Raw genomic sequence first — 56,482 nt, 5'->3', positions numbered from 1 at the left:
CTCAATCTGGCCGGGCGACGCCGTGCCAGGCGCAAGGCGGGACGTTGTGATTGGAACGTTAGGGCAGCCTCGGCTCATTACCCTGACGGGAACGGTGAAGTTCTAGAACCGTCGCGAGGATGCTGGTTGGCAAGCTCGCCACAGCGGGATCAACCAGCATCCTTGCGCTGAGAATGCCGTATCGCCGCCATGCTAGGAACAGGCCCAGCTCAGCGCACCAACGCCATTCATCTGTTTCACCAGTCCCGCCACGTCATGCGCGGGCACAGGGCGGCTGATGAGGTAGCCTTGGATGAGGTCGCAACCCTCGCGGCGCAGGGCATCCATTGTCGCTTCCAGTTCGACGCCCTCGGCCAGTGTGCGGCTGAGCGCGACCAGATCCTGCGCGTCGTCCGGTTCGAAAACTACGACCCAACCTGCTCTTAGGCCGGTTTGGGAGCAAAAACCGTGCGCCGCCAGGTGAACTCGCGCAAGCCGTCGAGGCCATTTTCTACGCCAAGGCCGGATTGCTTTGCTCCCGCGAACGGGATGTGCGGGCCATTCTGCAGGTTGTCGTTGATCCAAACTGTGCCGGTTTCGAGGCGGTTGGCTATTTCGATGCCAAGCGCAACATCACTGGTCCATACGGCACCGGCAAGGCCATACTCGGACGCATTGGCTCGCGTGATAACGTCGTCCATATCGGTGTATCGCAATAGTGGCAGGACTGGGCCGAACGCCTCTTCCTGCACAACTGCCGCCTCTTCGGGAGGATTGTCGACGAGCGTGAGTGGGATGAAATACCCCGCCGCGCCTATTGGCGCTGGCCCTTCAATGATCGTCAGACCCTGCGCGCGAGCACCGGCGATCAGTGCCTGCACCCGGTCATATTGAGGCTTGTTCTGGACGGGGCCGAACATCACGCCCGGTGCGCTGCCATCACCCACTGTGTTTGCCCGGACCAGTTCTGCTAGTTCGTCGCGCATCGCATCGTAGATGGCATCGTGCACGTAGAGCCGTTTGGTAGCGATGCAGACCTGGGCGCTGTTGTAGAACGCGCCGAAAAACAGCTTCCGGGCCACAGCTTTGACATCGACATCAGGCAGGACGATCGCGGCATCGTTGCCGCCCAGTTCAAGTGTTACGCGCTTGAGGTCAAGTGCAGCAGCTTCCATCACCCGCTTGCCGGTGGCAGTCGATCCGGTGAAACTGATCTTCGCAAAGCCCGGATGCGCAGTCATCATCGGGCCCAGATCGTTCTCACCATTGATGACGTTGAACACGCCGGCAGGCAGTATGTCGCGCCAGATTTCTGCCAGCTTCAACGTGCACAACGGGGTGAATGGAGAGGGCTTCAGGACCATCGTGTTGCCGCTGATCAGAGCCGGTGCGATCTTCCAGATGGCAAGAAGAAAAGGGAAGTTCCACGGGACGATGCCTGCAACCACGCCCAGCGGCTCATGCCGGACATAGACTGTGCGCGCCGGGGAATCCTCAACCGTCTCGTCCGCGAGAGTCTGACGTGCCACCGCCTTGATCCAGTGGATGCCAAGGTCGATTTCTCCCCGTGCCATTGCAAGCGGTCGGCCCTGTTCTCGCACGAACAGCTGGGCAAGCGCGGCGGCGTGCGGTTCCAGCGCCTTCGCGGCGGCCAGCAGCAACGCGCGCCGTCCGTCCCACCCAAGCGCTTTCCAGGCGGGGAATGCCGCCTGGGCTGCGGTGACTGCAGCGTCGAGTTCTGCTTGCTGCGCCAGCGGGGCACGAGCAAATGCCAGCCCGGTGGCGGGATTTATCACGTCCATTTCCCGCTCGGTGCGGATCTCCCTGCCATTGATGGTCAAGGTGAAATCCGAATCAAAATCCATCACTGGCTTCTCCCGTCTTGCCCGGTTTTCAAACCAACAGGGCGCTATATCGAATGTCATTAGATAATTGACAACGCAAGGGGCATCGTGCTTCGTTCGGGCCATCGGCATGCAGTTGACTGTCGGAAACCTCGCCTTCGCAGACGCCCGACCTATGGACGGCAGGAAGCTTGCAAAGGCCGCGCCAGGTCTGTGATGCATCGGGAGAGAATTAGATGATTGAAGGTGGATGCAACTGCGGCAAGATTCGCTATTCCAGCGAGGCCAAGCCGATCGCGGTGGCGCAATGCCATTGTCGGAACTGTCAGCGGCAATCGGGCAGTGCGTTTTCGGTAAACCTGCTCTTCCCAGCGGCGACACTTTTGGTCTCGGGCGAGCCTGCAGCCTATGAAGATACCGACACCGAATCTGGCAATGCCGTCGTGCGAAAGTTCTGCAGCACGTGCGGTTCACCGCTGTTTTCTGAAACGCGCAGCAATCCTGCGCTGATCATCGTCAAGGCGGGCACGCTGGACAATCCCGGTGCATTCAAACCAGGCATCAGCGTGTGGACGGATTCACAGATGCCATGGGTAGAACTGCCGGCCGGGCAAACCACCTTTCCCCGCAATGCAGGCTGACCCGATTTCGGTTCAGTTCACGCCAGCGATGTGATCGCGCGCGGCTGCGAGGATATGCGGCGAGACTAGTTCTATTGCGCCCTCGGCTTGCAAAGCATCAAGCTCCGCATCGTGCAGTCCTAGCCACTCGGCAAGCGCCTCGCGAGTCTGCTCCCCTGCCAGTGGGGCGGGGCGCCCTGGCGGCGGCGCCATGTCGAAACTCAAGGCAACAAAGCTTTCCCCCATGACCGTTTCGCGCATCCACGGGTGACCTTCGCTGCGGAAGAAGCCCCGTTCGCGGTAAAGCGGGTGACCGGGCAGTTCGGCAAGGCGCAGCATCGGAGCAGCGGGAATGCCCTGCGCCTGCAGCAACTGCGCTGCCGCATGTGGTTCGTGTTGCGCTACCCAGCGAGCGACATGGGCGTCGATCCGTGGCTTTGCGGAAAGGCGTTCCGCTGGGGAATCAAGTTGGCAAGGATCTGGAAAATCGATGAGTTTGGCGAGCGCGAGCCAGTCCGCTGTCGACCGGACGGTGATGACAAGCCACTGGTCGTCCCCTCTGGCGGGGTAAACACCCCATGGCGCATCGCGCTCGCCCCCAATCTCGCCGGTTTCAATGGCCTCGGCAAAATGCGCGAGCATCACTTCGGCTTGTGATACGCAGGATAGCCCACCCTTACCGGTACGCAGGCGTCGTATCAGCAGAGCAACCACGCCAAGCGCGCAGATCCGCCCTGCAACATGATCTGGATAGACGGTTATGGCATCGCTGAAGCTCTCAGGATCGTCCGGGTAGCGCCAGGCCAGCGTCAGTCCCGTTGCCGCACGCACCAGGGGGCCATAGCCCATCCGTCCACTCCAAGGCCCGCTGTCGCCGAAGGCTGAGCTTTCCGAAAGCACTATACGCGGATTAGCGTCGCGCAGCACTTCACGACCCAGGCCAAGTTTCTCGAGCGTGCCTGGCTTGAAGTTCGAGCACACAATGTCAGCCTGCCTGACCAGATCGAGGAACAGCTCCCTGCCCCTCTTGGAGCGAAGGTCCAACCCGACGCTGCGCTTGTTGCGGTGGCCCGCGCCGAAGCTGACCGACATGCCGTGCTTGAGGTAGGATTGGCGGCTGCCATCAGGAAAGGCGTTGCTTTCGATCTTGAGCACATCGGCTCCGTAATCGCCCAGCAGGCGTGCCTGCTCTGCCCCAACGACGATAACGCCAAGGTCCAGCACTCTGAGCCCGGCGAAGGGCAGGTGCGGCGACGTAACCTCCTGCACAGGACCGAACGCACTGGCCGAAACATCGCAGACAGGGCCCATGCGGGCACCGTCAATCGTCAGCACTCCATTGGGAACGCGGCGACCGTCTGTGGTTTCAGCCACCGACTGCCGCGCCTTGGCATGGTCAGACGCGATGAATTCCGCGATCGTCCGCAGACCTGAAATTGGCACCCCGTGGGCCTGCCCTTCTCGCTCGAGGTCTTCACGCAAGCGATCTGAGAAGAACGCGGCGAGCGCCGGGTTGAGATCGGGCGACGCGTAGCGGTGCGCCATCGCATCGAATTCGGGAGCAGCGAACTTTGCAGGTCGCCCCATCCATTCAAACATGCCGCGCCACTGCCGCTTGGCCAGCAGGCAAATGCGGACATAGCCATCGGCACATTGGAATATGGGGTACTGGAAACCTTTACGAGGACGACCCTGATCAAGCAGGCCCACCGGCTTGCCCAAAGTCGCGCTACCGTTGATGCCAAAGCCGGGGTCCAGCGCCTGCACAGCGCCTTCGAGCGCGGAAAAATCGAAGTGTGCTCCCCGCCCGCTGCCTAAAGCGCGATAGAGCGCACTGGCGAGGGCAAAGGCCGCCTGCGCTGCGGCACTTTCGTAGGCGAGGTTTCCGGGAGGAAGCAGCGGTGCACGCCCACGAATTCCCGATCGAGAGAGCATTGCCGACATTGCATCGAGCACCGGGCCGGTGGCTTGCCAGTCTGACCAGCTGTTTCCGTTGCCGAAATCGCTTACTGCCATCGAGACGAGATCAGGACGATCTTCGCGCACCTGGGCCAGATCGGGCCAGTGGGCGGCGGAGACGATCACGACATGCGCCTGTCGCGCCGCCGCAATGGCGGAGCCCGACGAGGCACTCTCCGCCTCGCCAAAGCGATCCACGCGGGCACCAAGATCCGCAAGATGCCGACCGATTGCCGCAAGCGGACCAGTGACCGTCTCGAAAACGCGGATGCCCTGCAGCGGGCGCTCGACCTGATTGTTGTTCATCGCACGCGCCGATACATCTGCCTCACGTAGGCGTCAGCCTGGCATAAAACCATCGAGAACGCCGTAATAGGTAGCGATCGACGCTTCGAGGCCGGAATAGACGCAAGTGTCGAGTGCACCGGTTGCAAGCCCGGCATGACTGATTTCGGCTGCGCGGAAGTCCTCGTTGCCAAAGACGTTGAGGACCATCTCGTAAGACCGGGCATAGAGTTCCTCGGCTTTCGGATTGTCCGGCACGCTGCGGGTCAGCATATGGTATTCGACGGTGGTGTGATCGGCAGCGCGCGGGTGGAGCAGCATCACGGAAATGTACCAGGGGCTGGTTATAACCACGCAATTGGGGAACATGTTGTAGACCGTGGTCACGGTCTTGTGGATGTTCTCGCCAGGCAGGGCCAGGTCATCGGGCGTGAAGTTTGCCTTCCCCGAAATCTGACGGATCGTGGGCCCGAGCAGGTCGACCACGTTGGGAACATCTGCAAACATCGGCCCCACGGTCTGCGCGTGTAGGCGCTGGACGTGATAGCCTTCAAGGAAGGGTTCGAGCACAAGCTTCCAGTTCGCCGCAATCTCGAACCGCTTGCGCCCATAGACATGGAGGCGCGGAAGATCGAGCGCCTCGAGATCCTCGGCCAGTTCCGGCACCAGCGGTGAAAAGTCAGGCTCTGCATTGCGGTCAAGCATGACCCAGATGATGCCGCCATGTTCGCGCGAAGGGAGCTCGACGAGATTGCGCGAGGACTTGTCGAGGCCAACGAACGTTTCAGGCCGCGCGACCGCAAGGAGTTTCCCATCCAGCCCGAACGTCCATGCGTGGTAAGGGCAGGTCATCCGCGCTGCCTTCATCGGCTCGCAGGTTTCCAGCAGTTTGGCACCTTTGTGCTGGCAGGCGTTGAGGAAAACGTGGGCCTGGCCCTGCTTGTCGCGCGATATGATCAGCGGGATGCCGAGCGCGTCATGTCCCATCGCAGTGCCGTTTTCCGCAATAAGAGCCGAAACCGCAAGCGGCACGGCGCGCGCTCGGAAAAGGTGCTGCTGCTCAAGGGCAAAGCGTTCGGCCGACGTGAACATCGACGCAGGCGTCTGGAAATCGATCTGCGGCACCTCTGCCTCATCGTGCCGGGCAATGCGCTGCATCGCGGCACGCTGGCCCGTGCTGAGCATGTCGAAGGTTTGCACCAGAGGCAATGCGGCTGCCTCCGCGGTCTTCGCGGGCGCGTTCATCGGGAGTGATCCTCTTCCTAACCAGATTCGTGATTGGGGTAACATCGGCTATATCTATTGCCAATAGATTTTATTGCAAAAGCGCTCTCGCAATGCCAAATCTTTGTTGATTAGATTTATCTGTTGGGAGAGATCATGAACGCACCATCCGTCGAACTCGTGCGCATTGCCGAGCCTGATCGCCTTTTCATCGGCGGACGCTGGATAGATGTCGAAGGCACGGACCGGCTGCGCCCGGTCAACCCCGCCACCGAAGCCGCCTTGCCCGATGTCGCCGCAGCAGGCCCTGCGGAAGTGGAACGTGCGGTGGCAGCCGCGCGCGCCGCGTTCGATCGCGGACCGTGGCCGCGCATGGCCCCATCTGAACGCGCCGCTGCAATGCGCCGCCTGTCCGCCGCTCTGCAAAGGCGCGCCACGACCGCAGATAGCTGCTGGCTGGCGCAGGTCGGCGTTCCTGTCTGGATGTCTCGCGGAGCAAGCGCGGGAGCAGCCGGATTGCTCGACATGTATGCTGCGATGGCCGAGACCTACCCCTTCGAGCGGATCGGTCCGGCGCAGGGCATCGCCTGCGACACCGCCGTTGTCGTGCGCGAGGCCGTAGGTGTAGTCGCCGCGATCGCACCGTGGAACGGACCGCTTGCCTCGTTGCTGGTCAAGCTCGCGCCTGCCCTTGCTGCAGGGTGCACCGTCATACTGAAGCCCGCGCCGGAAACCCCCTTGGAGGCTTTCGTTCTGGCCGAGGCCGCTGAGGAGGCAGACCTTCCGCCCGGCGTGATCAACCTGCTCCCCGCCGATCGCGAGGCTTCCGATTTGCTGGTGCATCACCCGGGCGTCGACAAGGTGGCCTTTACCGGATCGACCGGAGTCGGCCTTCATATCGCCCAAGTCTGTGCCAGCCGGATGGCACGATACACGATGGAACTCGGTGGCAAGTCGGCAGCCATCGTGCTTGATGACTATGATCCCGCAGAGCTCGGCCCGGCACTTGCGCCGCTCGTCACGATGCTCTGCGGGCAGGCCTGCATCAACTTCAGCCGCATCCTCGTCCCCCGCGCGCGCTATGATGCCTACGTCGAGAGTCTGGCATCCGCGATGCAGGCAGTGACCGTGGGCGATCCTGAGGACACCGCGACGATGATGGGGCCGCTCGCCATGGAGCGACATCGTGACAAGGTGTTTTCCTACATCGAACGCGGACGAGCCGAAGGAGCGCGCATTGCAACCGGAGGTGGGCGTCCGGCAGGGATGCGACGCGGCTATTTCATCGAGCCGACCGTTTTTGCCGATGCCTCGAACTCCATGACGATCGCACAGGAAGAAATCTTCGGCCCGGTTACTGCGGTGATCCCTTATGCCAGCGAGGAGGAAGCCATCGCCATCGCCAATGCCAGCGAGTTCGGCCTTTCCGGCGGGGTATATACGCAGGACACCGACCGCGCCTATGCCATCGCCCGCGCGATCCGTACCGGGACCTTTACCCAGAACGGGCGCGAGTTCGACCTAACCCACCCATTCGGTGGCTTCAAGAAGTCCGGCGTCGGCCGCGAGGGTGGCGTGGAAGGGCTGGAAGCATTCTGCGAGACGAAGAGCGTGTTCCTGCCGCGCGTGCCGACCTGCCTGCAGGTCGGCTGAAAGTGCGATGGGGGCTGATATCCCAACCGGACCCAGCCCCCTCGCCCTATAACACCTTGTTTGCAAAGATAGCCGAACTCACTGTCGGGGCTCCCGGTCCGCCGGCGAGAAGACAGGTTCGCGCACCAGAAACAGGATTGGCGCTTTCTCCCCGCAGCTGGCGCACGGCTTCGATGGGCAGGCCAATACCGTGAATGAAGCCCTGCGCGAGATTGCCACCTGCGGTATTCACCGGAAGCTTCCCGCCCTGCGCAATCAGGTTGTCAAAGCGGATCACTTCGGCTGCGTTCTCATAAGTGCAGAAGCCATGGTCGATAAGCGACATCACGCCCTGCGCATCGAAGTTCTCGTAGAGCTGAACACAATCGATGTCGGCAGGCGAGAGGCCGGTCTGCCGATAGAGATCGCGCGCCACGGGCCGGAAGCCGCCCGTGGCGTATAGGTCGTCCGCATCGTTCTCCAGCAGATCGCCCCAGCCTGCTTCAGTCCCCTGCGCGCAGCCCAGAAGGTAGACGGGCGGCTTCGCAAGGTCCTGCGCCTGTTCCGCCGAAACCAGCAGCAACGCACCGGCACCGTCGTTCTCGCGACTGCAATCGAACAGACGGAACGGTTCGGCGATCCATCGGCTCGTGTGCAGGGCCGCGATGTCGAAGTCCTGGCCGAAGCCCACCGCCTCGGGATTGTTGCGCGCATGGTGGTATGAGGCGCGAACCAGATCCTCGACGATCGATTGCGACACGCCGTAGTGCTTGAATAGTCGCTGTGCACGGATCGCGCACATTTGCGCGGGCGACACCAGACCGGCGGCCAGAAGATGATCGTTGAGATGGTGCGCCATCACGGCAGCCGACATGCGCCCGCTCGCCCCTTCGGCGAGCGCGCGGAACACGATGACCGCCTTGGCCTGCCCGCTGATGATTGCACTGGCAGCAAGGCCGAAAGCACCGGCAATGCCACCGCCGCCGCCGCCGAATACAGAAGCCGACCACGCAAGGCGGCGCGTGCCAAGATCCCCCATCAGCCGCACCGGCTCGTTCTTGTCGTCACCATAAGAGACGAAGCCGTCCACTTCGGCAGGATTCAATCCTGCTTCCAGGCAGGCGTCGAGTATTGCTTCGACCAGAAGGCTGCGCTCTGGCAGCGGCGATGCCCCACGCTTGAACTGGCGGAGGCCCACACCGGCAACTGCCGTCGTCCCGTAAAGCGGATGGGTCATGCCGCGCGACTCCAGATGATCGTGGGGATGGCATCATCACCAACGCGGGTCCTGTCGATCCGACCTACCACCGCCTCGCCAATGGCGGGGTCATCTGGCGAAGGGTCATCCATCCGGCCCATCAGGCGAATGCCGCAATCTTCAATTTCGGCGACGATGCTGACATAGGGCAGATCGAGCGCCTCGGTCAGGGCGAAGCGATGCCAAGTGCGGGTCCACGAATAGACCGTGGCGCGCAACGGCCTCTCCTCCCACACCATCCCGATCGAGCCACAGGTGGAGCAGCGGTGCCCGGCAGGCCAGAGCCAGCGCCTGCAGGACGCACAACGCGGCAGTTGCAGCTGTCCTGCTTCGAGGCTCTGCCAATAGGGCGCATCCGCGCCGTCAAGGCGATGGTTCATGATGCTGCGTTCACCGAAACCGGCAGCGCCTCGAGCGCCATCACCGTGCCGGTACGGAAGGGGCGCGGCTTGTCTGCCGCGAGGCTGAACGACTGCACGCGCTTGAACCACTCCTCGGTCAGCACCTTGATCTCGGCACGGCCGAGGACATGGCCGATGCAAAGGTGCGGGCCCGTGGAAAAGGTCACGTGCGCCACCTTCTTGCGATCGATGTCGAGCACGTGGGGCTGATCGAACTTGCGATCGTCACGGCTTCCGATGGGCAGCAGGTTCAATACCATGTCGCCTTCACGGAACGGAACGCCCATGAGGTCGATGTCCTTCACCACGAGGCGCGGCGTATTGACCACGCCGAACATGCGCACCGCCTCGTCGGCGAAAGCACCCGAGAGACCTTCTGCGTCGGCCATGAGTCGGGCCTGCAGATCGGGCATCTGTGCAAGTTGCTGATAGGCAAAGCCGGTCACGTTGGTGACCGTGTCCATGCCGCCGAGGAACAGCACGAAGCTCATCGCCAGGATTTCGTCCTCGCTCATCGTGCGCCCGCCACCCATGTCTGCCTGGATGAAATGGCTCATGAGCTTGTCGTCCGGCGTACTGCGCTTCTCGTCTATCAACGCCTTCATGACGCCCAGAATCTGGCCGCTCAGAGCCTCTATCTGCGCGGCATCGTTCTGGTTCTCAAAGAACCGCTCGGCAAGATCACGGAACTCATGCAGGCGCGAAAGATCCATGCCCATCAGTTCCATGAAAACGCTGACGGGGAAAACCTTGGCGACATCGGCCATGAAGTCGAACGTGCCCTTCTGCAGGGCCGCGTCGATGATTTCACCAGCCCATGCGCGCAGACGCGGCTCCATCGCCTTTACCGCTACTGGGCCGAACATCGGCGCCATGGCGCGTCGGTACGGCAGATTTTCTGGCGGATCCAGGCTGAGCGGAATGAAGAACGGCGGATTGGGCACGCGTGGAATCTGCATCTCGCGCACCGAGAAATGTTCCGGGTCCGTCGCGATGGCAGATATGGCGTCCATGCGCTGCACCATCCAGTGTCCGCCATTCTGCGGGGCCCAAAAGACGTCCGGCGCATCGGCGATTGCGGCAGAATAGGTCTGGTGAACATCGCTGCCTACGCGCGCGTCCGCATAGATATCGAAATCAAACACGAGATGGGCGGGAACATGCGGCGGGATCACTCGCAGCTGGCTTGGTGCTTTGGTCATGGGTTCCTCGGAGTTCTGCGTTCAACGAACCTTGGGCAGGCGCAGGTGCGCATCTGCGTAGAGTTCGCGAACTGCGGGCTTGGACAGCTTGCCCGTGGCGAGCCGGGGCAGCGGATCGGCGGAAAACGCCACGTAGCGTGGCACTTTGTAGTTGGAGAGGTTGGCGTCGCAGTGAGCGATGAGCGCAGCAACATCGACTTCTGCGTCGCCGTGATAGACGACGAGCGGAGTTTCGCCGAACTTGGGGTCCGGCGCTGCAATGGCCAATGCCTCGCGTATGCCGGGAAATTCGCAGACCACGCGCTCCACTTCGGCGGCGGAGATATTCAGCCCACCGGAAATGATGAGGTCCTTCAAACGATCAACGAAGGTCAGCAGTCCGTTCTCGTCGAGTACGCCGATATCGCCGGACCAAAGCCAGCCGTCTCGCAGGGCCCTCGCCGTCTCTTCGGGGTTGCGCCAGTAGCCGATCATCATGCCGGGCGAGCGCATCAGGATCTCGCCCTGTTCGCCTGGCGCGCAGTCGCTGCCATCGGGGCGGACCACGCGAATGTCGATGAATGCACCGCCCCAACCGCACTTTTCCGGCATGTCTATGGCAAGATGTGCAGGCATGATCGTGGCGTTGCCGCCCACTTCGGTCTGGCCGTAGATTTGGCGGATCACGATGCCCTTGGCCCGGTAGGTTTCCAGCAATTGCCGACTCACCCGTGCGCCGCCTGCGGTGACGAGCTTCAGCGACGAAAGATCTGCATTCGCGAATTCGGGCCGCGCCGCGATGAACTCGAAGAACGCGGGTACGGCGGCGAAACAGGTGATGCGTTCGCGCTGGATCAGATCAAGCGCGCGCGCCGGATCGAACTGCGGCTCCATGTAGAGCGTGCATCCGGCGATCGTGTAGTGCACCAGCTGCACGAATCCCGCAGAGGTATTGAGCGGGGCCATCGTGATGACTTTGGACCCGGCCGGCGCGGATGGCTCTTCGATCGACCAGTTGGCGGCATAGGCGGTCATCGTCCGGTTGGTGAAGACAACCCCCTTCGGCTTGGCCGTGGAGCCCGAGGTGGCGATGATGACGACGGGCCAATCGGGTTCGGGATCGTAGGCAGCCGTCGCGCGATCCCCTTCACGCAGGCCCTCGACCATCGACATGTCGCGTGGGGAGACCCCCGCCTCGCGCACAGCGGCAACCTGATCCGGCCCGGCGAAGACAAGACGCGGTTCGGTCGTTTCCAGCAACTCGGCGATCTCGCGCGGTTTGTAGCGGAAATTGATAGGGCTCGCGATCGCACCGGCACGAATCGTGCCGAAGATCAGGGCAACATAGGCAAGGCTGTTGGTGGAGCAGATGGCCACGCGATCGCCAGGCTCGACGCCCGCCCCCACAAGCATCGCCGCCACGCGATCGGACCAGTCCTGTAGCGTACGATAACTGAGAACTTCGCCGGCAAGCACGACGGCAGGCTGATCCCCCCGCATGCGGGCCCACCATGCGATGGCGCTGGACACTGTCTGCGACATGATCTCCCTTTCCCCGAAGCCGGTCCTCGCCAGCTTTCTCTAGCGTCGGTGCTCACGCTAATGGCGAATAAACCTAATGACAATAGATTTTCTAACCGAGCGCTTAAACACCCTTGCACAAAGCGCTCGGTGGTGGCAACCTATTGCCATTAGATAGACCGTCGCCAAAGCGGTCACCGAGGTGAGAGGAACGAGTGGAAAGCTTTGACTACGTCATTGCAGGAGCCGGAGCAGCAGGATGCGTGCTGGCAAACCGCTTGTCTGCCGATCTGCGAATTCGGGTCTGCCTGGTCGAAGCCGGCCCGCGCGACACTCACCCTTTTATCGCCATGCCAAAGGGCCTTGCCAAAGTCATGGCTGACCCGAAACACTTGTGGGCCTACGCCAGCCAGCCGGACGCGTGCACCGGCGGTGAGTCCGAAACCTGGGTGCGCGGGCGGGTGCTTGGCGGATCGAGTTCGATCAACGGCATGATGTACGTGCGCGGTCAGCCTGCAGACTTCGACGCCCTCGCAGAGCTGACGAGCAGCGACTGGAGCTGGGCCGAAATCGGACCGGCCTATGCTGCCCTGGAGAATCACGAACTGGGCCCGGGCGAGATGCGCGGCAACAGCGGTCCGCTGCGTGTCTCCATGCCAACCATCCGCGATGCATTGTCCGAAGCGCAGATCGCTGCTGGTGAGGCAATCGGCCTTCCGCGCAAGGTAGACGTCAACTGTCCGGACAACGGCGATGGCATCGGCCTGACGCCGCGCACCATCTACAAGGGCAAGCGGCAAAGTGCGGCAACTGCATTTCTCCGACCGGCTGAAAGTCGTCCAAACCTGACCGTACTGACCGACGCCACTGTCGATCGCGTGATTTTCGACGGCGCGCGCGCGCGAGGGGTAGAGATCATGCAAAGCGGCCTGCGCAGCATGGTGCCTTGCCACGGCGAGGTGATCCTGTGCGGGGGCGCGATGGCGAGCCCGGCGATCCTTGAGCGATCAGGGATAGGACGACCCGAGGTGCTGGCCGCCATCGGCGTGCCGCTGGTGCACGCTAGCCCGGAAGTGGGCGAGAACCTGATCGAGCACCGGGGCCTGATCGTGCAGTGGAAGCTGCGCAAGGACGTGTCGCAGAACAAGCAATTCAAAGGCTGGCGCCTGCTGCGCTCGGTCCTGCAGTATTACCTGACGCGTACCGGCCCGATGTCGTCGGCTGCATATGAACTTGGTGCCTGGTTCCGCACCATGCCGGGCCTCAACCGGCCTGACGCGCAGATGCTGATTGCTCCGTTCTCGTTTGATTTTGCCAAGAACCGGCAGGACGTGGAACGCTTTCCCGGAATGCACGTGGTCGTCTATCCCCTGCGTCCCACATCGCGCGGATCAATCCACGCGACGACAGGCGATCCCGATACGGCTGCAACTTTTCAGCCCAATTACCGCGCCAACGAGGCAGACCGGAGCGCGATGATCAACGCCGTACGCATGGTCCGGCGCTGGGCCGAACAGCCCTCGCTTGCAGAACTGATCGAGGAAGAGACGATGCCCGGCCCGGCGTTTGCCAGCGATGCCGATATCCTCGCGGCTTACGACCGCTTCGGCACTTGTGGATACCACGCCGTGGGATCCTGCCGGATGGGCAAGGACCCGGCGTCGGTAGTCGATCCGGCAACGCGCGTCCGCGGGGTCGAGGCGCTGAGGATCGTCGATACCTCGATCATGCCGATCATCCCGGCGGGCAACACCCAGGGGCCGACAATGGCCATGGCGTGGCGCGCAGCCGATCTGATCCTTCAAGACCGACTGGCTCGCGCAGCCTGAACACGAGGCATCAACCCGAAGGTACCAACCACGCCCTAAAATCTACTTTTGTTAGTTATCAATCAGCGATTGCCCGATGAGGCCATCATCAAGAACACTGGGGAGGAATTGAGATGAAATACGGAAATGCACTGCTTGCCCTGAAGCTTGGAACGGCCATGGGTTCAACGCTCATGCTGGTTCATGCAGTTCCAGCGCTTGCAGCTGATGAACCGCAACCCGCAGCCAGTGCCGCTGCAGAAGCGGACGCAGCCACGACCGAAGAGATCGTCGTGAGCGCGCGTCGCCGCGCCGAACGCCTGATCGACGCGCCCGTGGCGATCACTGCCGTGACCGGCGACACGCTGAGCCAGTATCAGGCGACCCGCGTTTCGGACATCGCAACGCTGGTGCCTTCGCTGATCGCGGGGAAAGCCGCCTCGGGTTCCTCGGCCAGCGTGTTCCTGCGCGGCGTCGGCTCGACCGCGCTGAGCGCCGGGTTCGACCAGTCGGTCTCGTTCGTGATCGACAACATCGCCATGAGCCGCGGCCGCGAGATCAGCCTGCCACAATTCGACATCAAGGGCGTGGAAGTGCTCAAGGGACCGCAGGCCCTGTTCTTTGGCAAGAACACGACCGGCGGCCTGATCAGCGTGACCAGCAACGGTCCGACCGACGAATTCCATGCAGGGATCAAGGGCGGTTACGGGTTCAAGGCGCGCGAGCGCTATGTGGAGGCCTTCGTATCCGGGCCTGTTTCCGACACCGTTCGCGCCCGCCTGGCCGGTCGCTATTCCAAAAGCGACGGTGCCTTCGTGAACACGGCTGCGGCCAGCTACACCAACTACATCCCGGGCCAGTTCCGCACGCGCAATTCTGATCGGCGCGGTTTTGCAGAAAGCTATGGCCTGCGAGGCACTGTCGATGCGCAGGTCTCCGACGGCTTCAAGATCGAACTCAAGGCCGGCCTCAGCAGCGTGGTCGATGGCGGGCCCACGGACACGCTGGAGCGCATCTGCGGCGGCGGGCGGACAACACCCCTGCCCTCCACGCTCGCTCCAGGCGCAGTCTTCCCGACCAGCCCCAACACAGATTGCCGCATCGACGGACGCGCCGACAGCTCTGCCATCCCGGTTCAGGTGGCAACAACCGGCTATCGCTTTGCCCGTGACGGCAAGCTCTATGCAGACTTCAAGTCGCAGTTCGTGGCCCTCACCGGGACCATCGAAAGCGATCCTTTTGATGTCACCTCGGTAAGCGGCTACTATCACTTCAGGCAGACCGACCTGAACAACGTGAGCGGCGAGTCCTACCCCGCCGGATTCTCGCAGTATGCCGACTTCGAGCAGTTCTCGGAGGAGTTGCGCTTCCAGTCAAAGTTTGACGGTCCGTTCAACATCCTGTTCGGCGCGTTCTACGCCCACGGCAAGTTCGTCTTCAATACCGATGCCTACATCGCGCCGCTGCCGCTCGATCCGATCAACAACACCTACACCACCTTCAAGCGCGACAATGGCTTTACCACCGACTCGCTCTCGTTCTTTGCCGAAGGAACGCTGAACCTCTCGCAGCAACTCGAACTTTCGGGCGGGGCACGCTACAGCAAGGAAAGCCGCAAGAGCTACCAGCGCTCCTTGCCTGCGCACATCGGGTTCGCCGCAGCCTTCCCGGGCGGAATTGCCCTCAACGACAAATATGACGAAGGCAACCTCTCGCCGCAGGTTACCCTGCGCTACAAGCCCTCCACCGACCTGACTCTCTATGCCGCCTACAAGCAGGGCTTCAAGGCGGGGGGCTTCAACATCTCGCAGGTCCTGACGCCGGTTTCGAATGTCGCGGCAGGCCGCTACAAGTCTGAAACTGCTGAAGGCGCCGAAATCGGTCTGCGCGCCCTGCTGCTCGATCGTCGCCTGAGCTTCAATCTGACGGCCTATCACTATGACTATTCTGACCTGCAGGTGCAGTTCTTCGATCCGACCACCGTATCGCTGACAGCGGGCAATGCAGGCAAGCTGCGCACCCAGGGCGTCGAGGCCGATCTCAACTTGCGCGTTCCGGGCATCGATGGGCTGAGCCTGCGCGGTGCAGCGGCCTACAACGATGCAAAATATCGTGACTTCATCGGTCAGTGCTATCCCGGCCAGACCATTGCCAACGGGTGCAACCTGCTGCCTGCAGGCGGCGTATTCAATGGCCAGAACTACAGTGGCCGTACTCCGCCGAAGGCCCCGCACTTTGCCGGACGGGCTGGCTTCACTTACGAAGCACCGATCGGCGAGACGATGTCACTGCGGATGAATGGCGACGTCAGCTATACCTCGAAGTACAACTTCACCGACGCGCTTCGTCCCGACGCCTTCCAGAAGGGTTTTGCCAAGGTCGACGCCTCGGTGAGCTTGTCGGGCAAGGACGATCTCTGGACTGTCTCGGTGATCGGCCGGAACCTGACCAACCGTCTTGTCGTCACTGCTGCGAATGACATTCCGTTCGTGGGCGGCACCGGCACAGGGACGACGAGCGGCACTTTGGCCGACATGTCGGCATTCGTTGACAACCCGCGGGAAATCTTCGTGGAAGTTGGCTTCAAGTTCTGACCTGCCGCAAATCAACAAGGGCGCGCCAGGCGGCGCGCCCTTCGTTGTTCGGCAGATCAGCCCTTGCCGTAACGTACCCGCAAGCCATCGAGAATGACCTGCAGGGCTTCTGTGAAGATCTCCTCGTCACTGCCCGGCGCCACTTTCAACGCCTGCGCCAGAAACGGGTAGGTCTCGGGATCGGGCGTAGGCGTTGCCGGCGTGTGCAAGCTCGCAGCGGCTGCCGCAAAGATCGTGTAGCCAAACGTGAACCGCTCGATCGCTTCCAGCACCACGATATGGTGCTCCGGCTTGTACGGACAGCTTGCCAGCGTGCGCTCATAGGCCGGCTGCACCACCGCGCGCGGGAAGAACCGCAGGGCAATGGGGGCAGCATTAGGATGGCGCATGGTGACCCGATAGGTTGCCAGCGCAAGTTCCTTGGTACGTGCTTCCCAGTCGTCGGACCAGGTGTCCCGCTCACTGGAAATCTTCTTGAGCAGCAACCGCGAGACCTTGACGAGCAACTCTTCCTTGTCGCGGAAGTGATAGTAGAGCGAGGGGGCACGCACACCCATTTTCTGCGCCACCGCCTGCAGGCTGAGACCGTCGAGGCCTTTTTCGTCAACGATGGACAGCGCCGCCTCTGCCGCTGCATCACGCGTGATCAGAGGCGAAGCCGGGCGTCCAGCGCGATTGGACTGTGCAGGAGAAGCCTTTTCAGTCGACCGCGATTTTCCGCGTATCGAGACCTTCCGGGATCGAGGCGTGTTTTGTTTCATCGTTGCCATGATGCCCCCCTTGGGCAGCCCCTGTCCAGAACGCAAGATGCAGTCGTTGCCTCCAGTGGTCCGGGCCAGCAAACGTGACTCCCGGCAACCACGCGAATTCCCAAAATTCAGATTCCCGACCGCGCTTGTAAATCTATGATACATAGATAACGTGATGGATTACGTTGGGAAGAGTCTATGACTGATAGCACAAGCATTACGCGGGTCCCCGGAGCGGACGGCGATCACGTTACCTACTGCCGTATCTGCGAGGCTCTGTGCGGCCTGATCGCGCGGGTCGAAGGCGGCAAGATCGTCAGGATCCTGCCCGATCGTGCCAATCCGCACAGCAGGGGCCACATCTGCGTGAAGGGCCCGGCCTTGGCAGACGTGGCTTATGATCCCGATCGCGTGACAGCGCCGCTGAAGCGCATCGGTGGGCCGGGTGAGTTTGCCGCAGTCAGCTGGGACGAAGCGCTGGACGAAATCGCCGGGCGCCTTTCGGCATCAATCGAAAGCCATGGTGCCAACAGCTTCGCCGTCAATGCCGGAAATCCGCCGAGCATGGGGTGGCCAAGTTCGCTTGCCGCGCCATTCTTCCAGGCCGCGATGGGAGCAAGCCGGATGTATTCCCCCGCGTCAGAAGATATCAGTTCGGTCGTTCTCGCCACCGAACTCATGTTCGGCACTCACGCATTCCTGTTTCCCGATCTTGCCGAATGCGACCACCTTTTGATCTTCGGTTCCAACCCGCTCGTTAGTCACGGATCGCTGGTGATTGCGCCCCGCTTCAAGGAAGATCTTGACCAGATAGCAAAGCGGGGCCGGGTGCTGGTGATTGACCCGCGCCACACTGAAACCGCGCGCAAGCATGAACACGTTCCGATCATCCCGGGCGGTGATGTCTGGCTGATCGGGGCCATGCTCAACACGTTGATTGAAGAGAACCTCATCGACAGCTCGTTCATCGCAGCGCACGCAAGCGGAATGAACGAACTGGCCGCAGCCATGGAATGGCTCACGCCCGAAGTTGCTGCACCGCGGTGTGGCATCGCGGCCGAGACGATCAGGACGATGGCACGCGACTTTGCAATCGCCCCGCGTGCTGCAGCGATGGGTCGGATCGGCATCTGCCGCGGAGAATTTGCCACTCTGACGAACCTGTTCGTGCACATGCTGAACGTGATCGCTGGCAAGTTCCATCGTCCGGGTGGCTATGGTTGGGGCCATGGCGGCACGGCCAGCGACACCCAGTATCGCGGCATATCGCCGGGCGCCCGGCATGGGGCAATACCCTCTCGCGTCAGCGGCTTGCCCAGTGTCTGGGGCGCGCAGGCGAGCGTGACCTTTCTCGAGGAAATGCTTACTCCGGGCGAGGGGCAGATAAGGTCGCTGCTCGTTGTCGGGGCAAATCCGGTCATGTCCATGCCTGGCGGACCCGACCTGCCCAAGGGCTTCGCGCAACTTGACCTGATGGTCGCGCTGGACCTCTACATCACCGAGACCACTCGCCATGCAGACTTCGTTTTGCCGGTAACGACTGCTCTTGAGCGCGAGGACATCAACCTGTTCTTCATGAACCATATGGTCAGGCCCTTTGCCCAGCACGTCGATGCCGTCATTCCGCCTGTTGGCGACGCTAGGATGGAATTCGATATCCTGCGCGATCTCGCAGCGCGAATGGGCCGCGCTGAGGCATTCGGAAAGGCTGCGCCCTTCGAGATGGCCGATGCTGCCTTGCGGGCCGGCGTGGAGGGACGCAACGGACTATCCGTCGAGCGTCTTCGCGCGGCACCGCATGGCATGATGATCGAAGGGGGCCGCTGGGACTTCGATTTCACCAAGCGCCTGGGGCATGCTGACGGAAAGATTCATTTCTGGAGCGAGCCGATTGCAGCCGAGATTGCCAGGCTCCGCCAAGCGCCTGCTTGGAACCCTTCCTCGCTTCGGCTGATCAATCTGCGAAAGCTCCGTTCGATCAATTCGTGGATGCATAATGTCGAGGGGCTGGTGCGGAGCGACCGGGCAAGTCTTCTCATGCATCCGGACGACGCTATGGCGCGCGGTATCGAGGATGGCGGCAAGGCTGAACTCTCGACTTCCCGCGGCCGGATTGTTGTCAATGTCGAGATATCCAAGGAGATGCTGGCAGGCGTGGTCTGCTATCCCCACGGCTGGGGTCACGAAGGAGGTTGGCAAAGGGCCCGGGCGACCGATGGTGCGAACCTGAACATGATCGCCCCCGCTGGTCCACAAAGCGCTGAAAGGTTATCCGGCATGAGCAATCTTGAAGGCTTTGCAGTCGAAGTACGTGCTCTGGCCTGACCGCGATCTAGTTTGCCTTTCGCGCTTCGATGCGAGGACCATTCTTCGCGTTTGAGAACGCAGAAAGCGCAAGCGCGCCAGTCGGCTGCGCAGCTTCCGAAGCCCGCTTCGCTCCGTTGGCGAATTTGCCGCCAAGGTACTTTCGCGTTAGACTGGCTGCTCCAGGCAAGATTTTCTTGGAGCACGCAAAACACTCCAAGTTCGACATACTCTATTTTTATAGTAGAGTTTTGAGATGCCGCTGGGACAAGGTCATCGCCTTCTTCGCAATGGCGCTTGCTCGTGCGGTGCCGGGCGCGACGGATAAAACAGTTTTGGGATAGCCTATGTCGATGGATAAACCGGCTGCAAAGCCCACGGACAGTTTACAAGTAGGCAGGCGAGTTCAGTCTGATCGCCTCGCTCCTGACCGTGCGGGTAGGAACACGGGTACGATCCGGAAAGCACGGTCCAATGCACTGTCGCTGACAGAGTTCTGGTGCCGGATCGGCACTGCTGACTGACGCCAGGTATTCCGGACAACGCCATGCAAAACGCGGTTTCTGCTTTCGCTGAATTGGAGCGTCTGGCTTCGTGTCTCTCCCCTGAGACCGGCATATGAAGCGCGCGCTGATCATCCGGCATGTGCCGCGCGAAGGCGTCGCCGGCTTTCGTGAACCGATTGAAGCGGCGGGCTATCTTGTAGACCGGATCGACGTGACCGACCCGTCCTTTGCAGCGCTGGACCTTTGCCAGCATGATCTTTTGATCATGATGGGTGGCCCGATGGGCGTTTACGAACAGGAGCAGTTTCCCTGGATATCCTGCCAGCTACGCCGACTCCAGAGCCGACTGGCCGCTGATCTTCCGACGATCGGCGTTTGCTTCGGCGCACAGATGATTGCAGCGGCATTGGGCGCTGACGTGTATCCGGGTCCCGTGAAGGAAGTCGGTTTCCATCCCGTTGCCGTGCGCGGCGAAGTGCCGTCCAACCCTTTGCGGCATATCGTCGATGTCCCGGTGCTGCACTGGCATGGCGATACCTTCACCTTGCCGGAGAACGTCGAGTTGCTGGCCTCGAGCCATCTCTATGATCATCAGGCTTTTCGCCGTGGACGCAATCTTCTGGCACTGCAATTCCACGCAGAGATGGGCGAGGATGAGCGCTTCCATCAATGGATCGAGACATGGCCGGAATCCGTTCTGGAAGCAGGCGGTACAGAAGAAGATCTGCGCCGCGCTCACGCGTTGCACGGGCCGACGGCTGTCGCTGCCGGCCGCGCAATGATTGCTGAATGGATTGCCGGACTGGAGCGCTAAGGGTCTCTGCCAGGGCGCCACGCTTCGCTCAGGCAAGCGTCACGGCGTTAAACATGTCGTCGAAATGGAAACCTCTTTCCGCAACCCATGGCGTCACCCCGGTGCTGCCATGCAGCAACGCCGGGGTTTGGCCAGGCCGACTCAGACCAACGCCGCGTCTAGTGAAATCTCGGCGTTCAACACCTTGGATAGCGGGCAATTGGCTTTGGCGGTGGCCGCCGCTTTCTGGAATGTCGCATCATCTGCACCCGGAATGCTCGCGCGCAACGTCAGTTCGACGGTCGGGATGAAATACCCGGTTTCGCCCTGTTCCAGCGTCACCACCGCCGTGGTATCGAGTGCCGTAGCCGTGAGGCCAGCCTCGGCAAGAACCAGCGACAACGCCATGGTGAAACAGGCGGCATGGGCCGCCCCAAGCAGTTCCTCCGGGTTCGAACCCGCCACACCTTCGAAGCGGCTGGCAAAGCCATAGGGATACCCTGAAAGCGCACCGCTGGCGGTGGTGATGGCACCCTTGCCGTCCTTGAGCCCGCCTTCCCAATGGGCCGAGCCTGTCCTGCGGATCTTCATGGTTCATTCCTTCCAGATTGCGGAGCTGCGATCGCTCGTTAAACGCCGGATGCGGCCAAGAGTTTCTGACCGCACCATGGCCGCCGTCTTCACGCCATCCGGGGCCCGACAACGTCCGCATTGAGCAGGCGCCGCAGCGCAATCAGGCCGCGATGGATGTTGACCTTGACCAAGGACTCCGACTGCCCTGAAATACGCGACGCTTCCAGGATCGAACAGCCCTCGATCTTGACGAGGCGGATTGCTTCGGCCTGCGCCGCGCGCAAGTTGCTCATCAGTCCATGTAGTCCGAAGGCGGCCAGCACGCTGTCCTCATGGCTCCCGGTTGGCACCTCGACAAGCTCCTCGGTCGGTTGGCGCTTGCCGCTGCGGATGGCATCGACCCACTTGTACCGGGCGATTGCTGCAAGCCAAGGCAGGTATGGCCTGCCGGGGATGAAGCTGGCCTTCCGGCTATGCACGGCCAGAAGCGTCTCCTGCACGACATCGTCGATCGTGTCATACGGCAGGCGGCGCGCATAGTACTGCCGCAGCCACCTTGCCGAACGGGCAAGCAGCATGTGGTAGGCAGCGGCATCCCCGGCAAGGCTCGCCGCCATGGCGCCATCCCAGTCAAATCCGCCGCGATGGGCTCCAGCCGCCGTCGTACCGGCGCGCCGCACTGCGATCGCGCCTGCCGCCTGTCCTGCCGACCGTGCGCCCGTCCAAGCACCGGCCTGCGTGAAATTCTGCGTTTGCATCGTTCCCTCCAACCCTTCTCACGGATTGGAAAGTGACCCAGACGCAGTGGCCTGCCCACGTATCAGGCGGCTATAATATCCATGCCCAAACGGAATAGATCAGATTTTATTGATGATTTTCAGAAACTTGCTCACGCTCACATGAGCGCGGTAACCATGAGTGCGTTGCGTACGAACTGCATCTGGAGCCGGCGCTGTTGCCGGTCTCAGCCTTCAGGAGATCGATGATGCACGAACCAGTCAGTTCACCCGACAAATCGGGAATCGCAGCGCTGCTAGGTACCGGTTTCGGCTTCGCAATGGTCGGCCTTGCGGTTCTTGTTGCCACCCTCACCGGCATGGCAATGATGGCAGGCTGAAGGGTGTACCGTTGTCGAGTGGATTTCGGACTGCCTCGCCCCGGCTCGCGCGGCCTGTGCGTCAATCACTGCGCAGGAGCGGGTCGGCCTGGATGCACGACGCAATGTGATCGACCAGCGCCCGCACGCGCGTAGCGGTGTAACGTGATGGGGGAAGGACGATGCTGATCGGCATGTCGACCGGGGGATAGTCAGCCAACAACTCGACCAGCCGCCCGGCCGCGAGATCTTCCTCGAACAGCCACCGAGCGTTGACCGCTATGCCCAGCCCGCAAAGAGCCGCCGAGCGTAGCGCATCGGAACTGTCGGTACGGAAACTGCCAGAAATGCTGACAGGGTCGTGTCCTGCAAACTGCCACGTGTTGCCGGTACTGAGCAGGGCGAACGCGATGCAGTTGTGGGACCGCAGATCAGCCGGAGTTTGCGGCACGCCTGCCCGCTCGAGATAATCGGGCGAGGCAACTGCGACACGCCTTGCAGTGCCGACCTTGCGGGCGCGGTTGCGACTGTCGCCGATTTCTCCAACGCGGATGGCAAAGTCCAGACGATCAGCCACGAGGTTGAGCGCATGATCCGAGAGCTGGACCTCGATGTGAAGGTCGGGATGCGCCCGCTGGAACTGCGCGAGATAGGGAATGATCCGTGCCCGCGCGAGCGTCAGCGGCGCAGTCAGGCGGACAACGCCCGACAGCGCTTCGGGACTGCGCACCGCGGCCTCTGCTTCGTCGATAGCCGCAAGCGCTCGCAGCGCCGCGTCGTAGAACGATACACCCTCGACCGTGAGCGCGAAGGAACGCGTGGTGCGCTTCAACAGGCTGGCCCCGAGATGCTTCTCCAACGCGTTGATCTGACGCGACACTGTCGACTGGGTGATGCCCAGCACGTCCGCCGCTCTCGAGAAGCTCTCGAGGTCGGAAACCGTGACATAGGTTTTCATCCAAGTGGCAAACTCGTTCATCACCAAGGCCTCCCAATGGCAAGACTAGCGGACGGTGGAGCGACGCGAAATGCCGGGCGATGCGTGGAACAAATAGGTCATATGCGTCCGCATGGCTTGCGCCTATCACCGATGCAGGCAAGAACCTTGTTCGCCGGGCCGGCTCGCCGACGTGGATGACACTCGAATGGAAATGCATCAGGTCCGCTATTTTCTGGCGGCTGCACGCCTGCTCAATTTTACGCGGGCGGCAATCGAGTGCAACGTTTCGCAGCCATCGCTGACGAAGGCGATCCTGAAACTGGAAGACGAGTTCGGTGGTCCCCTGTTTCGCCGCGAACGCGCCCGCACGCACCTCACCGAACTCGGCAAGGCCATGCTGCCCCACCTGCAGCGCACCTACGATGCCGCGCAGGCGGCACGCCAACTGGCGCGCGACATGGCGCGCGCTGAAGTGGCCCCGCTGTCCATCGGGATCAGCCATCTTGTGCCCGACGACGATTTGGTCATGGTCCTGCGTGACCTGAGCGAGCGTTTGAGCGGGATCGAGATCGAGATTGAATCCGGCCCCGAGCCGCAACTGGTCGAGGCTGCGGTGGCCGGAAAGCTTGATGTGGTCATCATCTCGCTTGGCGCTATCCCGCCCGAACGGTTCGATCACTGGGCGCTGTACGAGGACAGTTTCTGCATCGCGCTGGCGCAGGACCATTCGTTCGCCCGGAGAGACAGCATTGCGCCTTCCGAGATAGAGGCGGAGACGTGGATCGATTTCGCCGGTGATGGTTGTGCAGCGCTGGCCGCGTTCGCTGGCCGGCACGGGGCTGCCATTTCGGTCCGCCATCACGCGCGCAATCCAGGCATGGTGCGGCAACTGGTGCTCGCAGGGCTCGGCTGTGGCTGGTTGCCGCGCGGAATCCTGCCCGATCCACTGGTGGCCTCGCCGATAAGAGTGCCTGGTTGCGAGATCTCTTTCGTGGCGGCTGCGGTCGTCGGGCGGCGACGATCGATAGGGTCGGATGCGTTTCTGCGATCGTGCCGGGCACGGGATTGGGACAGGGCACCATCCGGCCCCAATGGATAGCTGCAGCCGATAGCGCTCAGGCATCGAACACATTCACACCGGTACGATTTTTCTCCCGGCCCGGCCATGGTAACACCGTAAGATGACGAAGCACGATCCCGATACAATCTACGACCGCCTGATCGGGACGCTCGTCGCCGACCTGCACAGGCGGCGTGCCGGTCACGATGCCCCGCGCGAGGGCAGCGTCTTTCCGGCATTCCGGCTGCCGGACGAGCGAGGTGTTCTGTGCGACCTGTCGCAAGTGCTTGCGCGAGGACCGGTCGTGATCAGCTTCATTCGCGGACAATGGTGTCCTTATTGCCAGGAGGAACTGGCATCCTGGAAGAACGCGATTCCGGCACTGCAGGCCGCGGGTACGACCCTGATCTGCATAACGCCCGAAACGGGCGGCGCGGCCAAGGCCATCCGCAGCAGCGTCTCCCCGGAATTCACCCTGCTTTGCGATGTCGACCATGGATTGTCGCTTTCGCTTGGCCTTGCCTTCCACCTCGGCCAGGCATTCATTGACCAGTACAAGGCCGATGGCGTCGACCTTGCCGCGATATATGGATCGGCTGCGGGGATTCTGCCGATCCCGGCGACATTTGCACTCGATCGCGATGGCGTCGTTCGCGCTGCACACGTCGAGCCGGATTTCCGCATCCGGGCAAAGCCCGATGACATGATCCGCGCATTGGCTGTGCCTGCGAAGGGGTAGCGCAAGTGGATAGCGAGACAACCGCAGACGCTCTGCCCCTCGATCACCTGACCATCTTGGCACGTGATCCCGATGGCTCGCGCGCATTCTATGATCTGGTGCTGCCGCATCTGGGCTTTTCGAAACATGGCAAGGACATCTGGCGAAATGCACTGGGCCTCCACATCCAGTTGCGCGGCGCGAAGCGGGAGACGCGCGAATATGAGCGATATGGCCCCGGCCTGAATCACTTCGGCTTCACTGCCCCCGACGCGGCTTTCGTCGAAGCGCTGGCGGCCATGGTATCCGAGGCCGGTCATGTCGCGCGGCTCCAGCGCTTTCCTGACGGCACCATGGCCGTCTTCCTGCCAGATCCCGACGGCTTGCGGATCGAGGTGTCCTGGTATCCTCCCGGCGTTCCCCCGGTTGAATAATCTGCCGACGCTCACGGAGCGTGCCTTTGCTCTTTGAGGACGGCTTGCCTGCCGCAAGCGGTTCAAGATGAAGCGGTTCCGCCGGTCTCTACTGGTTCGCAGAGTCAGGCATCTCTTGCCCGATCCTGACCCAGGAGAAGGCTGCGGATGTCTCCGCGACAGCGCGCAATCGCAATGAGCAGGTAGATCGACACGCCAATCATCCCACCCGAGACGACGACCAGCGCGAGAGTTGTGCCCGTCAGGCCGGAGCCATGGCGCCAGCCGATCCAGAACGCAGTCAAGAGCAGGAAGCCCAGCAGGTCTAGGCCGAACTGGCCGGGCCAGCCCTTGTCCTCGACAATTTTCTGAAACGGCTTGAGGAAATCCGGACCGAGGCCGACGACGACCACAGAGGTGTAGCCGATCATCACGATCAGCCAGACAATCAGAAACACCTTGATAACCTACATGGCCTTGCTCCCGGTCCATAATCCGGCATAGCAGTACAGCCAAAGGCTCGCAGGGCCGATGGAGCTTGACCGTACTGCACGCGATTCTGTAGCGACCGCTACACGGCATCGGGATGTAGCGAGTGCTACAAGAGGCGAAATGACCATTCGGGATCAGCAGCGCGAGAAAGTGGTAGCGCTGCTGGCCGCGCACCTGCTCGAAACCGGTCTGACCCGGATCAGCCTGCGCCAACTGGCCGAGGCAGCGCAGGTCAGCGACCGGATGCTGCTCTATTACTTCCCCGACAAGGCGAGCGTTCTGGCCTCGGCTCTGGAGCGCGCCGCAGGCCAGCTTGCCACCCGGCTTGAAGAGCTCGTGCCCGAAGGGACATGCCTGAAACCCGCGGTCCTCATGTCGCGACTTGCCGCATTGACCACGCAGGAAGACCTGCGCCCCGTCATGCGCATGTGGGTCGAAGTGGTGGCAGCAGCGCGGCGGGAGGAGCCATTCAAGACGATTGCTGCCGGTATCCTCGAGGGTTTCCGCCAATGGCTCATGCCCCGGCTGGATCTGCCCGACGACGAACGGCGCGATGCCACTACCCTGGCCATTCTGGCTTTCGTCGATGGGCTGGCCCTGATCGACATCTGCGCTGGCGGCGATGCGGCAACACGCGCGGCCGATGTGGCCGGGCTGCTTTTCTGCAAGTGATTTCGGCCAGTCGGCAGCCACGCCAGCAACAGTTGTAACGCTTCGCTCGGCTGCAGCGAATGATGTGCGTGCAATGCACATTGTTCACTTGAAGACGGAGCCGGACCATGGCCAATCGCCCTCATGTCGTGATCGTTGGTGCCGGATTTGGCGGCCTTGCCGCCGCTCGCGCCCTAGCCGATGCCCCCATCGACGTGACCGTCATCGACCGACGCAACCATCACCTGTTCCAGCCGCTGCTCTACCAGGTCGCGACCGCGGGGCTTTCCCCGGCGGATATCGCAGGCTCCATCCGGTCGATCCTGCGCGACCAGAAGAACACGCGGGTTCTGCTTGACGAGGTGTGCCGGATCGATCGCCTCCAGCGAATTGTCCATACCCGCAACGGTCGCCCGCTACAGTACGACTGGCTGATCATCGCAACCGGCGCGCAGCACAGCTATTTCGGCAAGGATGAATGGGCTCCCCACGCGCCCGGGATCAAGACCATCGATGACGCTACCGCCGTGCGCCGCCGCGTGCTGATCGCGCTGGAAAGGGCCGAGACCGAACTCGACAAGTCCACCCGCGACGCTCTGTTGACCTTCGTCGTCATCGGCGGCGGGCCGACGGGTGTGGAAATGGCAGGCGCCATCGCCGAACTTGCGCGCCAGTCAGTCAGCAAGGACTTCCGCCACATCACCCCGCACTGCTCCAAGGTTTGGCTGTTGCAGAAGGGGAACCGCCTTCTGCCGTCATTCCCAGAAAAGTTGTCGGCAGACGCCCGCAGGGCACTGGAGCACCTTGGCGTCAGCGTCCGCCTTGGCGGCAATGTCGAGCAGGTCACCTCGTCTGGCGTCAGTGTCAGCGGCGAGTTCATCCCCACACACACCGTGGTCTGGGCCGCAGGGGTAATGGCCTCGCCCGCCGCGCACTGGCTGACCTGCAAGCCGGACCGTAGCGGCAGGGTGGAAGTGGACTCCATGCTCAAGGCCAAGGGATCGCACGACATCTTCGTGATCGGCGATACCGCGCGCTGCATTGATGCGACCGGTCGCGAGATTCCCGGAGTAGCCCCTGCGGCGAAGCAGCAGGGACGCTATGCCGCGCAAGCAATACTGGCACAACTGCACGGTCAGACCGTCGAACCTTTCCGCTACCGGGACTACGGCCAGATGGCGACGATCGGCAGGGCGAGGGCTGTGTGCAGCATCGGCGGCGTAAAGCTCTCGGGCCATACGGCCTGGCTGGTCTGGTGCCTTGCCCACGTGTGGTATCTTAACGGCCTGCGCAACCGCATCTCGGTGACGATCAGCTGGATCTGGAATTACCTGACCTTCGAACGCGGCGCCCGCCTGATCACCGGCGAACTGGAGAGTGGCGGACGGTAGCCGTCAGGAAAGACCGGCCACCAGCCCTTCCGCAATCCACTGCCCGAGCACGCCGCCCGCCTGTTCGACAGCGGCTTCCTCGCCCATGTCCCGCGCCAGATCCTCGCAGCATTGCGCAAACGTGAAACCGTCTCGGCTGCATTCGGCAATGCGCACTTCCACTGGCTCCGCACGGCGCATCACCGACTCAAATCCCTGACGCCATACGAAAAGCGTCGCCCGTTCGGGCAGAGCACAAGGCGCAGGCACCTCGCCCTCGCCCGCCAGCGCCAGCCAGATCTTATCGGCATTGCTGCCGACCTCGACCATCAACATCGACGGCACGAGTGCTATCCGTGCAACGTCCCAATCCACCTCAGTCAGGACATCGGCTCCTGCAGGATCGGCATTGCCTGCAACGAAAGCCTGCCCCACCGCCCAGTCGATCCGGGCAAGATCGGCGACTTCGGGGTCTTGCGGATAGAGGCTTGCCAGAGTGGTAGCGAAATCCGCGCCGTAGGCATCGAGAGTCCAGCCGTGCGGCGGATATGCGTCGATGAAATGGGCGGCCGCCCGGGCAAAGGCCTCGTCCCCCAGCCATGAATGGACTTGCTCGAAGCCTGCTTCCAGACTCGTCATCAGCGAAACGCGATAGTTGTTCTGGTAGATGGCGAGGCCGTCAGCGCGGCCGAGCCGCATTGCCGCGGCCTCGTCAGCGGTGACGAGCCAACTGGCGAAGTCCTGCTGCAGGCTGTGCAGCGATGCGCCTAGCACGGTCACGCCGCCGCCTCGAAGGCAAGGGTCTCCGCATGCAATTCGCGGGCAGTGTCGAGCTCCCCGATCAGTTCTGCCAGGTCGGGGATGTTGTCGTCACGCTCGATCATCGTCGGCAGATCGCCCGCACGCCGAAGTGCGGCCGCATAGAGTTGCCAAACGCACTCGGGGACGGGCTGGTCGTGCGTATCGATCAGCATGGTCTGGCCAACGCTGTGACCAGCCAGATGGACCTGCCCCACCGCGCGCCATGGCACGCCGTCGAGATAGGCGATCGGATCGAAGCCGTGATTGGTGGCACTGACGTGGATGTTGTTCACGTCGAGCAGCAGCCTGCAACCGGTCCGGCTCACCATTTCCGCCAGGAACTCCCATTCCGTCATCGCGCCGGGAAAGGCGATGTAGCTCGACGGATTTTCGAACAGCATCGCGCGGCCGAGGGCATCCTGCGCACGCCCGATGTTTGCGCAGACCACCTGCAGAGCCTCCTCGGTCATCGGCAAGGGCAGGAGATCGTGCGAATTGAAGTTGCCGATCCGGGTCCAGCACAGGTGATCGGAAACCACGGCCGGCTCCATCAGATCGACAAGCTGGCGCAGGCGCTCGAGATAGTCGCTGCGCACGCCATCGGCAGAGCCGACCGAGAGCGACACGCCATGGAGCGCCAGCGGATAGTTGGATCGCGCCTTGAAAAGCGTGTCGAGCGGGCGTCCGCCCTCGACCATGAAGTTTTCCGAGATGACCTCGATGAAATCGACTTTCGCCGATCCGTCGACGTAGGCAGCGTAATGCTCACGCCGCATACCGAGACCGAAGCCGGAGAGGGAAGAGGTCATCGTGCGATTCATCCGTTCATGTCGGGAAAGAAGGATGCCAGGGCGATGCGTGTCGCGAGGGGTCAGGGCGCACGACGCCCTGGCATCAGGCAGGCCGGAGTCTACTCGGGCCGGGACTTACTTGGGCTCGGTCAGGCTTCCGCCCTGCGCAGCGCACTGCTTCTCGGTCAGCGCCTTGAAGCCCTGCCCCTTGCAGCTGTTCTGGCCCTTGCACTGGTTGCTGGCCGTGGCGCAGTCCGAAGTCCCCTTGCAGGTGTTCACGCCATAGCAGTGGACGACTTCGGCTTTCGCCTTGGCGGCAAGCACGGGGGCGGGGAGCGCAGCGATGGCGGCGGCGACGATGGCGGCGTTGGCGGCAAGCGCGAAGCTGGTCTTGATCGAGGTCATGTCATCTTCTCCAGTGATGCCGGGGTGGCATTGGTTGGTTCGCGGGTCGCTGTCCCGCGGTTACATCCGACCCTCAACTTTCTCCGATTTCACGCGCAAGACGGACACCCCAGCAAAAAATCGCAAGGGTCGTAACCTTCTCGCCTTGCAGAGCGAACCTGGCTGCAGAGACCGCTCGCCCCGGATTGACGAGGGCATCAGGCATCTCCCGCAACATCGACAATGCACACGGAAAGGTAACTCATCATGAAACTGACATCAGCAGCCCTCGCCGCTTCCCTTGCAGCCGGTCTGATCGCCGGCGCGGCCCATGCGGCCGACGGCAAGCCCGCCATGGAAAAGTGCTACGGCATCGCGAAGGCCGGCAAGAACGATTGCGCCGCAGGCCCCGGCACCAGCTGCGCCGGAACCTCCAAGGTCGATTATCAGGGCAATGCCTGGAAACTGGTCAAGGCAGGCACCTGCATCGCCACCAAGACGCCCAAGGGCAACGGCTCCCTCACGCCGCGGCCATGAATGCTTCGGCCTGATTTCCTCAGGCGCTGAAGCGTTCCGGGGCGGGGTCCCTCATCTCCCCCCGCCCCGTCGAGCCTCACCCCGCCGAACAAAGCACAATTCAAACGGAAACCATTGCGATGACAGCGATCCGCAGCCAGTACGAACGCCTGTGCGCTCTGTCCGCACGCCTCCTTCCCGACAGCGTCCTCCTGCTGGTCATGCGCCTTGGTATTGCTTCGGTGTTCTTCCTGTCGGGCCGTACCAAGGTTGAAGGCCTGCTGACCATCACCGACAGCACCTATTACCTGTTCGAGACCGACTACGCCCTGCCGCTGGTCCCGCCCCAGATCGCCGCCCACGCAGCGACTTACGCCGAGCACATCTTGCCGATCCTGCTCGTGATCGGTCTCGGGTCGCGGTTTGCAGCGCTTGGCCTGCTTGGCATGACGACCGTGATCGAAGTCTTCGTCTATCCCGATGCGTGGTCAACCCATCTCAGCTGGGCTGGCCTCTTGCTGCCAGTCATCGCGAAGGGGGCCGGTGCCTTTTCGGTCGATGCTCTGATCGCCCGCAACCGCGCGGCTGGCTGACGACCTCCTGACAGCTCGCTCCGGTGAACCAGAGTACAGCGCGACCATTACGCTCCAAGCAATGATGCCATGCGGCGAATGCGCGTTATCGCAAGGGTGCTGACGGAGCATTGTTCCTGTGCGGGCCAAACGCGGTCCCGGTTCAATCAGGAGCACCCCCATGAAGCTGTACTATCACCCGCTTTCGGGCCATGCCCATCGCGCCCGTCTTTTCGTATCGCTGCTCGGCCTCGATGCCGAACTCGTCGAGGTCGATCTCCTTGCGGGCGAGCACAAGCAGCCTGCCTTCCTTTCGCTCAACCCGCTGGGCCAGGTCCCGGTGCTGGTCGATGACGACGGCACCGTGGTCTCGGACTCCAACGCCATTCTCGTCTATCTCGCCAGCAAGCACGGCCGCACTGACTGGCTGCCGGAAGACCCTGCCGGCCTCGCGGCTGTCCAGCGCTGGCTTTCCGTCGCAGCGGGCGAACTGGCCTATGGCCCCGCGGCTGCCCGGCTGGTGACCGTGTTCGGTTCGCGCCACAATCCGCAGGAAGTGATTACCCGGGCCCATGCCCTGCTCGCCAATCTCGAACGCCACCTCGAACATCGTGAGTGGCTGGAAGGCACGGCACCCACCATCGCCGACGTTGCGCTCTACAGCTACCTCTCGAGCGCTCCCGAAGGCAACGTGGACCTCGACTCCTATCCCAGGGTCCGGGCGCTCCTGGCACGCATCGAAGGCCTGCCGGGCTTCGTGCCCTTCGTCCAGACAGCCGCAGGCCTGCGCGCCGCGGCCTGAGGCAACGCCGGTGGCTCGCGGTTACCCCCCGCCAGCGAGCCACCGGCCAACCCGCTATGGAGGACGTCATGGACAGGAACGACCATCCAGACACCAACCCGATCTGGCACGAAGGCGAACGCGCGATCCAGGCGCATGTCGGAGTTGTCGATCGCATGGCAGAACTTGGTGCCCGCGTGATCCGGCCCTTCATGCCCGATCAGCACCGCACGTTCTATTCGCAGCTGCCCTTCGTGATCCTCGGCAGCGTCGATACTGGCGGTGCAGCCTGGGCGACAGTCGTGGAAGGCGAGCCCGGCTTCCTGTCCTCTCCCGATCCCGCGCACCTCTCGTTCGGCGCCCTGCCGCACGCAGACGATCCGGCGCTTGGCGGCATTGACGACGGGGCCGCGCTCGGCCTGCTGGGTATCGAACTGCACAGCCGCCGACGCAACCGGGTCAACGGTACCTTGCGGATGGCGGCCAGCGGCGCACCTGTGCTGGAGGTAGGCCAGAGCTTCGGCAATTGTCCGCAATACATCCAGTTGCGCGACGCCACCTTGTCCCGCGCGCCTTCCGCACCGCCAGCAAAGGCGCCGGAGGAACTGCCCGCGCTTGATCGCCCTGCTCGCGCCATGATCGCCGGTGCCGACACCTTCTTCGTTGCCTCCTACGCAGACCGGCCCGATACCGGGCGGCAGGTCGATGTCTCCCATCGAGGCGGCAAGCCAGGCTTTGTGCGGGTCGATGCCGAGGGCAAGCTGACCATCCCCGATTTCTCGGGCAACCTGTTCTTCGCAACGCTCGGCAACGTCCTGCTCAACGGGCAGGCGGGCCTCGTCTTCATCGACTTCGAAAGCGGGGACATGCTGCAAATGTCCGGGAAAGCCGAAGTCATCCTCGATTCCCCCGAAATCGCCACCTTTGCAGGGGCGGAACGGCTGTGGACATTCGTGCCGCATCGGATCGTGCGCCGTTCGGGGGCGCTTGCCCTGCGCTGGAGCTTCCGCGAAAATGGCTGGTCGCCGAACGCGCTGGCAACCGGACAATGGCAGGCACCTTCAAACTGGCATCAACTGCGCGTCGAACGCATCGTTGCGGAAAGCGCCAGCATCCGCTCGTTCCACCTGCGCCCCGTGTCGACCGATCTCGGATGGCAGCACAAGGCCGGTCAGCATCTGCCGATCCGCGTCCGGCTGGCGGGTGAGGACACGCCGTCCGTACGCACCTACACGCTCTCGTCCGCGCCATCCGATCCGCTCTACCGCATCAGTGTGAAGCGGGAAGGCAAGGTCTCGACCTGGCTTCACGATCATGTGCACGAGGGCGATCTGATCGAAGCGCGCGCACCTGCGGGAAGCTTCGTCATCGAACCCGATGCACCACGCCTCGCCGTGCTCATCGGAGCCGGGATCGGCATCACGCCAATGATCTCGATGCTACGTGAACTGGTCGGGCAGCGCGCAGACGGCACGCCGTCTCGCCCTGCTGTGCTGATCCAGTCCGCACGTTCGCTCCCCGAGCGCGCCTTCACCAACGAACTGGCGGCATTCGCCGACCGGGTCCGCGTGGTGCGCGTGCTGGGCGATGCGACCGGAGCGAGAGCAGCGGCCGACTACGACGTGGCTGGACGCATCGACCTTGCGCTCCTTTCCAGCGTGCTCCCGTTCGGGGACCACGACTTCTACCTATGCGGGCCCGAAGGCTTCATGCAGGCGATCTACGATGCCCTTCGTAGTGCCAACGTGCCCGACCATCGCATCCATGCCGAAGCTTTCGGCCCATCATCTCTGCAGCGAAAGAGTGATGCCACACGCGAAGCGATGCCTGCTGCGCAGCCCGCCACGACGCCCGTCCCCGTGCTGTTCACAACCTCGCTCAAGGAAGCGCGCTGGAAGCCCGGCGATGGCTCCCTGCTTGAACTTGCCGAAGCGCGCGGGCTCAAGCCCGAATTCGGCTGCCGCAGCGGCTCGTGCGGATCGTGCAAGGTGAAACTGACCGCCGGCTCGGTCGCCTATCCCCGCGCGCCATCCGCCGAAGTGGCCAGCGACGAGGTCCTGCTGTGCTGCGCCGTCCCCGCGGAAGGGAACGACAAGCCCCTGCAGATCGAAGCCTGAGACCCCATCCCGAACGCAAAGGAATTTCCCATGACACGACCACCACTCCCCCCGTTCGATGAGGCCAGCGCCATCGAGAAGGTCCGGCTGGCTGAAGATGGCTGGAACAGCCGGGATCCCGCGCGGGTCGCGCTGGCCTATACCGCCGACACCCGCTGGCGAAATCGCGCCGAGTTCTTCACCGGGCGCGATCATGTCGAGGCCTTCCTGCGCCGCAAGTGGGACCGCGAACTGGACTACCGCCTGATCAAGGAACTCTGGGCCTTCACCGGCAATCGCATCGCGGTGCGCTATGCCTACGAGTACCATGACGACAGCGGCCAGTGGTTCCGCGCCTATGGCAACGAGAACTGGGAATTTGCCGAAGACGGCCTGATGCGCGCGCGCCACAGCAGCATCAACGAGCATCCGATCCGCGAGGAGGACCGCAAGTTTCACTGGCCGCTGGGTCGTCGTCCCGACGATCATCCCGGCCTCAACCACTTCGGTTTCTGATGCGTATCCTCGCACGCCTTTGCCAAGGCATCGCCGAAAGATTAGGCTTGCGAGGTCACGAGCCGGGACCGGACTATCTCGGTTCCCTGCTCGACGGTGGAGCGCGGACTTTGCCGGAAACGCTGGCGCAAGTGCTATAGGGGAGACCGCCATTGGACCGCTGGCAATCCATGCGCATATTTGCCGAAGTCGCGCGCCATTCGAGCTTTGCCGAGGCGGCACGGCGCCTGCACATGAGCGCGCCTGCCGTGACCCGCGCAGTGGCCACGCTCGAGGAGCACATCGGCACCAGGCTGCTGGTTCGCTCGACGCGTCTGGTAAAGCTCACCGAAGCGGGCGCGCGCTACTATGCCGATTGCCAGCGCATTCTCGCCGAGATCGCCGAGGCCGAGGCGATGGCCGCCGGTTCCTACGCCACGCCATCGGGCACGCTCACCGTCACTGCGCCTGCGATGTTCGGGCGGATGTACGTGCTGCCGATCCTCACCGAATACCTTGACCGCTATCCGCAGGTCACGGGCCGAACCTTGTTCGTGGACCGGCCGGTGAACCTGATCGAGGAGGGCGTCGACCTCGCAGTGCGCATCGGGCATCTGGCCGATTCCTCGATGATCGCCACGCGCGTGGGCTCGGCCCGCATGGTCGTGGTCGCCTCGCCACAGTATCTGCGCGAGCACGGCATGCCGACCGGACCTGCCGACCTGACCCGATTCCGCATCGCGGCCTCAACCGCCGCATGGGCCTCGCCGGAATGGCAGTTCGCCGAGGATCTCAAGGTGCGCGTCGAGCCGTCCCTGCTGTGCAACACCAACGACGCGGCGATCAACGCGGCGCTGGCCGGATGGGGGCTGACGCGGGTGCTGGACTATCAGGTCGGCGCCGCGCTTGGCGACGGGCGGCTGCAGATCGTGCTCGAAGACCACGAGCCGCCCCCCTTCCCGATCCATGTGGTCCACCCCGAAGGCCTGCACGCTCCAGCAAAGGTCCGCGCCTTCATCGATCTGGCCGTTGCCAAGCTGCGGTCAAGCAGGCTGCGGCCTGACGGCGGTCCAGCAAACGCTCCCGACTGACGCCTGAGATCAGGTCACAGAAGACAGGAGGGCAACTCCTGAAGCGAGATCTGTCGCCTTAGTTGCCCCGGACCGCGCGCCAGAGGGCCATGGCCCTCTGCATGAGTCTGCTCTGCTTCGGCTTGTACGCGATCTTTGCGGGCAGGGTCATGCGGATCGTGGTGCCGAAACCCTCGGCGCTCTCGATGCTCAGCTTGCCACCGATGGAAAACATCCGCTCGCGCATGCCGAGGAGGCCGAAATGCCCCTTGGGCGAACCCTTTGCCAGCATGTCGTTGCTGATGCCGATCCCGTTGTCCCGGACATAGGCGGAGAATTCCCAGCGACCATAGCGGACACCCACGTCGACGCGGCTCGCGCCCGAATGACAGGCGGCATTGTTGAGCGCTTCGCCGATGACGGAAAGGAGATCGTCGATCATGCTTTCCGAAATCGGTCTTGGCGTGCGCTGCACCACGAGCGGGGCAATCAGGCCTGCAGGGTAGATTTCGTTCTTCATCAGGCGATTGAGTTCGCGATGCAGATTGCGGGTGCGCTCATTGCGCAGGCCGGTGACCCGCTCGCGGCCCTCCACCAGCATTTCCTCGGCGCGCTCGAGCGCGGGTTGCAGAACGGCCTGCGCCTCGGGATCGTGGGCGAACCTGTCAGCCACGGCCTGAAAGCGCAGGATCAGGCCCTGCACGCCCTGGATCATAGTGTCGTGCAATTCGCGGGCGATGCGCTCGCGCTCGCTGTTGCGTGCCGCCATCCGGCTTCTGATGCGCGCCGAAACCTGCCGCAGACGCATCTCGTAGATGCCATAGAGCATCGCGCCTGCCGCCAGGACGACGGCGATCCGGAACCACCAGGTCTGGTGGAACGCACTCGCAATGGTGAACTCCGCAACCGCAGGCTGACTGCTCCAGACTCCGTCCTCGTTGGCGGCCAGCAGCTCGAAGCGATAGCGACCGGGGCCGAGCCCATCGAACGCCGCCGTGCGCAGGCCTGAAGAGATCCATCCTGCGCCGTCGCGATCGAGACGGTAGCGGAAGCGCACCCGCTCGGGCACGGAGAGGCTCGTCGCCGTGTAGTCGACCTCGACCCTGGTCGTTCCGGCAGGAAGACGTGCGCCCTGCGAGTAAAACGTGCCGGGACCGGTCCGGAAACCACGCACGATCACATCCGGAGGGCGGTCATTGGTCAAGATCATCCGCGGATCGATGCTGGACACGTTGCTGCGGGTGGCAAACCAGATGCGTCCGTCGCCTCCGGCAACGATCTGCGCGCCAGCCGACTTCTGCGCAAAGCTTGCCAGGCCATCGCGGAAATCGAACTGCCGATAGGCAACTTCCGCCCCGGGGTGGGCGATTGCGTGGCGAAGTGCCGATGACTTCAGTCGGACAAGCCCCGCGTCGCCGATTGCCCAGATATCGCCTGACTGCGTCTGGACCATGCCGTTGAGCGAACTTGCCCAGGGATAACGCGTTGCAGACAGCAAGGGCGTCCCCGGCCGCATTGGCGCAGCGAGCCCGAGATTGCCACTGGTGTAGAGTGCGTCGCCCAAGGGCAGCAAACCATCTATGCCGCCGCTCGGCACATCACCATCGGCGAGCACGTCGAATGGGCTGTCCTTCAGGTGCGGCGGCTTCCCCCGGAAATGGATCGCGGCGCGACCGTTCTCCTGCACGGCCACGTTGCCGGGAATGGCCTTTGCCCCGTCGATCTGCGGATAGGCCATGGCAGTGCCGCGCTGAAGGAGCCAGAGACCTCTCTGCAAGGATGGTAGCCAGAGGCGGCCCTGCTCGTCCTCGCCACAGGAGTTGGCGGCAAAGCTTGTCGGCATGGCAAAGCGCCGGATCACGCGCGCCTCGCGCACATGCACGGCACTGCCTCGCTCGATTACCCAGATCCCGCCCGAATTTGCCGCGCAGATCGCCTCGATCAGGCGCGTGGGCATGCCTACCCGGACCGGATCGCCGTTCAGCGGAATCCGGAACAGCGCATGATCATCGGCCACATAGACCTCGCCCGAGCGATCGACTGCGAGCATATGGTTGGTCGCTGGGTCGGCCGGAATACCGGCAGCTTGCGCAATCGGCACGCGGCGGAGCATGTTGAGGCCCATCTCGCCGCCGATCCAGATATTGCCTTCGCGGTCCTCGAACAGCGCGCGCACGGGATCGGACAGCAGACCGTTGCCGGTGTCCAGCCGCAGCATCTGCGCCGTCTTGCCGGGTGCAAGATGATCGACGCGGAAGGCGCCGTCGCTCCACGTGGCGCCCCAGAAGGCACCATGACGGTCAAACAGCGTCCGGATCGCGAATGGCGTGGCGAAGCCAGATTGCGCCGGAAGGATCGTCGCCCCCTTGGCGATGGGACGGGTGCGGCTCTTTTCGGTCAGCCAGATCGTCCCGTCGGCCGCCTCGGCGAGCGTTGCGCGCGGAACGGTGACGATCCCGGTCGTCTCGAAGCGTGAGGCACCAAGATTCCTGCGATAGACGCCGCTCTCGGTCGTCAGCCAGAGGGTGCCGTCTCTTGCGAAAAGCGGATTCCAGGCAGGCTCGGCGGGAAGGCCGGACGATGTGTCGAACTCGGTCCAGCGTCCGTTGGCAAAGCGCGCCAGCGACAGCGTTCCCCGCCCGCCGCGCGTAACCCAGATCGCGCCATCCGGACCTTGCGCGATGTCGTTCACCTCGCGCGAGGGATTGGGCATCTGGGCATCTTCGAGCCGGCCATTGCGCCAGACCATCACACCCTTGCGCCGCGCCAGCCCGATCCACACCGCACCGTCCCTTGCCGAGAGGAGCCGCGCGACGACGATGCGGTTGGGACTGGTCGGGGGCGGGCCGATGCGTTCGAAGGTTATCCCGTCGAAGCGCACGAGCCCATCGACCCCGCCGATCCACAGAAAGCCGTCGCGCGACTGGGTAATGGCATTGATCCGGCTCGGCGCGCCTTCCTCGAGAGACCAATGGCGCAGCTTGAAGCCGTGCAAGGCGCCCGACCCGGCGGCATCACGCGGACTTGACGACCCGGCAGGCAAGGTCTGGCCAATCGAGGCCGGGCCGACCATGACGGCAAGCAGAGCTGCCACCGGCAGCCACACCTTTGCCGTGCACGGTCGGTCAGAGTTCAATGATGCCCCGCTTGGCAGCCGTCGTCACCGCATGAGTCCGATCGCTGACCCGCAGCTTCGCAAAGATGCTCTTGATGTTGGACTTGATGGTTTCCTCTGCCACGCCAAGCCGCCATGCAACCTGCTTGTTGGAATGCCCGCCCGCTATCATCTGGAGCACTTCCACTTCGCGGGGGCTAAGCGCCTCCTCGATGGCGTGGAGCGCGATGTCCTGCGCAACGTCCGGGTGGAGATGGCGCTGGCCGCGGTGGACGGCGCGAATCGCATCGAGCAGTTCGCGGCGCAGGCTCGACTTGAGCAGGAACCCCGCCGCGCCCGCGCGCATCGCCTCGAGGGCCTTGGCATCCCCCGAATAGGTGGTGAGAACGATGATACGAGCCTCGGGGTGGGCCCTGCGGATCTTTTCGATCGCCTCGACGCCGTTCATCCCGGGCATGCGCAGGTCCATCAGCACGATATCGGGCCGCAGATCGTCATAGAGTTGCACGGCCTGTGCACCGGTCTCGGCCTCGGCGGCGACTTCCATGTCCTTTTGCAACGAAAGGATCCCAGCCACGCCTTCGCGCAGGATCGGGTGATCGTCCGCCACGAGGACGCGGATCGGGTGATCGTTCCCCGCCGGCATGTGCAAAGTCGTCCCCAGTAGATGCTGCCTGCAGCCCGCGAGCCGAGGCAAGTGCTTGCCACAGCGCGAAGAATATCACGAACCTGCGGGGGTTGGTAGCCACCCGAAAGCGGGCGGGAGGTTCCCCCGACCGGGTGTATCGCGAAGGTCCGAAGCGGATCAACCTTGTGACGTAACAAGGGGATCCGACATGGCAGACGAAACTGCGAATCCGCGCATGGCATTGGAACGACGCGAGTTTCTTGCAGTCGGATCGGCGGTTGCAGCGCTCACCGCCATGCCGTCCCTCGCTCTTTCCAAGGACACGCCCGCTTCAGGAGAACGCAGGATGGGTACGATCGCCACCAAGGATGGCACGCAGATCTTCTTCAAGGACTGGGGGCCGAAGGACGCGCAACCCATCGTGTTCCATCACGGCTGGCCGCTGACCGCCGACGACTGGGACAACCAGATGATGTTCTTCCTGCAGGCCGGCTACCGTGTGATCGCCCACGACAGGCGCGGGCATGGGCGTTCGACGCAGACCGATGCCGGCAACGAGATGGACACCTATGCCGCCGATGTTGCGGCGCTGACCGATCACCTTGACCTGCGCGGCGCGGTGCACGTGGGCCACTCGACCGGTGGTGGCGAGGTAGCGCATTACGCTGCCCGTGCCCGTCCGGGCCGGGTCGCCAAGGCCGTGCTGATTGGTGCGGTCCCGCCGATCATGCTGAAGACCCCCGCAAACCCCGGCGGCTTGCCGATCGAGGTGTTCGACGGCTTCCGTGCCGCGCTGGTTGCCAACCGCGCCCAGTTCTTCCTCGATGTGCCGACCGGGCCATTCTACGGTTTCAACCGTCCCGGCGCGAAAGTCAGCCAGGGCCTGATCCAGAACTGGTGGCGGCAAGGCATGATGGGCGGCGCCAAGGCGCACTACGATTGCATCAAGGCCTTCTCGGAAACCGACTTCACCGAGGACTTGAAGAAGATCGACGTCCCCGTGCTGATCATGCACGGTGAGGATGACCAGATCGTGCCGATCGCGGATTCCGCGCATCTTGCGATCAAGCTGGTGAAGAAGGGCACGCTCAAGACCTATCCGGGCCTGCCGCACGGGATGGCTTCGACCCACCCGGACGTTATCAACGCCGACCTGCTCGCCTTCATCAAGGCCTGATGCAATGAGCTATACCAGCCGCATCGACCTTTCGGACCACGTGCGCAAGCAGGCCTGCGGATTGCTGCAGGCCCGCCTGTCCGACGCCCTCGATCTGGAAGCGCAGGCCAAGCAGGCGCACTGGAACGTCAAGGGCCCGCACTTCCTCCAGCTGCACCAGCTATTCGACGCCGTGCACGACGAGATAGAGCAGTTCGTCGACCTCCTCGCCGAGCGCATCACCACGCTCGGCCATGTCGCGGACGGTCGCGTCACCACCACCGCCTCGGCAACTGCACTCTACGGATATCCGCTCGAAGCCACCGGCGGGGAAGCACACCTCAAGGCGCTTTCGGCGAGCCTCGGCGCGTTCGGCAAAGCCGTGCGCGAGGCGATCGATCAGGCGGGCGTGATCGGCGATGCCGATACCGCGGACCTGTTCACCCAGGTCTCGCGCGAGACCGACAAGCAGCTCTGGTTCCTCGAAGCCCACCTCCAGGCCCACTGACCCCTCACTCCCAAGGAGCAAGCCCATGTCTTTCCGATCCCAGAAGCTGATCAACGCCGACGATACGCTGTTCATCTTCATCGACCACCAGCCGCAGATGGCGTTCGGCGTCACCAGCATCGACCGCCAGACGCTGAAGAACAACACCGTGGCGCTGGCCAAGGCCGCCAAGCTGTTCAACGTGCCGATCATCCTGACCGCGGTCGAGACCGAATCCTTTTCCGGTTACATCTGGCCCGAACTGCTCGACGTGGTGCAGCAGAAGCCGATCGAGCGCACCTCGATGAATTCCTGGGATTCCGATGAACTCGTCGCGCAGGTCAAGGCCAGCGGCAAGAAGAAGCTCGTCATAGCCGCGCTCTGGACCGAGGCTTGCCTCCTGTTCCCGACGCTCTGTGCGATAGAGGAAGGCTTCGAAATCTACATCGTCACCGATGCCTCGGGCGGCACCTCGCAGGAAGCACATGACGCTGCCGTACGCCGCATGGAACAGGCAGGCGCCCAGTCGCTGACCACCATAAACGCCCTGCTCGAACTCCAGCGCGACTGGGCGCATCGCGACACCTACAACGGTGTGATGGACATCGTGCGCGAGCACCTCGGCGCTTATGGCATGGGCGTCGACTACGCCTATACCATGGTCCACAAGGCCCCGCAGCGCGGCGCGTTCCCGCACGAAGCACCCCACCCCGAAGGTCATTGATCTCCCACTGGCCCATCGGGAGCCTCCTGCCCATGAAACCCTACCTCGCAGCCCTTGGCATCGGACTTCTCGTCGGTGCCCTCTACAGCCTGCTCGGCACGCGATCGCCCGCCCCTCCCGCGGTCGCCCTGCTGGGATTGCTCGGCATGTTGCTGGGCGAACAGGCCGTCCCGCTCGCGAAACGGGTGATCCATGGGCAGGAGGTTGCTTCGTTCTGGAAGACCACCTGCGCCGAACGGGTAACCGGCATCCCGCCTGAGCCGGACGAAAAGCCATGAGCGCCACCCGCCGCGATACGCTGGCCGGGGCGCTTGGCGCCTCGGCCCTTTCCCTGCTTCCCGGCCTTGCCCGCGCCGCCGACAGAAAGCCAAGCCCAATGCGCGACGACCTGATCATCGTGAACGCCCTCGTCACCACGCTCGACCGCGAGAACCCCCGCGCGCAAGCCGTGGCAATCCGCGACGGACGCTTTCTCGCGGTTGGCTCAGAACAGGACGTGCGCGCCGCAGCGCCCGATGCCGCAGTGATCGACGCCCGGGGCCGACGCATGATCCCCGGACTGATCGACAGCCATATGCACATCATCCGGGGCGGGCTGAACTTCAACATGGAGCTGCGCTGGGATGGCGTGCCGACGCTCGCCGATGCCATGGCGATGCTGAAAGCGCAGGTCGATCGTACACCCGCGCCGCAGTGGGTGCGCGTCGTCGGCGGCTTCACCGAACACCAGTTCGCCGAAAAGCGCTTGCCCACGCTCGCCGAACTCAATGCAGTCGCCCCCGATACGCCGGTGTTCATCCTCCACCTTTATGACCGCGCCCTGCTCAATGCTGCCGCTCTGCGCGTGGTGGGCTATGGCAAGGACACGCCGAACCCTCCGGGCGGAGAGATCGTGCGCGATGCCGCTGGCAATCCCACCGGGCTGCTGCTGGCGCAGCCCAACGCCACGATCCTCTATTCGACGCTGGCCAAGGGCCCCAAGCTGCCCGAAGACTACCAGATCAATTCCACCCGCCACTTCATGCGCGAGGTCAATTCGCTCGGCGTGACCAGCGTGATCGACGCAGGCGGCGGGTTCCAGAACTACCCACAAGATTACCACGTGATCGAGAAGCTGCACGACGACGGCCAGTTGACCGTGCGCATCAGCTACAACCTGTTCACGCAGAAGCCGAAGGAGGAACTGGCCGACTTCGCTGGCTGGGTGAAGCAGGTCACGCCGGGGCAGGGCGACGATACCTATCGCCACAACGGCGCGGGCGAAATGCTCGTCTATTCCGCCGCCGACTTCGAGGACTTCCGCGTGGCGCGGCCAGACATGCCGCCGTCGATGGAAGGCGATCTCGAGCCGGTGATCCGTCTGCTGGCCGAAAACCGCTGGCCGTGGCGCCTGCACGCGACCTACGACGAAACCATCGGCCGCGCGCTCGACGTCTACGAAAAGGTCAACCGCGACGTGCCGCTCACCGGCATCAACTGGTTCTTCGATCATGCCGAGACGATCAGCGAGCGCAACATCGACCGCATCGCAGCGCTGGGTGGCGGCATCGCGGTGCAGCACCGCATGGCCTATCAGGGCGAATACTTCATCGAACGCTATGGCCGCCGCGCAGCAGAGCGCACCCCGCCGATCGCGCGGATGATCGCGGCGGGCATCCCGGTCGGTGCAGGCACCGATGCCACGCGCGTTGCGAGCTACAACCCATGGGTCTCGCTGTCCTGGCTGGTCAACGGGCGGACGGTGGGCGGTCTTTTGCTCTATCCCGGTGCAAACCGGGTCAGCCGCGAGAAGGCGCTGGCGATGTGGACGCACGAGAACACGTGGTTCTCCAGCGAAGTGGGCAAGAAAGGCCAGATCAAGCCGGGCCAGCTTGCCGACTGCGCCCTGCTGTCGGCGGACTACTTCACAGTGCCCGAGACGGACATTCCGCACATCCGCGCCGTGCTCACCCTGCTGGGCGGCAAGGTCGTCCATGGCGAAGGCGATTTCGGGCCGCTTGCCCCTGCCCTGCCCGCACCGATGCCGGACTGGTCCCCCGTCCGCACCTTCGGCGGCTACTACCGCGAGCCGGAAACGACGGCAAAGCTGGCCAGCGCGTGCGGCTGCGCCACAGCCTGCAGCGTCCACGGCCACGACCACGCAGCCGCGCTCGCCGCCAATGTTCCCTCGTCTGACGTCCAAAGCTTCTGGGGTGCGCTGGGCTGCGGCTGCTGGGCAGTATGATCCCATGCGCGATGCCGAACCTCGCCTGATCCATGCCGTGCTCGACTGGCCGCCGACATGGTTCCTCGCCCGGCTGCTGCTGGTCGGGGCGTACCTGATCGGCGGCGTGGTCAAGCTGGCAGACTGGCCCGCGGCCGTCGCAGAACAGGCGCATTTCGGGATGAATCCGCCCGCGCTCTGGGCGGGCCTTGTCATCGCGGTCGAAATCGTCGGCCCCCTGCTGATCCTGTGGGGCCGGATGGTCTGGCTGGGGGCGGGAATGCTGGGCACGTTCACCCTGCTCGCAGCCTTCGTCGCCAACGCCTTCTGGACCATGGAAGGACAGGAGCGCTTCGCGGCGACCAACGCCTTCTTCGAACATGTCGGCCTCGTCGGAGGGTTCGTCCTTGCCGCGCTGGTTGCCGAGCATGCCCGGAGACAACGACGACCCTGACGATTTCCCGGGTGCGCGAAGGAGATGAGATGAATCAGAGCGTGCCACTGAAGACGCCGGCGCCATTGTTCCGCCTGCTGCTCGTCCTTTCCGCCACGACCGGCATGGTCGACGCGGCCAGCATCCTCGGCATGGACAAGGTCTTTACCGCGAACATGACGGGTAATGTCGTGTTCCTCGCCTTTGCCACGGTAGGCTCACCGGGGTTCCACCCGCTGAGCTATGTGGTGGCGCTCGCCGCATTCATGGCCGGTGCGGCCATCGCAGGCCGGCTGTGGCGCAGCAACGGGACGCCCCGGCTCAACCATTGGCTGGTTCTCGCGGCGGCGATCGAAAGCTGCCTGCTGTTCCTCGCCGGGCTGCTTGGCCTCTACGCTGCGAAGATGGGGGCGCCCGATTCTACCGTACTCCTGCCCTGCATCATCGCCCTGACAGCGGGCGCTATGGGCTTCCGCAACGCCATCGTGCGGCAACTCAAGGTGCCCGATCTTACAACGACCGTCCTGACCCTGACCATCACCGGTATAGCGGCCGATTCCCGACCTGCCTCGGGCACGACATCGAACCTTCCCGCGCGGCTCGGTGCCGTGCTCGCCATCTTTGCCGGTGCCGCGGCTGGTGCGCTGATCTTTCACACCCTCGGCCTTGGTCCCACCTTGCTGGTAACCGCCGGCGTCGTGCTCGTCGCTACAACGATTTTCGTCCGCCATCCGCAAATGGCCGAACTGCAGAGAAAATGATCCGCCATCTGCTCGTCCTGACCGGCCTTGCGTGCGCTACACCCGCGCTTGCCAATGCGCCCGAGCGCACGAACCTGCGATATGACGAGGACTGGTCACTCCAGCCCGCCGGGCTGAAGAACCTCCCGCTCGATGAGGGGGGAGCGGTGCGGCTCACACTCGGGCTGGAGATGCGCGCACGGCAGGAGAGCTACGCAAACAGCCTCTGGGGCGATGCGCCGGACGACGGGTATCTATGGCTGCGAATGATGCCCCTCGCCGACCTTCATGCGGGGCCGGTGCGGGCCTTCGTCCAGCCGATCGTCGGCTTCGCCAGAGGCGTGAAGGGCGGCAACGGTCCTGCCGACGAGACGGGTGTCGACCTGCTTCAGGGCTTCGCCGACCTGAACCTGCCTCTCGGCGAGGACAGCAGGCTCACCCTGCGCGGCGGGCGGGAACTGGTCGCGCTCGGTTCGGAACGTCTGGTCGGCACGCGCTATGGTCCCAATATCCCGCAGCCGTTCGATGGTGTCCGTGCAACAGCCAACCTGGGCCGGTTGCGCCTCGATCTGATGAACTTGCGCGCTGTCCAGATCGGGCCGGGAGACTTCGACGATCATGCATCGGACCGGCGGCGACTACGCGCTGTCTACGCCACGCTCAGCGCCAGTCCCGACCTGGCTTTCGATCTCTACTGGATCGGATACCGCAACCAGACAGCTCGTTTCGGCGCCGTTACGGGCGAGGAACGCCGCGACACATTCGGGCTTCGCCTGTTTGGCCACCACCTCCTCGGCCCTTACGTCCGTCTGGCGTGGAACTGGGAAACCATGATCCAGCGCGGCGCCTTTGCCGGTCAGCGCATCCGTGCCTGGTCGCAGGCTACGGAAACTGCGATCAGCTTCCCGGACGTCACGCTCCAACCACGCCTGCGCCTTCGCGCGAACTACGCCAGTGGCGACAAAAGCCCGGACGACCGCGTGCTCGGAACCTTCAACGCGCTGTTCCCCAAAGGTCGCTACTTCGGAGAACTGACCCCGATCGGCCCGCGCAACATCTTCAACGTGAACCCCGGCATCGACATCCATGCGGGTGGAGGCTTTACCGTCGAGGTTTCAGCCGCGAGCTTCTGGCGTGCATCGCTCCGCGACGGCATCTACGACGTGCCCGGCAGCGAAATCCGGCCCGCCGGGACTTCCTCCGCAAGGCATATAGGAAACCAGATCGGCTGGGCGTGGAATGGAATGCGAGCAACGTCCTGTCGCTGTCCGGCTCCATCGCAATGTTCACAGCCGGTGCGTACCTTCGCCAAACCGGTCCTGCAGCGCCGATCTACATGGCAGGGCTCGAAGCCAGCTACAAACTCTAGCGGGCAAGCGGCTGGCATGCATTGGACGACTTGCTCGATTACGCCTCCCCGCAAAGACACAGCCATGTTTGCAAGCGGTACAAGCCGCAAAAGGAAAACCCTCCCTTCCCGAAGGAAGAGAGGGTCCCATTTCCAGCAGGTCTTGTCCGATCAGAACGCAGCGGTCAGCGAAACCACCACGGTCGATCCGGCGATCGAACCGGTGCCGTCCTGGCCGCGCGAGAAGCTCGGCTGGAGGTAGGCGGCTTCAGCGTCGCTGATGTCGGTGTCGATGTAGGAAACGCCCAGCGTCAGCGGGGTGCCCGGGATCGCGTAATCGGCGCCCAGCGACCAGTCGAGGTATTCGCCGGTCGGAGCAACCGAGGTTGCGAACGGCCCAAGGCCTTCGTTGCCCTTCGAGTAGCCGACGTGCGCCTTCAGCGTCAGGCCGGTGTCGGGGATGCCGGCAGCGGCGTCGGTCCAGACGTAGAGGTTGTCGTTCTTGTCGCCGGGTGCGGTGTAGACGCCTGCAGCAGCGGCAGCGCCGTCAGCATACCATGCGCCAAGCGCTTCCTGCTTCGGTGCGTAGGCGATGCCTGCGGTTACCGATGCCGGGCCGAGCGAACCGGAAACCTTCACATAGGGCTCGATGAAGTCGGTGTTGTCGAAGCCGCGCGGGTACATGTACCAAGTCGCACCGACGTCGACAGTAGCATCACCGAAAGTGTGCTTGTAACCAGCAATCAGGTCGAGCTCCATGTTGGCGCCGCCGAAGGTGCCCCAACCGGCGAGGTTCGAACCCCAGGTGCCGATGTAGAAGCCGCTTTCATGCGCGATGGTCAGGCCGCCCTGAATCGCGAGCGAGCGATCGGACTGCGAAACGCCGCGGAAGCGATAGTCGGAAACGAGGCCGACGCTGCCCGAGACGGTGACGGGCTTGGATTCTTCCGCTTCCTGAGCGAATGCGGGGGTCGCAAAGAGTGCGAGGGCGACAGGTGCCACAGCTGCGGCAAGACGGAACTTCATACGGAACGCTCCCTGGATAGGTTATCACGTTCCACCTGCGTCTGCCGTGCGAGCGCTTCTCGTGGAGCGACGTCACTGCAGATGTCATATTTCCTACATTCCGATTTGCTGCACTGCAAGATCGAAAGTCACACGTAAAACGGCTCCCTGTCTTATCGACAGGGAGCCGTGGCATTTTGGCATCACGTCGCCCCCGCCGTAGGGCCATTGGCGGCGGGGGCGAGGATCATGCGGTCGGGGTCAAAGGCCGCAGGATGGCATCGGGTCCGGTTACCCGCACCTCGTCTCCGCGCGAACGCCGACGTGCCAGCCATTCGGTCAGCATCTCTGCCGTCGTATGATCCATGGCATGGACACGATCGAGGTCGACGTGAACAGCCTTGCGCGGCGGAACCTGCTCGAGAGCGCTGGTCAGACGAGTCAGACCGAGGAACGTCGCGGCGCCTTCGAGTTCGAGTCGCACCGTCTCGCCAATCGTGGTCTCGCCCACCTTGAAGCGCAGATTTCGCAGATGCGGCACGAGTTCGAGCGCGGAAAGCGCAAGGCCGACAAGCACGCCCGTCAGCAGGTCGGTCGTAACCACCAGCACGAACGTCGCCACCCAGATCAGTGCGGGCATGAAGCCGTGAACCTCGAACAGACGGCGCACCTGCTTCAGGCTGACCAGCTTCCAGCCCGTGACCACCAGCACGCCGCCCAGCGCAGCCATCGGCACTTCGCGCAGGATGAAGGGCAGCAGAGCCACAAAGCCGAGGATCCACACGCCGTGGATCACCGCCGAAAGGCGCGTCTTGGCGCCGGCCTGCACGTTCGCCGAACTGCGCACGATCACGCCGGTCATCGGCAGGGCATTGAATACCCCGCACAGGAGGTTGCCCACGCCCTGCGCGCGCAGTTCCTTGTTGTAGTCGGTGCGCACGCCGTCGTGCATGCGGTCGACCGCAGCGGCAGAGAGCAGCGTTTCGGCGCTCGCGATAAAGGCAATGGCGATGGCCGAGACGATCAGCGACCCCTGCGTCAGCGGCGCAAGGAAGCTCCCGTCGGGCAAGGCAAAGGCAGCGCCGATCGAATCCGGCACCGCGATGCGGGCAACGTCAAGCCCTGCGCCCCACGCCACCAGCGTTGCGGCAAGCACGCCAAGCAGCGCGCCCGGCAGAAGGCCGAGCTTCGCAGGCTTGAGCTTCTCCCACGCGATCATCGTGCCGATGGTCAGCAGGCCAAGCATCAGCGCAAGTTCAGTCGAGCGCAGGTCGAACGGTGTCAGGCCAAGGACACGCGCGGGCATCATGGCAAGATTGTCGATCCCGTTCGACTGCGGCTTCGCGTCGAACAGGATGTGAAACTGGCCGATGACGATCAGCGCGCCGATCCCAGCGAGCATGCCATGGACGACCGCAGGCGAGATGGCCCGAAAAACGCCGCCGAGACGGGCAACGCCGGCAACAAGCTGAAGCGCGCCTGCCAGCACGAGCACTGGTCCAAGCGCCGAAAGGCCATTGTCGCGCACGAACTCGAACACGATGACCGCAAGCCCTGCAGCAGGGCCGCTGACCTGCAGCGGCGAGCCCGCGAGCAGGCCCACGACAATGCCGCCGATGATCCCGGTGACCAGTCCCTTCTCGGGCGGCACGCCCGAAGCAATGGCGATGCCCATGCACAGCGGCATGGCCACAAGGAAAACGACGATCGACGCGGTCAGGTCGCTGGCGAGGAAGCGGAACGGACCGCTGCGCTCACCTGCTTCGGCGGCATGCGAGGTCATTCTGCGGCCTCGGCAGTCCAGGCGTCGAGCACGCGGCGCGAGCGGGCAGGCAGCGCCACCGGCAGCGGCTTGTCATCGCGCAGCGGCACGAATTCGCCGGTCTGGCCATCAAGGCCCATCACCATGCCCGCGCTGATGTCGACGAACCAGCCATGGAGCGACATCTCGCCCTTGGCGATGGCCGTCGCGACCGAAGGATGGGTGCGCAGGTGGTCAAGCTGGACGATCACGTTCTGCAGGCTGACCGCGCGCACGCGCTCGTCCATCTCCAGATGCGGCGAGCAGCTCGAGACGACGCTTTCCGCTGCCGCGCCATGCCGCAGCCAGGCTATGACATTGGGCATGCCTTCAGGCAGTTCGGGAGCCGAAAGCGCCTTCATCGCACCGCAGTCCGAATGTCCGCACACGATGATGTCGCGCACGCCCAGTGCCATCACGGCGTATTCCACGGTCGACGTGACGCCTCCGTTCATCGTCGCGTAGGGCGGGACCATGTTGCCGGCATTTCGGCAGACGAACAGTTCGCCGGGCTGGGCCTGCATGATCTGCTCTGGCACGATGCGCGAATCCGCACATGAGATCATCAGCGCCTTTGGCGATTGGCCTTCGCTGACGAGTTTGCCGAACAGTTCGCGGCTGTCGGGAAAGACAGTCTTCTCGAAGCTGAATACGCGGCCGATGAGTTCGTTCACGGAAGAAACCTTTCGTTGGTGCAGACAATCCTGCTGGATTGTCAAAGCACTGACGAAAGTATGACGCGTCTCTTTCTGCTTCGGCGCGGTTGCGTAACGAAATGTTGCGCTGCACTCATCCGGTCGCGAGAGGGAAGCGCAAGGTCGCAATCAGGCCGCCGGTGGGGCGATTGCGCAAGTGCAGTGTGCCATTTTCAAGCTGTACCGCGCGTTGGACGATGGCGAGCCCGAGGCCCATGCCCGGCGTATCTCGGGCGCGGGCGGAGTCGAGTCGGACAAAAGGTTGCAGCACATCATCAAGCCGGTCTGGCGGAATGCCGGGCCCATCGTCCTCGATGACGATCTCGGCCATGCTGTCGTCCCGCCGCACCGTGACCCTCACGTTTCCGGCATAGTGCAATGCGTTCTCGATCAGGTTCGAAAGCGCGCGCCGCAGCGAGACCGGACGGGCGACGATCTCGAGGCTTTCGAGCCCGTGGAATGTCGCATCGCTGCCGTTGTCTGCCGCCGTATCGACCAGCGTCTGCGTCATGACCGCAACGTCGACACGCTCGGCGGGCAGGCGCGAGCCGCCAGTCTCGACGAAAGCCTGCAGGGATTCGAGCATGTGGCGCATCTCGCCCAGATCCGCGTCCATGCCGTCACGCGTTTCCTCGTCAATGTGGAGGCCTTCGACGCGCAGTTGCATCCGCGCAAGCGGCGTGCGCAGGTCGTGTCCGATGGCCAGCATCGATTGGGTGCGATTGGTCATCGATTCATAGACGCGCTGCTGCATCTCATTGAACGCGTGGATCAGGTCGCGAACTTCGGCGGTGCCCTGCTCCGGCAGCGGCTGCGGCGGCCCTGCCCCGACCGATTTCGAGGCGCGGACGAGCGTGCGCAGCGGGGCAAGCGTTGCCCGGAACAACACCCAGGCCAGCAGCACCAGCGCCAGCGTCGGCAACATCAGCGTGAGGATGCGACCAGCGTTCAGGCTCCAGGCATCGCTTGCATAAGTCTGGAACAGCACAACGCTGCGATCGGGCAGGAGCAGCGAGCCTGAGACGTTTCCGGCAACGGCCACCGGCCTCAGATGCAGCTGAAGGTCGGAACGGCCAAGCTCTGCCGCATCCTCGACCATCTGCTCGCGCAGACGGGATAGCTGGACAGAACCGATCGGACGCTTGCCGGACGGCTGCCAGTCGAGCGCAAAACGGCTCGAGCTCAGCGCCTTGGCCACCTGTCGCCGCTCGGCCACCGGTGCACGCTCGATCGCCCGGCTGGCGATGACCAAGTTCTCGGCGACGCGAGCCGCATCGTCCTCGCGCAGGGCAAAGCGGCTGGCGCGTTCGAAAAGCAGGGTATTCGCCGCAAAGTCGACGAGCGCGACGAGCAGCAGGATCGCAAGCAGCCGCTCAGGCAGACCAAACCGGCGCGCCAGCATCAGGTGCGCTGCACCTCTGCCTTGAACATGTACCCCACGCCGCGAACGGTGACGATCGGTGCATTGCCACCGGCCGCCGACAGCTTGCGGCGCAGACGGCTGACCAGCACGTCGACGCTGCGGTCTGAACTGTCGCCAAGACGGGTGCGTGACAGTTCGATCAGGCGCTCGCGCCCAAGGACGCGCTGCGGCTGACTGATGAAGGTCGAAAGCAGGTCGAACTCCGCTCCGGTCAGATCGACCATTGCCCCGCTCGGCGAATGAAGCTCGCGCCGGGCCATGGAAACAGTCCAGCCATCGAACCGGATGTCGCCGCTGCGGCTGCCGGTGTCGCCGGCCGTGTCGGTGACAGTGTTGGTGCCCCTGCGCAGAACCGCGCCGATGCGCGCAACCAGTTCGCGCGTGCTGAAAGGCTTTGGCAGATAATCATCGGCGCCCAGTTCAAGGCCCAGCACGCGATCTTCCTCGCTGCCACGGGCGGATACGAAGATGATCGGCACGTCGCTCTGTTTGCGCAGGCGGCGGAACAATTCGATCCCGCTGGTCCCCGGCAGCATGATATCCAGCACTACGAGGTCGGCAGGCTCGCTTTCCAGAGCCACCCACATTTCCGCCCCCGTGGCGGCCGTGCGAACGGTGTAGCCGTTTTCACGCAAGGCACGCGCCGTGAGTGTGCGCAGCGGGCCGTCGTCTTCTACCAGTACGATCGATGGAGATTGCATAATTTCCCAGCGCGATTGCGACAGCACGGCGCACGATAGCAGCGGCGCACGTGGTGCCAAGGTTGAAGAGCAGTCTCGAACACTGCAGATCGACGGGATCTGGAGAAAACCCGGGGATCGAAAACCGGAAAAGGCCTGCGATGCTCCCGTTTCATCCCGATGCGCCCCGTCCCGATCCGCACAATACCTTGCTGGGGCGATGCTTTTGCGCGCAACGGGCGCGTTCGAGACAAAGTGTTGCTAGAATGCAGAATATGATCAATTCGGTCGGAATTGGTCCAGATTCAGCCGTTCACTGTCGCCGAGCCACATCACATGCGCCGTATGATCGGCCAGATCGTTGCCACTGTTGCCATGACAGAACACGGTAAAGTTACCGCGATGAACCATCATCCACGGCAACGCCTCTGATAAGCGGTCGGCCGGAATGGTCATCTGGCATGACCCGCGCGGATGGGGGCCGACCGGGCGGGAATGCACCCGGCCCATCGCCACGCCCAGCGCATCGCGCATGGACAGGCACAGGCGCTCGGCCTCGCCCGCTTCGTGCGGATCGAAATAAACATGAGCGTGATAATCGCGAAACAATGACATGGCTCGCAAATGGCGCGCATCCGCGCCTACGGCAAGTGGCGGTGACCCCCACAAATTCGAAAGATCATGCCGCCAGTCTTGATCGCAAGGCACTTGTCGGCCACAGCACCGCTCGGCTTATATCTACGACTATTGTCTAAAAGCCCGAAGGCCTCACCCACGGTAAAGCCCCGGGCAAGACGAAGCATCCTGAGGAGAGTCTGACATGGGCGAGGCAGTCTACCCGGTCCCGGCGCAATGGGCCGCCAACGCGCTGGTCGATGAGGCGCGCTACTTCGAGATGTACCGCCAGTCGGTTGAGGACCCGGAAGGCTTCTGGGCCGAACACGGCAAGCGGCTCGACTGGATCAGGCCCTTCACCAAGGTCAAGAACACCTCGTTCCACGAAGCCGATTTCGGCATCCGCTGGTTCGAGGATGGCACGCTCAACCTCTCGGCCAACTGCCTTGACCGCCATCTGGCGACGCGCGGCGATCAGGTGGCAATCCTGTGGGAGCCCGATGGCCTCGACGAGCCCCATCGCGCGATCACCTACCGCGAGCTGCACGAAGACGTCTGCCGCTTTGCCAACCTGCTCAAGTCGCGCGGCGTCAAGCGGGGCGAGCGCGTAACGATCTATCTGCCGATGGTGCCTGAAGCGGCCGTCGCCATGCTCGCCTGCGCCCGCATCGGCGCGATTCACTCGATCGTCTTTGCAGGCTTCAGCCCCGATGCGCTGGCCGGACGCATCATCGACTGCGACAGCCGCATCGTCCTGACCGCCGACGAAGGCCTGCGCGGCGGACGCAAGGTGCCGCTCAAGGCCAATGTCGACGAAGCGTTGCAACAGTGCCCGGGCGTCGATTCCGTGATCGTGCTGCGCCGCACCGGCGCCAGCGTCAACGTGGTCGAAGGCCGCGATGTCGACTGGGCGACCGGCATTGCCGCACAATCGGTCGAGTGTGCGCCTGAGGAAATGGGTGCCGAGGACCCGCTGTTCATCCTCTACACCTCGGGCTCTACCGGCAAGCCCAAGGGCGTGCTTCACACCACCGGTGGCTATTCGGTCTGGGCGTCGATGACGCACCAGTATGTCTTCGATTACCGTCCCGGCCAGATCTACTGGTGCGCGGCGGACATCGGCTGGGTCACCGGCCATTCCTACGTCGTCTACGGCCCGCTGATGAACGGCGCGACGACCGTCATGTTCGAAGGCGTCCCCAACTTCCCCGATCCCTCGCGCTTCTGGCAAGTGGTCGACAAGTTCCAGGTAGAGATCTTCTACGGCGCCCCCACCGCCCTGCGCGCACTGATGCGCGAAGGCGACGAATGGGTAACGAAGACAAGCCGCCAGTCGCTGCGCCTGCTCGGATCGGTGGGCGAGCCGATCAATCCCGAGGCATGGGAATGGTACCACAAGGTCGTGGGCGACAGCCGCTGCCCGATCGTCGATACCTGGTGGCAGACCGAAACCGGCGCTGCCATGATCACCCCGCTGCCCGGCGCAACGCCCCTGAAGCCGGGCTCCGCCTCACGCCCGTTCTTCGGCGTGAAGCCGGCACTGGTCGACAACGACGGCACTTTCCTCGAAGGCGCAACCGACGGGTGCCTCGTCATCACCGACTCCTGGCCCGGCCAGATGCGCACTGTCTGGGGCGATCACGAACGCTTCTTCCAGACCTATTTCAGCACCTTCAAGGGCCTCTACTTCACCGGCGATGGCTGCCGCCGCGATGAGGACGGCTATCACTGGATCACCGGCCGCATCGATGACGTGATCAATGTCTCCGGCCATCGCATGGGCACCGCCGAAATCGAAAGCGCGCTGGTCGCCCACGCCAAGGTCGCTGAGGCGGCGGTCGTTGGCATGCCGCACGACATCAAGGGTCAGGGCATCTACGCCTTCGTCACCTGCAACGCCGAAGTCCAACCCGACGAAGCGCTGCGCAAGGAACTGATCCAGTGGGTCCGCCACGAAATCGGACCGATCGCCACGCCCGACGTGATCCAGTTCGCGCCCGGCCTGCCCAAGACCCGCTCGGGCAAGATCATGCGCCGTATCCTGCGCAAGATCGGCGAGAACGACGTCTCGAACCTGGGCGATACCTCGACTCTCGCGGACCCGAGCGTCGTGGACAATCTGCTCGCCAATCGCCCGCAACTCGCGCAAGCCTGATCGGAACACGGCCGACAAGGGTGGTCGGCCCACCTTGCGCAAACGCGCACGCTCCTTGATAACCTCCCTGCCGCGGCAACCGCGTTTCAGCACTGCAGCGTCAGGGAGCAAGGGGGGCAAATGAAGCGTTCGACCGTAGCGCTGGCGGCCATGCTGGCAACAACCGTTACCCTGCCTGCCACCGCGCAGGACCGCACCAAAGACCTGCTGCGCGAACTCGCAGACGCTCCCGGCCCATCGGGCTTCGAAGAGCCTGTCCGCAAGATCATGGTCGAGCGCATGAAGCCGCTGGCCGACGACATCCGCTACGACGGCCTCGGCTCCGTCATCGCCCGCCAGGGCAGCAGCGGTCCCCGGATCATGATCGCCGCGCACATGGACGAACTTGGCGGCATCGTCCGCCGCACCACGCCAAACGGCTTCCTCACCATGCAGATGCTCGGCGGCTGGCTCGATCAGGCCATCGCCGGCCAGCGCTGGATCATTCTCGGCAGCAAGGGCCCGGTCCGCGCGGTAAGCTCGATCCGCGACGTCCACCTCGCCCCGCAAGAGGAACGCGGCCAGCTCATCCGGCGCGACGCGGTGTTCCTCGATGTCGGCGCCAGTGATTCAGCAGGCGTCGCTGCACTGGGCATCGCCCCCGGCGACCCGATCGTACCCGACAGCCCGTTCATCGATCTCAACGGCACCGGCAACTACGCCGGCAAGGCCTGGGACGACCGGATCGGCTGCGCCGTCCTGCTCGTCGCCATGGAGCGTCTCAAGGCCAGCGGTCACCCCAATCAGATCTTCTTCACAGCCACCGTTCAGGAGGAGATCGGCCTGCGCGGCGCAAGGGCCTCGACCGCGATCGTCAAACCAGACATCGGCATCGCCATCGAAGGCGGCGTGACCGGCGATTCCGGCGGCGCCAAGCCCGAGGAAAGCCAGGTTGAACTCGGTGGCGGCCCCGGCCTGTTTCTCTACGACAGCAGCGCCCTGCCCAACCGCAAACTCGTCGCTCTCATCAAGGCAACCGCAAAGCAGGCAGGGCTCCCCCTGCAACTGGATCTCGTGCAGGGATACGGTGACGATTCCGCGGAAATGCAGACGGTTGGAGGCGGCGCGCCGACGGTCAATCTCGTCGTTCCGGCACGCTACACCCACGTCCACACCGGCATCATCAACCGCCGCGACTTCGACCAGATGGTCGATCTCGTCGTCGCACTCGTCAGAAAGCTGGACGCAAAGACGGTCGCAGAAATCCGCGATTTCACACCGTGACTGTCCAAAGTTGATGAAGAAATAAAACCCGGCGCGGCGCGAACGTTGTCGCATCCTCTCCCAAGGCCGCGCCGGGCAACGTTTACGAACGACCCGATACCGCATCCTCAAGGGACTGTCACAAAGTTTAGCGTACGCGCACAACTCGACCGTTCCGGTGATGCAATCGCACAACACAAACACAAAAGCCCCGCACGAGGCGGGGCTTTCGAGTGTTGGTTGCGGGGGCAGGATTTGAACCTGCGACCTTCAGGTTATGAGCCTGACGAGCTACCGGGCTGCTCCACCCCGCGCCGGGGTTGTGTGGACTGGCGGGCTTGGCCTGCCTGTCGCGCCCTTCTGACGTCGGACGGCTTGAGGCCGTCTGTTGTCGGGAGGGTGATTTGTGAATGGGTTTCCTCAACTTCCGCAAGCTTCAATGCCTGGCGACGACCTACTCTTCCAACGCTTGAGCGTTAGTACCATTGGCGCTGTCCGGTTTCACGGCCGAGTTCGAGATGGGATCGGGTGGGGCACGGACGCTATGGTCACCAG

The 56,482-nt window shown here is 63.4% G+C and carries 53 protein-coding genes, 1 tRNA gene and 1 rRNA gene (1 of these 55 cut by a window edge); 30 read left to right on the top strand and 25 right to left on the bottom strand.

All coding sequences use genetic code 11. From position 1 onward, the window contains the following. Positions 1-106, top strand: partial view of a TonB-dependent receptor gene (locus tag IQ25_RS09595; RefSeq protein WP_158637721.1) — the final stretch only. 2,246 nt of this gene lie to the left of the window's left edge; 106 of the gene's 2,352 nt are visible here — the last part of the coding sequence; the start codon falls outside the window, past its left edge; its stop codon occupies positions 104-106. A 182-nt stretch (positions 107-288) separates the two neighbouring features. Then, positions 289-426, top strand: coding sequence for a hypothetical protein (locus IQ25_RS21150; protein WP_181447233.1), 138 nt, complete (start codon positions 289-291; stop codon positions 424-426). On the opposite strand, the gene IQ25_RS09585 is transcribed toward IQ25_RS21150, so the two are convergent. Continuing rightward, on the bottom strand, positions 423-1,844 hold the full coding sequence (locus tag IQ25_RS09585; protein ID WP_144905194.1) for an aldehyde dehydrogenase family protein: 1,422 nt from the start codon (positions 1,842-1,844) through the stop codon (positions 423-425). The two genes, IQ25_RS21150 and IQ25_RS09585, sit on opposite strands and share 4 nt — an antisense overlap. Positions 1,845-2,059: 215 nt before the next feature. On the opposite strand from IQ25_RS09585, the gene IQ25_RS09580 reads away from it, so the two are divergent. Further along, a complete protein-coding gene (locus tag IQ25_RS09580; protein WP_144905192.1) occupies positions 2,060-2,464 on the top strand; it encodes a GFA family protein in 405 nt (134 codons plus the stop codon). A 12-nt stretch (positions 2,465-2,476) separates the two neighbouring features. Here IQ25_RS09580 and IQ25_RS09575 read toward each other — a convergent pair whose 3' ends face one another. Beyond that, complete coding sequence (locus IQ25_RS09575; protein WP_144905190.1) at positions 2,477-4,708, bottom strand: CaiB/BaiF CoA-transferase family protein; 2,232 nt, start codon at positions 4,706-4,708, stop codon at positions 2,477-2,479. A gap of 33 nt (positions 4,709-4,741) precedes the next feature. After that, positions 4,742-5,932 (bottom strand): aromatic ring-hydroxylating oxygenase subunit alpha, encoded by a 1,191-nt coding sequence (locus IQ25_RS09570; protein ID WP_206066309.1) that lies wholly within the window; start codon positions 5,930-5,932, stop codon positions 4,742-4,744. A gap of 135 nt (positions 5,933-6,067) precedes the next feature. Between IQ25_RS09570 and IQ25_RS09565 the strand changes: the two genes are divergently transcribed. After that, entirely contained in the window at positions 6,068-7,564 is a 1,497-nt protein-coding gene (locus IQ25_RS09565; RefSeq protein WP_144905188.1) for an aldehyde dehydrogenase, read from the top strand. 46 nt (positions 7,565-7,610) lie between these two features. Here IQ25_RS09565 and IQ25_RS09560 read toward each other — a convergent pair whose 3' ends face one another. The 4 genes from IQ25_RS09560 to IQ25_RS09545 are packed head-to-tail and all read right to left on the bottom strand — an operon-like array spanning position 7,611 to position 11,925. Further along, complete coding sequence (locus IQ25_RS09560) at positions 7,611-8,780, bottom strand: thiolase C-terminal domain-containing protein (RefSeq protein ID WP_144905186.1); 1,170 nt, start codon at positions 8,778-8,780, stop codon at positions 7,611-7,613. Then, positions 8,777-9,181 carry a Zn-ribbon domain-containing OB-fold protein gene (locus IQ25_RS09555; RefSeq protein WP_144905184.1) on the bottom strand — a complete coding sequence of 135 codons (405 nt, stop codon included), beginning with the start codon at positions 9,179-9,181 and terminating at the stop codon, positions 8,777-8,779. The genes IQ25_RS09560 and IQ25_RS09555 overlap by 4 nt, the downstream gene beginning before the upstream one ends. Next, on the bottom strand, positions 9,178-10,404 hold the full coding sequence (locus IQ25_RS09550) for a cytochrome P450 (RefSeq protein ID WP_144905182.1): 1,227 nt from the start codon (positions 10,402-10,404) through the stop codon (positions 9,178-9,180). Before IQ25_RS09550 ends, IQ25_RS09555 begins: the two co-directional genes overlap by 4 nt. Before the next feature lie 21 nt (positions 10,405-10,425). Next, positions 10,426-11,925 carry a class I adenylate-forming enzyme family protein gene (locus IQ25_RS09545; protein ID WP_246415475.1) on the bottom strand — a complete coding sequence of 500 codons (1,500 nt, stop codon included), beginning with the start codon at positions 11,923-11,925 and terminating at the stop codon, positions 10,426-10,428. Positions 11,926-12,119: 194 nt separating this feature from the next. On the opposite strand from IQ25_RS09545, the gene IQ25_RS09540 reads away from it, so the two are divergent. Together IQ25_RS09540 and IQ25_RS09535 are read left to right on the top strand one after the other, a co-directional pair. After that, entirely contained in the window at positions 12,120-13,733 is a 1,614-nt protein-coding gene (locus tag IQ25_RS09540; protein ID WP_144905180.1) for a GMC family oxidoreductase, read from the top strand. A gap of 113 nt (positions 13,734-13,846) precedes the next feature. Continuing rightward, positions 13,847-16,306, top strand: a complete 2,460-nt coding sequence (locus tag IQ25_RS09535) for a TonB-dependent receptor (protein WP_144905178.1) — start codon at positions 13,847-13,849, stop codon at positions 16,304-16,306. 56 nt (positions 16,307-16,362) lie between these two features. On the opposite strand, the gene IQ25_RS09530 is transcribed toward IQ25_RS09535, so the two are convergent. Then, positions 16,363-17,076 (bottom strand): TetR/AcrR family transcriptional regulator, encoded by a 714-nt coding sequence (locus IQ25_RS09530; protein ID WP_158637719.1) that lies wholly within the window; start codon positions 17,074-17,076, stop codon positions 16,363-16,365. A gap of 177 nt (positions 17,077-17,253) precedes the next feature. Here IQ25_RS09530 and IQ25_RS09525 point away from each other — a divergent pair, with 177 nt between their 5' ends. Further along, entirely contained in the window at positions 17,254-19,380 is a 2,127-nt protein-coding gene (locus IQ25_RS09525; protein WP_144905174.1) for a molybdopterin-containing oxidoreductase family protein, read from the top strand. A gap of 597 nt (positions 19,381-19,977) precedes the next feature. Further along, a complete protein-coding gene (locus tag IQ25_RS09520) occupies positions 19,978-20,679 on the top strand; it encodes a glutamine amidotransferase (RefSeq protein ID WP_144905172.1) in 702 nt (233 codons plus the stop codon). A gap of 141 nt (positions 20,680-20,820) precedes the next feature. On the opposite strand, the gene IQ25_RS09515 is transcribed toward IQ25_RS09520, so the two are convergent. Further along, on the bottom strand, positions 20,821-21,249 hold the full coding sequence (locus tag IQ25_RS09515; RefSeq protein ID WP_144905170.1) for an OsmC family protein: 429 nt from the start codon (positions 21,247-21,249) through the stop codon (positions 20,821-20,823). An 89-nt stretch (positions 21,250-21,338) separates the two neighbouring features. After that, a complete protein-coding gene (locus tag IQ25_RS09510) occupies positions 21,339-21,989 on the bottom strand; it encodes a sigma factor (RefSeq protein WP_246415474.1) in 651 nt (216 codons plus the stop codon). A gap of 227 nt (positions 21,990-22,216) precedes the next feature. Between IQ25_RS09510 and IQ25_RS21355 the strand changes: the two genes are divergently transcribed. Beyond that, the gene (locus IQ25_RS21355) at positions 22,217-22,348 is read left to right on the top strand and encodes a hypothetical protein (RefSeq protein ID WP_258537000.1); all 132 of its coding nucleotides are present in this window, start codon (positions 22,217-22,219) and stop codon (positions 22,346-22,348) included. A gap of 61 nt (positions 22,349-22,409) precedes the next feature. On the opposite strand, the gene IQ25_RS09505 is transcribed toward IQ25_RS21355, so the two are convergent. After that, positions 22,410-23,306, bottom strand: coding sequence for a LysR family transcriptional regulator (locus IQ25_RS09505; RefSeq protein ID WP_144905168.1), 897 nt, complete (start codon positions 23,304-23,306; stop codon positions 22,410-22,412). A 166-nt stretch (positions 23,307-23,472) separates the two neighbouring features. On the opposite strand from IQ25_RS09505, the gene IQ25_RS09500 reads away from it, so the two are divergent. The 3 genes from IQ25_RS09500 (at position 23,473) to IQ25_RS09490 (ending at position 25,479) form a co-directional block, all read left to right on the top strand. Then, the gene (locus IQ25_RS09500) at positions 23,473-24,366 is read left to right on the top strand and encodes a LysR family transcriptional regulator (RefSeq protein ID WP_158637718.1); all 894 of its coding nucleotides are present in this window, start codon (positions 23,473-23,475) and stop codon (positions 24,364-24,366) included. A gap of 82 nt (positions 24,367-24,448) precedes the next feature. Beyond that, positions 24,449-25,066 (top strand): peroxiredoxin-like family protein, encoded by a 618-nt coding sequence (locus IQ25_RS09495; protein WP_144905164.1) that lies wholly within the window; start codon positions 24,449-24,451, stop codon positions 25,064-25,066. A 5-nt stretch (positions 25,067-25,071) separates the two neighbouring features. Continuing rightward, the gene (locus tag IQ25_RS09490) at positions 25,072-25,479 is read left to right on the top strand and encodes a VOC family protein (RefSeq protein WP_158637717.1); all 408 of its coding nucleotides are present in this window, start codon (positions 25,072-25,074) and stop codon (positions 25,477-25,479) included. A gap of 104 nt (positions 25,480-25,583) precedes the next feature. Here IQ25_RS09490 and IQ25_RS09485 read toward each other — a convergent pair whose 3' ends face one another. Then, positions 25,584-25,916, bottom strand: a complete 333-nt coding sequence (locus IQ25_RS09485; protein ID WP_144905161.1) for a hypothetical protein — start codon at positions 25,914-25,916, stop codon at positions 25,584-25,586. 154 nt (positions 25,917-26,070) lie between these two features. Here IQ25_RS09485 and IQ25_RS09480 point away from each other — a divergent pair, with 154 nt between their 5' ends. Together IQ25_RS09480 and IQ25_RS09475 are read left to right on the top strand one after the other, a co-directional pair. Further along, a complete protein-coding gene (locus IQ25_RS09480; protein WP_144905159.1) occupies positions 26,071-26,622 on the top strand; it encodes a TetR/AcrR family transcriptional regulator in 552 nt (183 codons plus the stop codon). Positions 26,623-26,729: 107 nt separating this feature from the next. Further along, positions 26,730-27,992, top strand: a complete 1,263-nt coding sequence (locus IQ25_RS09475; RefSeq protein ID WP_144905157.1) for an NAD(P)/FAD-dependent oxidoreductase — start codon at positions 26,730-26,732, stop codon at positions 27,990-27,992. A 3-nt stretch (positions 27,993-27,995) separates the two neighbouring features. Here IQ25_RS09475 and IQ25_RS09470 read toward each other — a convergent pair whose 3' ends face one another. The 3 genes from IQ25_RS09470 to bufA2 form a co-directional block, all read right to left on the bottom strand. After that, positions 27,996-28,751 (bottom strand): HvfC/BufC N-terminal domain-containing protein, encoded by a 756-nt coding sequence (locus IQ25_RS09470; RefSeq protein WP_158637716.1) that lies wholly within the window; start codon positions 28,749-28,751, stop codon positions 27,996-27,998. After that, positions 28,748-29,581: an MNIO family bufferin maturase gene (gene bufB, locus IQ25_RS09465; protein WP_144905153.1), complete on the bottom strand. Its 834-nt coding sequence runs from the start codon at positions 29,579-29,581 to the stop codon at positions 28,748-28,750. Before bufB ends, IQ25_RS09470 begins: the two co-directional genes overlap by 4 nt. A gap of 117 nt (positions 29,582-29,698) precedes the next feature. Then, on the bottom strand, positions 29,699-29,968 hold the full coding sequence (gene bufA2, locus IQ25_RS09460; RefSeq protein WP_144905151.1) for a BufA2 family periplasmic bufferin-type metallophore: 270 nt from the start codon (positions 29,966-29,968) through the stop codon (positions 29,699-29,701). Between the two features lie 246 nt (positions 29,969-30,214). Between bufA2 and IQ25_RS09455 the strand changes: the two genes are divergently transcribed. The 6 genes from IQ25_RS09455 (at position 30,215) to IQ25_RS09430 (ending at position 35,498) form a co-directional block, all read left to right on the top strand. After that, complete coding sequence (locus IQ25_RS09455; protein ID WP_144905149.1) at positions 30,215-30,484, top strand: BufA1 family periplasmic bufferin-type metallophore; 270 nt, start codon at positions 30,215-30,217, stop codon at positions 30,482-30,484. Positions 30,485-30,603: 119 nt separating this feature from the next. After that, the gene (locus IQ25_RS09450) at positions 30,604-31,056 is read left to right on the top strand and encodes a DoxX family protein (RefSeq protein WP_144905147.1); all 453 of its coding nucleotides are present in this window, start codon (positions 30,604-30,606) and stop codon (positions 31,054-31,056) included. 160 nt (positions 31,057-31,216) lie between these two features. Then, entirely contained in the window at positions 31,217-31,837 is a 621-nt protein-coding gene (locus IQ25_RS09445; RefSeq protein WP_144905145.1) for a glutathione S-transferase family protein, read from the top strand. A 68-nt stretch (positions 31,838-31,905) separates the two neighbouring features. After that, a complete protein-coding gene (locus tag IQ25_RS09440) occupies positions 31,906-33,933 on the top strand; it encodes a 2Fe-2S iron-sulfur cluster-binding protein (RefSeq protein WP_144905144.1) in 2,028 nt (675 codons plus the stop codon). 30 nt (positions 33,934-33,963) lie between these two features. Continuing rightward, positions 33,964-34,428: a nuclear transport factor 2 family protein gene (locus IQ25_RS09435; RefSeq protein ID WP_144905142.1), complete on the top strand. Its 465-nt coding sequence runs from the start codon at positions 33,964-33,966 to the stop codon at positions 34,426-34,428. A 152-nt stretch (positions 34,429-34,580) separates the two neighbouring features. Continuing rightward, complete coding sequence (locus IQ25_RS09430; protein WP_144905140.1) at positions 34,581-35,498, top strand: LysR family transcriptional regulator; 918 nt, start codon at positions 34,581-34,583, stop codon at positions 35,496-35,498. A gap of 58 nt (positions 35,499-35,556) precedes the next feature. Here IQ25_RS09430 and IQ25_RS09425 read toward each other — a convergent pair whose 3' ends face one another. Together IQ25_RS09425 and IQ25_RS09420 are read right to left on the bottom strand one after the other, a co-directional pair. Next, a complete protein-coding gene (locus IQ25_RS09425) occupies positions 35,557-38,571 on the bottom strand; it encodes a ligand-binding sensor domain-containing protein (RefSeq protein ID WP_144905137.1) in 3,015 nt (1,004 codons plus the stop codon). 31 nt (positions 38,572-38,602) lie between these two features. Then, positions 38,603-39,238, bottom strand: a complete 636-nt coding sequence (locus IQ25_RS09420; protein ID WP_144905136.1) for a response regulator transcription factor — start codon at positions 39,236-39,238, stop codon at positions 38,603-38,605. A gap of 328 nt (positions 39,239-39,566) precedes the next feature. Between IQ25_RS09420 and IQ25_RS09415 the strand changes: the two genes are divergently transcribed. The 8 genes from IQ25_RS09415 to IQ25_RS09380 all read left to right on the top strand — a co-directional run bounded on the left by IQ25_RS09415 (position 39,567) and on the right by IQ25_RS09380 (position 46,573). After that, positions 39,567-40,397 carry an alpha/beta fold hydrolase gene (locus IQ25_RS09415; protein ID WP_220094540.1) on the top strand — a complete coding sequence of 277 codons (831 nt, stop codon included), beginning with the start codon at positions 39,567-39,569 and terminating at the stop codon, positions 40,395-40,397. Positions 40,398-40,401: 4 nt separating this feature from the next. Beyond that, positions 40,402-40,884: a DNA starvation/stationary phase protection protein Dps gene (gene dps, locus IQ25_RS09410; protein ID WP_144905132.1), complete on the top strand. Its 483-nt coding sequence runs from the start codon at positions 40,402-40,404 to the stop codon at positions 40,882-40,884. Positions 40,885-40,909: 25 nt separating this feature from the next. Beyond that, the gene (locus IQ25_RS09405) at positions 40,910-41,587 is read left to right on the top strand and encodes a hydrolase (RefSeq protein WP_118075042.1); all 678 of its coding nucleotides are present in this window, start codon (positions 40,910-40,912) and stop codon (positions 41,585-41,587) included. 32 nt (positions 41,588-41,619) lie between these two features. After that, complete coding sequence (locus IQ25_RS09400) at positions 41,620-41,865, top strand: DUF1427 family protein (RefSeq protein ID WP_144905130.1); 246 nt, start codon at positions 41,620-41,622, stop codon at positions 41,863-41,865. A 98-nt stretch (positions 41,866-41,963) separates the two neighbouring features. After that, positions 41,964-43,811, top strand: coding sequence for an amidohydrolase (locus tag IQ25_RS09395; RefSeq protein WP_246415509.1), 1,848 nt, complete (start codon positions 41,964-41,966; stop codon positions 43,809-43,811). A gap of 4 nt (positions 43,812-43,815) precedes the next feature. Continuing rightward, positions 43,816-44,244: a DoxX family protein gene (locus IQ25_RS09390; RefSeq protein ID WP_144905126.1), complete on the top strand. Its 429-nt coding sequence runs from the start codon at positions 43,816-43,818 to the stop codon at positions 44,242-44,244. A gap of 29 nt (positions 44,245-44,273) precedes the next feature. After that, a complete protein-coding gene (locus tag IQ25_RS09385; RefSeq protein ID WP_144905124.1) occupies positions 44,274-44,984 on the top strand; it encodes a YoaK family protein in 711 nt (236 codons plus the stop codon). Continuing rightward, positions 44,981-46,573: an alginate export family protein gene (locus IQ25_RS09380; protein WP_246415473.1), complete on the top strand. Its 1,593-nt coding sequence runs from the start codon at positions 44,981-44,983 to the stop codon at positions 46,571-46,573. The genes IQ25_RS09385 and IQ25_RS09380 overlap by 4 nt, the downstream gene beginning before the upstream one ends. Here the strand turns inward: IQ25_RS09380 and IQ25_RS09375 are convergent. From IQ25_RS09375 to IQ25_RS09350, 6 genes are all read right to left on the bottom strand, one after another. After that, on the bottom strand, positions 46,483-47,337 hold the full coding sequence (locus tag IQ25_RS09375) for a TorF family putative porin (protein WP_144905122.1): 855 nt from the start codon (positions 47,335-47,337) through the stop codon (positions 46,483-46,485). The two genes, IQ25_RS09380 and IQ25_RS09375, sit on opposite strands and share 91 nt — an antisense overlap. A 226-nt stretch (positions 47,338-47,563) precedes the next feature. Next, positions 47,564-49,099: a SulP family inorganic anion transporter gene (locus tag IQ25_RS09370; RefSeq protein ID WP_144905120.1), complete on the bottom strand. Its 1,536-nt coding sequence runs from the start codon at positions 49,097-49,099 to the stop codon at positions 47,564-47,566. Further along, positions 49,096-49,791, bottom strand: a complete 696-nt coding sequence (locus IQ25_RS09365; RefSeq protein ID WP_144905118.1) for a carbonic anhydrase — start codon at positions 49,789-49,791, stop codon at positions 49,096-49,098. Before IQ25_RS09365 ends, IQ25_RS09370 begins: the two co-directional genes overlap by 4 nt. 115 nt (positions 49,792-49,906) lie before the next feature. Further along, positions 49,907-51,214: an ATP-binding protein gene (locus IQ25_RS09360; protein WP_181447220.1), complete on the bottom strand. Its 1,308-nt coding sequence runs from the start codon at positions 51,212-51,214 to the stop codon at positions 49,907-49,909. Next, the gene (locus tag IQ25_RS09355) at positions 51,214-51,936 is read right to left on the bottom strand and encodes a response regulator transcription factor (RefSeq protein WP_144905115.1); all 723 of its coding nucleotides are present in this window, start codon (positions 51,934-51,936) and stop codon (positions 51,214-51,216) included. The genes IQ25_RS09360 and IQ25_RS09355 overlap by 1 nt, the downstream gene beginning before the upstream one ends. Positions 51,937-52,194: 258 nt before the next feature. Continuing rightward, positions 52,195-52,530, bottom strand: coding sequence for a DOPA 4,5-dioxygenase family protein (locus tag IQ25_RS09350; RefSeq protein WP_144905113.1), 336 nt, complete (start codon positions 52,528-52,530; stop codon positions 52,195-52,197). A gap of 205 nt (positions 52,531-52,735) precedes the next feature. On the opposite strand from IQ25_RS09350, the gene acs reads away from it, so the two are divergent. Both acs and IQ25_RS09340 read left to right on the top strand, forming a co-directional pair. Beyond that, a complete protein-coding gene (gene acs / locus IQ25_RS09345) occupies positions 52,736-54,685 on the top strand; it encodes an acetate--CoA ligase (protein ID WP_144905111.1) in 1,950 nt (649 codons plus the stop codon). A gap of 120 nt (positions 54,686-54,805) precedes the next feature. Next, positions 54,806-55,948 (top strand): M42 family metallopeptidase, encoded by a 1,143-nt coding sequence (locus IQ25_RS09340; RefSeq protein ID WP_144905109.1) that lies wholly within the window; start codon positions 54,806-54,808, stop codon positions 55,946-55,948. 216 nt (positions 55,949-56,164) lie between these two features. On the opposite strand, the gene IQ25_RS09335 is transcribed toward IQ25_RS09340, so the two are convergent. Both IQ25_RS09335 and rrf read right to left on the bottom strand, forming a co-directional pair. Beyond that, a tRNA-Met gene (locus IQ25_RS09335) sits at positions 56,165-56,241 on the bottom strand. Between the two features lie 127 nt (positions 56,242-56,368). Then, positions 56,369-56,482, bottom strand: a 5S ribosomal RNA gene (gene rrf / locus IQ25_RS09330).

The organism is Novosphingobium taihuense (assembly GCF_007830315.1).
Classification (GTDB): domain Bacteria; phylum Pseudomonadota; class Alphaproteobacteria; order Sphingomonadales; family Sphingomonadaceae; genus Novosphingobium; species Novosphingobium taihuense.
The sequence above is the reverse complement of the archived record's forward strand: the minus strand, read 5'-3'. Positions and strand labels throughout refer to the sequence as shown.

Excerpts from the sequence above, each read along its gene's own strand:
- IQ25_RS09585 (WP_144905194.1), bottom strand. The coding sequence starts at position 1,844 with ATGGATTTTGATTCGGATTTCACCTTGACCATCAATGGCAGGGAGATC.
- IQ25_RS09580 (WP_144905192.1), top strand. The coding sequence starts at position 2,060 with ATGATTGAAGGTGGATGCAACTGCGGCAAGATTCGCTATTCCAGCGAG.
- IQ25_RS09575 (WP_144905190.1), bottom strand. The coding sequence starts at position 4,708 with ATGAACAACAATCAGGTCGAGCGCCCGCTGCAGGGCATCCGCGTTTTC.
- IQ25_RS09570 (WP_206066309.1), bottom strand. The coding sequence starts at position 5,932 with ATGAACGCGCCCGCGAAGACCGCGGAGGCAGCCGCATTGCCTCTGGTG.
- IQ25_RS09565 (WP_144905188.1), top strand. The coding sequence starts at position 6,068 with ATGAACGCACCATCCGTCGAACTCGTGCGCATTGCCGAGCCTGATCGC.
- IQ25_RS09560 (WP_144905186.1), bottom strand. The coding sequence starts at position 8,780 with ATGACCCATCCGCTTTACGGGACGACGGCAGTTGCCGGTGTGGGCCTC.
- IQ25_RS09555 (WP_144905184.1), bottom strand. The coding sequence starts at position 9,181 with ATGAACCATCGCCTTGACGGCGCGGATGCGCCCTATTGGCAGAGCCTC.
- IQ25_RS09550 (WP_144905182.1), bottom strand. The coding sequence starts at position 10,404 with ATGACCAAAGCACCAAGCCAGCTGCGAGTGATCCCGCCGCATGTTCCC.
- IQ25_RS09545 (WP_246415475.1), bottom strand. The coding sequence starts at position 11,925 with ATGTCGCAGACAGTGTCCAGCGCCATCGCATGGTGGGCCCGCATGCGG.
- IQ25_RS09535 (WP_144905178.1), top strand. The coding sequence starts at position 13,847 with ATGAAATACGGAAATGCACTGCTTGCCCTGAAGCTTGGAACGGCCATG.
- IQ25_RS09530 (WP_158637719.1), bottom strand. The coding sequence starts at position 17,076 with ATGGCAACGATGAAACAAAACACGCCTCGATCCCGGAAGGTCTCGATA.
- IQ25_RS09525 (WP_144905174.1), top strand. The coding sequence starts at position 17,254 with ATGACTGATAGCACAAGCATTACGCGGGTCCCCGGAGCGGACGGCGAT.
- IQ25_RS09520 (WP_144905172.1), top strand. The coding sequence starts at position 19,978 with ATGAAGCGCGCGCTGATCATCCGGCATGTGCCGCGCGAAGGCGTCGCC.
- IQ25_RS09515 (WP_144905170.1), bottom strand. The coding sequence starts at position 21,249 with ATGAAGATCCGCAGGACAGGCTCGGCCCATTGGGAAGGCGGGCTCAAG.
- IQ25_RS09510 (WP_246415474.1), bottom strand. The coding sequence starts at position 21,989 with ATGCAAACGCAGAATTTCACGCAGGCCGGTGCTTGGACGGGCGCACGG.
- IQ25_RS21355 (WP_258537000.1), top strand. The coding sequence starts at position 22,217 with ATGCACGAACCAGTCAGTTCACCCGACAAATCGGGAATCGCAGCGCTG.
- IQ25_RS09505 (WP_144905168.1), bottom strand. The coding sequence starts at position 23,306 with ATGAACGAGTTTGCCACTTGGATGAAAACCTATGTCACGGTTTCCGAC.
- IQ25_RS09500 (WP_158637718.1), top strand. The coding sequence starts at position 23,473 with ATGGAAATGCATCAGGTCCGCTATTTTCTGGCGGCTGCACGCCTGCTC.
- IQ25_RS09495 (WP_144905164.1), top strand. The coding sequence starts at position 24,449 with ATGACGAAGCACGATCCCGATACAATCTACGACCGCCTGATCGGGACG.
- IQ25_RS09480 (WP_144905159.1), top strand. The coding sequence starts at position 26,071 with ATGACCATTCGGGATCAGCAGCGCGAGAAAGTGGTAGCGCTGCTGGCC.
- IQ25_RS09475 (WP_144905157.1), top strand. The coding sequence starts at position 26,730 with ATGGCCAATCGCCCTCATGTCGTGATCGTTGGTGCCGGATTTGGCGGC.
- bufB (WP_144905153.1), bottom strand. The coding sequence starts at position 29,581 with ATGACCTCTTCCCTCTCCGGCTTCGGTCTCGGTATGCGGCGTGAGCAT.
- bufA2 (WP_144905151.1), bottom strand. The coding sequence starts at position 29,968 with ATGACCTCGATCAAGACCAGCTTCGCGCTTGCCGCCAACGCCGCCATC.
- IQ25_RS09455 (WP_144905149.1), top strand. The coding sequence starts at position 30,215 with ATGAAACTGACATCAGCAGCCCTCGCCGCTTCCCTTGCAGCCGGTCTG.
- IQ25_RS09450 (WP_144905147.1), top strand. The coding sequence starts at position 30,604 with ATGACAGCGATCCGCAGCCAGTACGAACGCCTGTGCGCTCTGTCCGCA.
- IQ25_RS09445 (WP_144905145.1), top strand. The coding sequence starts at position 31,217 with ATGAAGCTGTACTATCACCCGCTTTCGGGCCATGCCCATCGCGCCCGT.
- IQ25_RS09440 (WP_144905144.1), top strand. The coding sequence starts at position 31,906 with ATGGACAGGAACGACCATCCAGACACCAACCCGATCTGGCACGAAGGC.
- IQ25_RS09435 (WP_144905142.1), top strand. The coding sequence starts at position 33,964 with ATGACACGACCACCACTCCCCCCGTTCGATGAGGCCAGCGCCATCGAG.
- IQ25_RS09420 (WP_144905136.1), bottom strand. The coding sequence starts at position 39,238 with ATGCCGGCGGGGAACGATCACCCGATCCGCGTCCTCGTGGCGGACGAT.
- IQ25_RS09415 (WP_220094540.1), top strand. The coding sequence starts at position 39,567 with ATGGGTACGATCGCCACCAAGGATGGCACGCAGATCTTCTTCAAGGAC.
- dps (WP_144905132.1), top strand. The coding sequence starts at position 40,402 with ATGAGCTATACCAGCCGCATCGACCTTTCGGACCACGTGCGCAAGCAG.
- IQ25_RS09405 (WP_118075042.1), top strand. The coding sequence starts at position 40,910 with ATGTCTTTCCGATCCCAGAAGCTGATCAACGCCGACGATACGCTGTTC.
- IQ25_RS09400 (WP_144905130.1), top strand. The coding sequence starts at position 41,620 with ATGAAACCCTACCTCGCAGCCCTTGGCATCGGACTTCTCGTCGGTGCC.
- IQ25_RS09395 (WP_246415509.1), top strand. The coding sequence starts at position 41,964 with ATGCGCGACGACCTGATCATCGTGAACGCCCTCGTCACCACGCTCGAC.
- IQ25_RS09390 (WP_144905126.1), top strand. The coding sequence starts at position 43,816 with ATGCGCGATGCCGAACCTCGCCTGATCCATGCCGTGCTCGACTGGCCG.
- IQ25_RS09385 (WP_144905124.1), top strand. The coding sequence starts at position 44,274 with ATGAATCAGAGCGTGCCACTGAAGACGCCGGCGCCATTGTTCCGCCTG.
- IQ25_RS09380 (WP_246415473.1), top strand. The coding sequence starts at position 44,981 with ATGATCCGCCATCTGCTCGTCCTGACCGGCCTTGCGTGCGCTACACCC.
- IQ25_RS09375 (WP_144905122.1), bottom strand. The coding sequence starts at position 47,337 with ATGAAGTTCCGTCTTGCCGCAGCTGTGGCACCTGTCGCCCTCGCACTC.
- IQ25_RS09370 (WP_144905120.1), bottom strand. The coding sequence starts at position 49,099 with ATGACCTCGCATGCCGCCGAAGCAGGTGAGCGCAGCGGTCCGTTCCGC.
- IQ25_RS09360 (WP_181447220.1), bottom strand. The coding sequence starts at position 51,214 with ATGCTGGCGCGCCGGTTTGGTCTGCCTGAGCGGCTGCTTGCGATCCTG.
- IQ25_RS09355 (WP_144905115.1), bottom strand. The coding sequence starts at position 51,936 with ATGCAATCTCCATCGATCGTACTGGTAGAAGACGACGGCCCGCTGCGC.
- IQ25_RS09350 (WP_144905113.1), bottom strand. The coding sequence starts at position 52,530 with ATGTCATTGTTTCGCGATTATCACGCTCATGTTTATTTCGATCCGCAC.
- acs (WP_144905111.1), top strand. The coding sequence starts at position 52,736 with ATGGGCGAGGCAGTCTACCCGGTCCCGGCGCAATGGGCCGCCAACGCG.
- IQ25_RS09340 (WP_144905109.1), top strand. The coding sequence starts at position 54,806 with ATGAAGCGTTCGACCGTAGCGCTGGCGGCCATGCTGGCAACAACCGTT.